The 55647-nt window shown below is 58.7% G+C and carries 59 protein-coding genes, 1 tRNA gene and 1 other RNA gene (1 of these 61 only partly in view); 15 read left to right on the top strand and 46 right to left on the bottom strand.

Features of this window, described 5'->3' with window-relative positions:
- Nucleotides 1-95 precede the first annotated feature (95 nt).
- The gene (locus tag E4U03_RS04455; protein WP_135011882.1) at nucleotides 96-293 is read left to right on the top strand and encodes a DUF7455 domain-containing protein; all 198 of its coding nucleotides are present in this window, start codon (nucleotides 96-98) and stop codon (nucleotides 291-293) included.
- A 105-nt stretch (nucleotides 294-398) separates the two neighbouring features.
- On the opposite strand, the gene E4U03_RS04460 is transcribed toward E4U03_RS04455, so the two are convergent.
- Both E4U03_RS04460 and E4U03_RS04465 read right to left on the bottom strand, forming a co-directional pair.
- A complete protein-coding gene (locus E4U03_RS04460; RefSeq protein ID WP_135011884.1) occupies nucleotides 399-1859 on the bottom strand; it encodes a class I SAM-dependent RNA methyltransferase in 1461 nt (486 codons plus the stop codon).
- A gap of 39 nt (nucleotides 1860-1898) precedes the next feature.
- The gene (locus E4U03_RS04465) at nucleotides 1899-3851 is read right to left on the bottom strand and encodes an APC family permease (protein WP_135011886.1); all 1953 of its coding nucleotides are present in this window, start codon (nucleotides 3849-3851) and stop codon (nucleotides 1899-1901) included.
- Between the two features lie 191 nt (nucleotides 3852-4042).
- On the opposite strand from E4U03_RS04465, the gene E4U03_RS04470 reads away from it, so the two are divergent.
- The gene (locus tag E4U03_RS04470) at nucleotides 4043-4735 is read left to right on the top strand and encodes a potassium channel family protein (RefSeq protein WP_135011888.1); all 693 of its coding nucleotides are present in this window, start codon (nucleotides 4043-4045) and stop codon (nucleotides 4733-4735) included.
- Entirely contained in the window at nucleotides 4726-5379 is a 654-nt protein-coding gene (locus E4U03_RS04475) for a potassium channel family protein (protein ID WP_135011890.1), read from the top strand. The genes E4U03_RS04470 and E4U03_RS04475 overlap by 10 nt, the downstream gene beginning before the upstream one ends.
- A gap of 81 nt (nucleotides 5380-5460) precedes the next feature.
- On the opposite strand, the gene E4U03_RS04480 is transcribed toward E4U03_RS04475, so the two are convergent.
- From E4U03_RS04480 to dut, 3 genes are read right to left on the bottom strand one after another with little or no spacing between them, the layout of a single operon-like run.
- On the bottom strand, nucleotides 5461-5997 hold the full coding sequence (locus tag E4U03_RS04480; RefSeq protein WP_135011892.1) for an asparaginase: 537 nt from the start codon (nucleotides 5995-5997) through the stop codon (nucleotides 5461-5463).
- Between the two features lie 5 nt (nucleotides 5998-6002).
- The gene (locus E4U03_RS04485) at nucleotides 6003-6833 is read right to left on the bottom strand and encodes a DUF3710 domain-containing protein (protein ID WP_135011894.1); all 831 of its coding nucleotides are present in this window, start codon (nucleotides 6831-6833) and stop codon (nucleotides 6003-6005) included.
- 34 nt (nucleotides 6834-6867) lie between these two features.
- The gene (gene dut / locus E4U03_RS04490; protein ID WP_135011897.1) at nucleotides 6868-7311 is read right to left on the bottom strand and encodes a dUTP diphosphatase; all 444 of its coding nucleotides are present in this window, start codon (nucleotides 7309-7311) and stop codon (nucleotides 6868-6870) included.
- Between the two features lie 134 nt (nucleotides 7312-7445).
- Between dut and E4U03_RS04495 the strand changes: the two genes are divergently transcribed.
- Nucleotides 7446-7913, top strand: a complete 468-nt coding sequence (locus E4U03_RS04495) for a DUF3093 domain-containing protein (RefSeq protein WP_135011899.1) — start codon at nucleotides 7446-7448, stop codon at nucleotides 7911-7913.
- Between the two features lie 112 nt (nucleotides 7914-8025).
- On the opposite strand, the gene E4U03_RS04500 is transcribed toward E4U03_RS04495, so the two are convergent.
- Complete coding sequence (locus E4U03_RS04500; RefSeq protein ID WP_135011901.1) at nucleotides 8026-8325, bottom strand: DUF4193 domain-containing protein; 300 nt, start codon at nucleotides 8323-8325, stop codon at nucleotides 8026-8028.
- Nucleotides 8326-8749: 424 nt separating this feature from the next.
- Between E4U03_RS04500 and sepH the strand changes: the two genes are divergently transcribed.
- Together sepH and E4U03_RS04510 are read left to right on the top strand one after the other, a co-directional pair.
- Nucleotides 8750-10087: a septation protein SepH gene (gene sepH / locus E4U03_RS04505; RefSeq protein ID WP_135011903.1), complete on the top strand. Its 1338-nt coding sequence runs from the start codon at nucleotides 8750-8752 to the stop codon at nucleotides 10085-10087.
- A 261-nt stretch (nucleotides 10088-10348) separates the two neighbouring features.
- Complete coding sequence (locus tag E4U03_RS04510) at nucleotides 10349-11356, top strand: hypothetical protein (RefSeq protein WP_135011905.1); 1008 nt, start codon at nucleotides 10349-10351, stop codon at nucleotides 11354-11356.
- A gap of 33 nt (nucleotides 11357-11389) precedes the next feature.
- Here E4U03_RS04510 and E4U03_RS04515 read toward each other — a convergent pair whose 3' ends face one another.
- The 7 genes from E4U03_RS04515 to E4U03_RS04545 form a co-directional block, all read right to left on the bottom strand.
- Entirely contained in the window at nucleotides 11390-12622 is a 1233-nt protein-coding gene (locus E4U03_RS04515; RefSeq protein WP_135011907.1) for an alkaline phosphatase family protein, read from the bottom strand.
- A gap of 1 nt (nucleotide 12623) precedes the next feature.
- Nucleotides 12624-13247 carry a DUF5998 family protein gene (locus E4U03_RS04520; protein ID WP_135011909.1) on the bottom strand — a complete coding sequence of 208 codons (624 nt, stop codon included), beginning with the start codon at nucleotides 13245-13247 and terminating at the stop codon, nucleotides 12624-12626.
- A gap of 72 nt (nucleotides 13248-13319) precedes the next feature.
- Nucleotides 13320-16148 (bottom strand): GNAT family N-acetyltransferase, encoded by a 2829-nt coding sequence (locus E4U03_RS04525; protein ID WP_245207664.1) that lies wholly within the window; start codon nucleotides 16146-16148, stop codon nucleotides 13320-13322.
- A 138-nt stretch (nucleotides 16149-16286) separates the two neighbouring features.
- On the bottom strand, nucleotides 16287-16808 hold the full coding sequence (locus E4U03_RS04530) for a DUF4190 domain-containing protein (RefSeq protein WP_135011911.1): 522 nt from the start codon (nucleotides 16806-16808) through the stop codon (nucleotides 16287-16289).
- Nucleotides 16809-16965: 157 nt separating this feature from the next.
- Nucleotides 16966-17457, bottom strand: a complete 492-nt coding sequence (locus tag E4U03_RS04535; protein WP_135011912.1) for an aromatic ring-opening dioxygenase LigA — start codon at nucleotides 17455-17457, stop codon at nucleotides 16966-16968.
- Between the two features lie 22 nt (nucleotides 17458-17479).
- Nucleotides 17480-17692 (bottom strand): helix-turn-helix domain-containing protein, encoded by a 213-nt coding sequence (locus E4U03_RS13715; protein ID WP_135011914.1) that lies wholly within the window; start codon nucleotides 17690-17692, stop codon nucleotides 17480-17482.
- Nucleotides 17693-17710: 18 nt separating this feature from the next.
- Nucleotides 17711-18349, bottom strand: a complete 639-nt coding sequence (locus E4U03_RS04545) for a hypothetical protein (RefSeq protein WP_135011915.1) — start codon at nucleotides 18347-18349, stop codon at nucleotides 17711-17713.
- A 479-nt stretch (nucleotides 18350-18828) separates the two neighbouring features.
- On the opposite strand from E4U03_RS04545, the gene E4U03_RS04550 reads away from it, so the two are divergent.
- On the top strand, nucleotides 18829-19293 hold the full coding sequence (locus tag E4U03_RS04550; protein WP_135011916.1) for an MFS transporter: 465 nt from the start codon (nucleotides 18829-18831) through the stop codon (nucleotides 19291-19293).
- Nucleotides 19294-19356: 63 nt separating this feature from the next.
- On the opposite strand, the gene ssrA is transcribed toward E4U03_RS04550, so the two are convergent.
- From ssrA to E4U03_RS04695, 29 genes are all read right to left on the bottom strand, one after another.
- Nucleotides 19357-19731: a transfer-messenger RNA gene (gene ssrA, locus E4U03_RS04555) on the bottom strand.
- 150 nt (nucleotides 19732-19881) lie between these two features.
- Nucleotides 19882-20550 carry a DUF4190 domain-containing protein gene (locus E4U03_RS04560; RefSeq protein WP_135011918.1) on the bottom strand — a complete coding sequence of 223 codons (669 nt, stop codon included), beginning with the start codon at nucleotides 20548-20550 and terminating at the stop codon, nucleotides 19882-19884.
- Between the two features lie 21 nt (nucleotides 20551-20571).
- A complete protein-coding gene (gene smpB, locus E4U03_RS04565; RefSeq protein WP_135012007.1) occupies nucleotides 20572-21066 on the bottom strand; it encodes an SsrA-binding protein SmpB in 495 nt (164 codons plus the stop codon).
- Nucleotides 21063-22187, bottom strand: a complete 1125-nt coding sequence (prfB, locus tag E4U03_RS04570) for a peptide chain release factor 2 (RefSeq protein ID WP_135011920.1) — start codon at nucleotides 22185-22187, stop codon at nucleotides 21063-21065. Before prfB ends, smpB begins: the two co-directional genes overlap by 4 nt.
- An 81-nt stretch (nucleotides 22188-22268) precedes the next feature.
- A complete protein-coding gene (locus E4U03_RS04575; protein ID WP_167752283.1) occupies nucleotides 22269-22760 on the bottom strand; it encodes a pilus assembly protein TadG-related protein in 492 nt (163 codons plus the stop codon).
- The gene (locus E4U03_RS12765; RefSeq protein ID WP_167752285.1) at nucleotides 22757-23173 is read right to left on the bottom strand and encodes a pilus assembly protein TadE; all 417 of its coding nucleotides are present in this window, start codon (nucleotides 23171-23173) and stop codon (nucleotides 22757-22759) included. Before E4U03_RS12765 ends, E4U03_RS04575 begins: the two co-directional genes overlap by 4 nt.
- Nucleotides 23174-23195: 22 nt before the next feature.
- Nucleotides 23196-23582 (bottom strand): TadE/TadG family type IV pilus assembly protein, encoded by a 387-nt coding sequence (locus E4U03_RS04580; RefSeq protein ID WP_135011924.1) that lies wholly within the window; start codon nucleotides 23580-23582, stop codon nucleotides 23196-23198.
- 520 nt (nucleotides 23583-24102) lie between these two features.
- Nucleotides 24103-24405, bottom strand: coding sequence for a hypothetical protein (locus E4U03_RS04585; protein WP_135011926.1), 303 nt, complete (start codon nucleotides 24403-24405; stop codon nucleotides 24103-24105).
- Complete coding sequence (locus E4U03_RS04590) at nucleotides 24405-25370, bottom strand: LysM peptidoglycan-binding domain-containing protein (protein WP_135011928.1); 966 nt, start codon at nucleotides 25368-25370, stop codon at nucleotides 24405-24407. The genes E4U03_RS04585 and E4U03_RS04590 overlap by 1 nt, the downstream gene beginning before the upstream one ends.
- 84 nt (nucleotides 25371-25454) lie before the next feature.
- Nucleotides 25455-25760 carry a hypothetical protein gene (locus tag E4U03_RS04595; RefSeq protein WP_135011930.1) on the bottom strand — a complete coding sequence of 102 codons (306 nt, stop codon included), beginning with the start codon at nucleotides 25758-25760 and terminating at the stop codon, nucleotides 25455-25457.
- A 13-nt stretch (nucleotides 25761-25773) separates the two neighbouring features.
- Entirely contained in the window at nucleotides 25774-26181 is a 408-nt protein-coding gene (locus E4U03_RS04600; protein WP_135011932.1) for a hypothetical protein, read from the bottom strand.
- A 15-nt stretch (nucleotides 26182-26196) separates the two neighbouring features.
- Entirely contained in the window at nucleotides 26197-27138 is a 942-nt protein-coding gene (locus E4U03_RS13100; RefSeq protein WP_194210382.1) for a hypothetical protein, read from the bottom strand.
- Between the two features lie 11 nt (nucleotides 27139-27149).
- The gene (locus E4U03_RS04610; RefSeq protein WP_135011934.1) at nucleotides 27150-27830 is read right to left on the bottom strand and encodes a hypothetical protein; all 681 of its coding nucleotides are present in this window, start codon (nucleotides 27828-27830) and stop codon (nucleotides 27150-27152) included.
- A 2-nt stretch (nucleotides 27831-27832) separates the two neighbouring features.
- Nucleotides 27833-29173, bottom strand: coding sequence for a polysaccharide deacetylase family protein (locus E4U03_RS04615; RefSeq protein WP_135011936.1), 1341 nt, complete (start codon nucleotides 29171-29173; stop codon nucleotides 27833-27835).
- Between the two features lies 1 nt (nucleotide 29174).
- A complete protein-coding gene (locus E4U03_RS04620) occupies nucleotides 29175-31424 on the bottom strand; it encodes a hypothetical protein (RefSeq protein ID WP_135011938.1) in 2250 nt (749 codons plus the stop codon).
- A gap of 10 nt (nucleotides 31425-31434) precedes the next feature.
- Nucleotides 31435-32220, bottom strand: a complete 786-nt coding sequence (locus E4U03_RS04625) for a hypothetical protein (RefSeq protein WP_135011940.1) — start codon at nucleotides 32218-32220, stop codon at nucleotides 31435-31437.
- Nucleotides 32221-32767: 547 nt separating this feature from the next.
- The gene (locus E4U03_RS04630; RefSeq protein ID WP_135011942.1) at nucleotides 32768-38665 is read right to left on the bottom strand and encodes a hypothetical protein; all 5898 of its coding nucleotides are present in this window, start codon (nucleotides 38663-38665) and stop codon (nucleotides 32768-32770) included.
- A gap of 36 nt (nucleotides 38666-38701) precedes the next feature.
- On the bottom strand, nucleotides 38702-39022 hold the full coding sequence (locus tag E4U03_RS04635) for a hypothetical protein (RefSeq protein WP_135011944.1): 321 nt from the start codon (nucleotides 39020-39022) through the stop codon (nucleotides 38702-38704).
- A 140-nt stretch (nucleotides 39023-39162) separates the two neighbouring features.
- Nucleotides 39163-39582, bottom strand: a complete 420-nt coding sequence (locus E4U03_RS04640) for a hypothetical protein (protein WP_135011946.1) — start codon at nucleotides 39580-39582, stop codon at nucleotides 39163-39165.
- 117 nt (nucleotides 39583-39699) lie between these two features.
- Complete coding sequence (locus E4U03_RS04645; RefSeq protein WP_135011948.1) at nucleotides 39700-40239, bottom strand: hypothetical protein; 540 nt, start codon at nucleotides 40237-40239, stop codon at nucleotides 39700-39702.
- Between the two features lie 20 nt (nucleotides 40240-40259).
- Nucleotides 40260-40859 carry a hypothetical protein gene (locus tag E4U03_RS04650; RefSeq protein ID WP_135011950.1) on the bottom strand — a complete coding sequence of 200 codons (600 nt, stop codon included), beginning with the start codon at nucleotides 40857-40859 and terminating at the stop codon, nucleotides 40260-40262.
- Between the two features lie 9 nt (nucleotides 40860-40868).
- A complete protein-coding gene (locus E4U03_RS04655) occupies nucleotides 40869-41213 on the bottom strand; it encodes a hypothetical protein (RefSeq protein ID WP_135011952.1) in 345 nt (114 codons plus the stop codon).
- 367 nt (nucleotides 41214-41580) lie between these two features.
- Nucleotides 41581-42117 (bottom strand): hypothetical protein, encoded by a 537-nt coding sequence (locus tag E4U03_RS04665; protein WP_135011956.1) that lies wholly within the window; start codon nucleotides 42115-42117, stop codon nucleotides 41581-41583.
- 42 nt (nucleotides 42118-42159) lie between these two features.
- The gene (locus E4U03_RS04670; protein WP_135011958.1) at nucleotides 42160-43401 is read right to left on the bottom strand and encodes a hypothetical protein; all 1242 of its coding nucleotides are present in this window, start codon (nucleotides 43399-43401) and stop codon (nucleotides 42160-42162) included.
- Nucleotides 43402-43457: 56 nt separating this feature from the next.
- Entirely contained in the window at nucleotides 43458-43964 is a 507-nt protein-coding gene (locus E4U03_RS04675) for a hypothetical protein (protein WP_135011959.1), read from the bottom strand.
- 28 nt (nucleotides 43965-43992) lie between these two features.
- Nucleotides 43993-45042 carry a hypothetical protein gene (locus E4U03_RS04680; RefSeq protein WP_135011961.1) on the bottom strand — a complete coding sequence of 350 codons (1050 nt, stop codon included), beginning with the start codon at nucleotides 45040-45042 and terminating at the stop codon, nucleotides 43993-43995.
- Nucleotides 45008-46471 carry a phage portal protein gene (locus E4U03_RS04685; protein ID WP_135011963.1) on the bottom strand — a complete coding sequence of 488 codons (1464 nt, stop codon included), beginning with the start codon at nucleotides 46469-46471 and terminating at the stop codon, nucleotides 45008-45010. The genes E4U03_RS04680 and E4U03_RS04685 overlap by 35 nt, the downstream gene beginning before the upstream one ends.
- Nucleotides 46472-46478: 7 nt before the next feature.
- The gene (locus tag E4U03_RS04690; protein ID WP_135011965.1) at nucleotides 46479-48161 is read right to left on the bottom strand and encodes a terminase; all 1683 of its coding nucleotides are present in this window, start codon (nucleotides 48159-48161) and stop codon (nucleotides 46479-46481) included.
- A gap of 11 nt (nucleotides 48162-48172) precedes the next feature.
- The gene (locus E4U03_RS04695) at nucleotides 48173-48589 is read right to left on the bottom strand and encodes a hypothetical protein (protein WP_135011967.1); all 417 of its coding nucleotides are present in this window, start codon (nucleotides 48587-48589) and stop codon (nucleotides 48173-48175) included.
- A gap of 583 nt (nucleotides 48590-49172) precedes the next feature.
- Between E4U03_RS04695 and E4U03_RS04700 the strand changes: the two genes are divergently transcribed.
- The 8 genes from E4U03_RS04700 to E4U03_RS04735 all read left to right on the top strand — a co-directional run bounded on the left by E4U03_RS04700 (nucleotide 49173) and on the right by E4U03_RS04735 (nucleotide 53366).
- Nucleotides 49173-49412 (top strand): hypothetical protein, encoded by a 240-nt coding sequence (locus E4U03_RS04700; protein ID WP_135011969.1) that lies wholly within the window; start codon nucleotides 49173-49175, stop codon nucleotides 49410-49412.
- Nucleotides 49413-49733: 321 nt separating this feature from the next.
- On the top strand, nucleotides 49734-50120 hold the full coding sequence (locus E4U03_RS04705) for a hypothetical protein (protein WP_135011971.1): 387 nt from the start codon (nucleotides 49734-49736) through the stop codon (nucleotides 50118-50120).
- 120 nt (nucleotides 50121-50240) lie between these two features.
- Nucleotides 50241-51071, top strand: a complete 831-nt coding sequence (locus E4U03_RS04710) for a hypothetical protein (protein WP_135011973.1) — start codon at nucleotides 50241-50243, stop codon at nucleotides 51069-51071.
- Nucleotides 51072-51227: 156 nt separating this feature from the next.
- On the top strand, nucleotides 51228-51473 hold the full coding sequence (locus E4U03_RS04715) for a hypothetical protein (RefSeq protein ID WP_135011975.1): 246 nt from the start codon (nucleotides 51228-51230) through the stop codon (nucleotides 51471-51473).
- Between the two features lie 188 nt (nucleotides 51474-51661).
- Entirely contained in the window at nucleotides 51662-51943 is a 282-nt protein-coding gene (locus E4U03_RS04720) for a hypothetical protein (RefSeq protein ID WP_135011977.1), read from the top strand.
- Nucleotides 51944-51954: 11 nt separating this feature from the next.
- Entirely contained in the window at nucleotides 51955-52296 is a 342-nt protein-coding gene (locus tag E4U03_RS04725) for a hypothetical protein (protein WP_135011979.1), read from the top strand.
- Nucleotides 52297-52299: 3 nt separating this feature from the next.
- Complete coding sequence (locus E4U03_RS04730) at nucleotides 52300-52722, top strand: hypothetical protein (RefSeq protein WP_135011981.1); 423 nt, start codon at nucleotides 52300-52302, stop codon at nucleotides 52720-52722.
- 2 nt (nucleotides 52723-52724) lie between these two features.
- Nucleotides 52725-53366, top strand: a complete 642-nt coding sequence (locus E4U03_RS04735; protein WP_135011983.1) for a hypothetical protein — start codon at nucleotides 52725-52727, stop codon at nucleotides 53364-53366.
- Between the two features lie 129 nt (nucleotides 53367-53495).
- Here the strand turns inward: E4U03_RS04735 and E4U03_RS04740 are convergent.
- The 4 genes from E4U03_RS04740 to E4U03_RS04755 form a co-directional block, all read right to left on the bottom strand.
- Nucleotides 53496-53568, bottom strand: a tRNA-Thr gene (locus E4U03_RS04740).
- 868 nt (nucleotides 53569-54436) lie between these two features.
- The gene (locus E4U03_RS04745; protein WP_135011985.1) at nucleotides 54437-55162 is read right to left on the bottom strand and encodes a hypothetical protein; all 726 of its coding nucleotides are present in this window, start codon (nucleotides 55160-55162) and stop codon (nucleotides 54437-54439) included.
- A 13-nt stretch (nucleotides 55163-55175) separates the two neighbouring features.
- Nucleotides 55176-55496: a hypothetical protein gene (locus E4U03_RS04750; protein WP_135011987.1), complete on the bottom strand. Its 321-nt coding sequence runs from the start codon at nucleotides 55494-55496 to the stop codon at nucleotides 55176-55178.
- Nucleotides 55497-55625: 129 nt separating this feature from the next.
- Nucleotides 55626-55647, bottom strand: partial view of a hypothetical protein gene (locus E4U03_RS04755; RefSeq protein ID WP_135011989.1) — the final stretch only. The gene runs 209 nt beyond the window's last position; 22 of the gene's 231 nt are visible here — the last part of the coding sequence; its start codon lies off the right edge, out of view; the stop codon is at nucleotides 55626-55628.

Here is a 55647-nt window from a genome sequence, read left to right on the forward strand (position 1 = left end):
GGCGGGTTTAGCGCTGTGGGCGAAAGGACGTGCGGGGCGGCCCGGTCGGTGGTTGTATGGAGGGTGGGGAAGAAAGCTTTTGAAAGGAGCCTATCGTGAGTGCAACTCTTGAGACCCGCCGCGAACTGACTGCTGCTGACCGTTGCGATGCCTGCGGCGCCCAGGCCTATGTGCGTGTGGTGATGGAGTCAGGTCTCGACCTGCTCTTCTGCGGCCACCATGCTCGTGCCAAGGAAGAGGCCCTGCGTGCTGTAGCGGCCGAGTGGGACGACCAGACTGACCGCCTGAGCTAACGTCCGCTCCCCCTGCCCCATCCCACCGGGTAGGTACCATCTACATCAGAAAAACCCACCAACTAGGTGGGTTTTTCTGATGTAGGTGGTCTTTTCTGGGAACCGCTAGGCCCCGTACCGGCTAAACACCGCCACCGCTTCCACATGGTGGGTGTTGGGGTACATGTCGAAGGCTTCAACGCGTACAAGTCGCCAGCCCGCTGCGCGCAGGTAGCCGGTATCGCGCCCCAGGGCTGCCGGGTCGCAGGCAACATAGACCAGGGTGGAGGGGTTCAGTTCAGAAATCTGCTCCATCACAACCCGGCCTGCACCCTCACGAGACGGGTCGCACATCACCACGTCCGGGGCGGCGTAGCGCCCCTCGGCTACCTCACCGCTGATCTTCTCAAGTACCAGGGCGACATCCCCGCGTTCTACGCGCACGCGCGTCCGCTCAGACCTGTGGGTACGTGACGGGCCTTCGTCGCCAAAGTTCTCGGACGCGTTACCGCTGCTCACTGGGGATCCCTCAACCGATAACACCGTGCCCCTGTCCCCCACCGCATCAGCGGCCAGGGCGGTGAAGAAGCCAGCACCTGCGTAGAGGTCGTAAACCGTCATCCCCTTTTTCAGGCGGGCAGCCTCAAGCACGGCGTTGCCCAGTACCTCGGGGGCAGCCCGGTGAATCTGCCAGAAGCCGCTAGCGGCCACGTTCCAGTAGAAGTCCTGGGCGTAGACGGTAGCGGTCTCCAGCAGGTTAGGGTTGGCGGCACCGGCGATGACGTCAGCGGGTTTGGTGCCGCGGCGGCGTCCGCCCTTTTTCTCGGGGGTAAAGACCAGGGTAATCATGCGCTCTTCCAGCGACCCCCACAGGGCCCGGGCCTGCTCTTCGATGCCTTCTGCAACCTCGGCGGGCGTAGTCCGCGCTGACACGGTAAAGACCACCGCCAGCATATCGGTGGCGGCTACAGTCACATCAACCCGGGTGATACCGGCCAGCTTGAGCCGGTGCAGTTCGAGAGCCTCAATGCGCTCATCGGCCAGGGGAAATCCGGTGACGGGAACGGGGGTTGAGCTAGAGTGCGGGAACATGGCAATCTGCTGGCTTTCGCGCTCCACCGCAAAATGCACGCGGGTGCGCCAGTGCAGCCCCCGGTCATCGCCGGGCAGGGCGTGAATGGGCAGTGAAGCCAGCAGGGGGTGATTTTCAGGTACCCCACCCAGGCGCACCAATTGTTCCTTTACGATCTGCTGTTTGTAGGCCCGCTGGGTCGCCAGGTCCAGGTGTCCGTATTCCATGCCGCCGAGGGGGTGAGCGGACGCGAGTGCGTCCGCCGGTGCCCAGGGGTGGGGGCGGCGCTCCGGTGCGGGGGCCTCTACGGATACGACGTCTGCGAAGAAGAAGCGGCCTTTGGGACCGCGGCCGGTGATGCGGGCGGTGGCGGTCTCCCCCACGACTCCGTGGCGGACAAAGATGACGCGGTCGCCCGCTCTAGCGACGAGGGCGCCGCCGTGGGCCGGACGCTCGGGGGTGAGTTCTAGGAGGTCACCGGTAGCGGGTTCGGGTGTGGTGGGGGTGGTAGACATGTGTTTCTCGCTTTGAGGGTGGCTCGGTGGGATTTTATTTTATCGTTCGATCTGCCAGGGCACGGAGGCTACAACGACGCCCGGTTCGTGGCGCAGGCGGGCTTTGAGTTTGTGCACGGTGCGGCGGTGGAAGATGCCCTGCCACCAGTGGGAGACCACGTATTCGGGCAGGTAGACCACGAGCACGTCGCGGGGGGATTTTTGGCGCATCTGCTGTACGTATTCGAGTACGCTGGCGGCGGGGTTGCGGTAGGGCGAGTCCAGCACGGTCAGGTCGACGGGTAGTTCGAGGGCTTCCCAGGTGTCGATGTTTTCGCGGGTGCGGGCTTCGTCCACGTTCACCACGAGAGCTTCGATGGACGAGGGGCGGGAGGCCCGTGCGTAGGCGAGGGCCCGGAGTACGGGTTTACGCACCCGCTCAACGTAGATGAGGGCGTGGACGCGGGAGGGCAGCGCCCGGTCTGCGGCCAGTTGTTCGGGGTCGGCTGATAGGGCTAGCTGCCGGTCAATACTGCTGTAGTGTTTGTTGGTTTTGATCATGAGCCAGGTCAGAAGAAGAATGAGTAGCACGGTGACCCAGGCACCGTGGGTGAACTTGGTAAGAATGATGACCACGAGTACGGTAACCGAGGCACCGGTACCAATGGCGCTGATGCCGATGTCGTGCCAGAGGGTGCGGCGTTTTTTGGTATCGAGGGTGATGCGCTGGGCCCGCCAGCGGTTGCGGAGCACCGCGTACTGGGTGAGGGTCATGGCGGTAAAGACACCCACGATGTACATCTGCACCAGGGCGTGCACGTTGGGGCCGACGATAGCGACCAGCAGCATAGAGCTGGATCCCAGGGCCAGCACGCCGTTGGCGTAGAGCGCGGTGGAGCTGCGCGCTGAGAGGTGCACCGGCAGGTACTGTTTCGCGGCGATGGTGGTCGCTAGCATGGGGAAGCCGGTGAAGGCCGTCATGGCCGCCACGATGAGCACGCCGATGGTGGCTGCGCCCAGCAGGACGCTGGTCAGGGGGATGCCGAAGATAGCGTCGGTGATTTGGAGTAGAGCGGGTATCTGGTGGAAGTCTTCGCCCGCGGGCTGCCCGTTAATCAGTAGCCCCTGAGCCGAGTCGAGGACGCTGACCACCCCGGTTTGCCGGGCCAGGTAGAGGACTCCCAGCAGGGAGAGGGCAGACAGGCCGCCAATCACCATCAGACTGGTGGCAGCGTTGCGCTGACGCGGCGGGGCAAAGGCCTTCACGGCGTTACTGACGGTATTGACCCCGGTCAGCGCCACAGAACCGGAAGCAAAAGCCCTCACCAACAGCAGGCCAACACCGAGCTGGGTGGTCAGTACCTCGGCAGCACCGTCTGGTACCACCACCGTGTACTCAGCCGACACCGCGCGCCCGAGCTGCCCGGTGGCGTCCGCAATGAGACCGCAAGCAACGGTCACCGCAAGCAGCATCAAAAAGACATAGGAGGGAAGGTGTGACACCCGCAGCATCACCTTGAGGCCGCGCAGGCAGATAAAGGTCACCAGAGCAATGAGGGAACAGGCAATCAGCCGCTGATGCCCCAGCAGCACCGGGGTAATCGATTCAAGGTACTGGGCGGCAGAAGACAGCGACACCGCAACCGTGAGCATAAAGTCAACCATCAGGGCCGCACCTAGCACGATAGCGGCGGTTATCCCCAGATTCTGGTGCACCAGGGCGAAGTCGCCGCGCTCCCCCACATGCTGGATGTTATAGCGGTAGGCACCCACCACAACCAGCAGAATCAGGGCAATGCCCAGTCCCACCAGGGGCGAGTAGGCTAAGGCCCCGTGGCCGGCCAGGAGCAGGGTCAGCAGAATTTCGTCGGGGGCATAGGCAACCGACGAGAACCCGTCCGCCCCGAAGAGGAGTAGGGCACGGCGTTTGGGCAGGTTGCCTTTCTTGGCGTGCCTGCTGGTGACGGGGGCACCAAAAATCAGGCGGGTGGCCGCGCTCCTAATATTTCTCACAGGCTCTAACCGTAGTCGGTAGAGCGGGGAAAACACAGCTATACACACCACATTTTGCTCGTAGGTAAGGACGCCCCCCCCGCGCGGCTATGGCGCGCCGGTTGGGTGGTGGGGCCGCCGGGCGTAGACTAGAGGCAACCCTGCTGTGCGGGGTTTATGTTTGTTTCCGTCGTGGTTTCGTGAGGTGCTAAGTGCCCCATTTTGTGATTATGGGTGCCGGTCGTGTGGGCGTTATGCTGGCCCATACCCTAGAAGATGCGGGTCATTCGGTTGCTGTGATCGATCAGGATGACCGGTCTTTCCGCAGGTTGCGCAAAGATTTTGCGGGTAAGAAGGTGACCGGTGTGGGCTTTGACCGCGAGACCCTCAAGCGGGCCGGTATTGAGCACGCCTACGCTTTTGCTGCGGTGTCTTCTGGCGATAACTCCAACATTATTGCCTCCCGTGTGGCCCGTGAGACCTTTGGGGTGCAGCACGTGGTGGCCCGTATCTACGACCCCAACCGGGCTGAGTTCTACCAGCGTCTGGGTATTCCTACGGTGGCTGCGGTGCGCTGGTCGACCGACCAGGTGTTGCGTCGTATTTTGCCGGAGCAGGCTATGGCCGGTGATTTCCGCGAGGCTTCGGGCCGCCTGATGCTCGGTGAGCTGCAGTTGCACGAGGACTGGGCTGGGCACGCGCTGACGGAGATTGAGCGAGCTGCCGGTGTACGCGTGGCCTACCTGACCCGGTTTGGGGAGGGTATGCTCCCCACCAAGGAGACCTCCTACCAGCAGGGCGATACAGTGCACGCCATGATGCGCACCGAAGACATCAACGACATTGCCAGGGTGCTGGGTGCTCCCCCGGCACGCAACGCTGAGGGGGATCTGGAATGGAAGTAATCGTTATCGGCGCTGGCTCGGTGGGCTCATCAAGCGCCCGCGAGCTGCTTTCGCACGGCCACACGGTCACCATTATCGACATCAAGCCCGAGGCCATTTCCCGCAGCGACATTCAGCATGCCCACTGGGTGATTGGGGACGCCTGCGAGCTGTCCGTCCTGCGCCAGGCCAAGCCCGAGAACGCGGACGTCATTGTTGCCGCCTCTGGTGACGATAAAACCAACCTGGTGGTATCGCTGCTAGCCCGCAGTGAATTTGGGGTACCCCGCACCGTGGCTCGCGTGAACAATCCCAAAAATGAGTGGCTCTTCGATGACTCCTGGGGCGTAGATGTTGCGGTTTCTACCCCGCGCCTCATGACCGCGCTGGTGGAAGAGGCCGTTGAGGTGGGCGATGTGGTGCGCCTGCTGACCCTCAAAACTGGCAGCGCCACCCTGGTCGAGTACACCGTGCCCACCGACCACCCGATTATTGGCCACACCGTCGATAACGTGCAGTGGCCCTACGAGACCACCCTCACCGCCATCCTGCGCGACGGGGTACCGATTACCCCCAGCGGCGACGATGTGATTGAGGGTGGCGACGAGCTCTTCTTTATCACCACCCCCACCGGTGAGGACGACATCCGCGCCCTCTTCAGCTAGCCCCCTTCGTGCTTATCAGTAAAAAGGACGCCGGCCCCACCTTCGGCAAAGAAGGTAGGGCCGACGTCCTTGCGCTTGCTACTAGAGGGCCGGAACGATCTCGTAGCGCGGGTTGTACATGAGGGGCTTCTCTCGGGTGCTCAGCATGCCCGAGACCCGAAGATAGCCGCCTGCCTCTATTCCCGGCACCTGACGCTGACCCTGCCAAATCAGGGTCAGCACCGTACCTGAGCTCAGGGGCGGGAACTCCGGGTAGAGCACCCGGGGAGCCGCCCTGTTGACGCTAAACCGGGTGGTGAAGCCAGTCTCCTCATCCAGCACAGAAATCTGGCCGGTTGAGGTGTCTTCAGTGGTGCTCACATCGGTGGTGTCATCAAGATCTTCACCGGTCTCTGCAATGGGCATACCCGTCATGGGGTGGGTCTTAGCCGGGGGCAGGGGCTTAGACTTATCAACCAGCAGGGTCACCTCAAACCGGGGGTTAGCCCCCACATGCGACATGTGCACGCGGGTTACCCGCCCGGCGGCCCTGGCGCGAAACCGCTCGGGGTACTCTTCCAGGCGGGTGACCGGCCCAGCAGCCCGCTGCTGGGTAAAGGGAGACTCAGTCTCAGGCATGGGCGCTAGCCAATTTCAGTGATTTCGGGGCCGCGGCGGGGCACCTCAACGGTGGGCTTCTTCTCAGCCTGGGCAGCCGCTGCGGCAGCGGCCTGGGCGGCTGCGGCATCCTGAATGGTCTGGGGTACGCGCATGGGCAGCAGGTCGCGCGGGGGCATGGGGTCAGAGCCACGGTTGACCACGATGGTGCGGAAGACCTCTTCAAGGGCGGTAGCGCTCTCACCGGGCAGCACGGCCTTGCCCGAGAATACACCGCGGACGAACCAGCGGGGGCCGTCCACACCCACAAAGCGGGAAATACGGAAGCCCTTGCGTCCGTCGGGAAGTTCAGCGGGTACGCGGGAGATCAGCTGACGCCCGAAGGGACCGTCGTTGATATCAACCTGGCCACCCTGGCGGCGCACGCTCTCAGACAGTTCCTTACGGATCTCATCCCAGATACCGCGGCTCTTAGGAGCCGCAAAAGCCTGCACCTGCAGGGTGCCCTCGCCCAGCTGCAGGGTCACCGCGATAACCTGCTGGGTCTTCTGGTCAGCCTCAAGACGCAGGTTCAGCCCGGGGTTGCTCTTGACCAGCAGGCCACCCAGGTCGATGTAGCTAGAGCCGGTGCGCTGCTCGGTGATGTCAAAGGGGCCATTCTCACGGGTAAATTCCACGAAGGACGCCGCAAGCTCCTCCTGCACGGCAGGCTGCTGGGTGCCGCCCTGGGGCACCTCAGCAGGTGCCTCTTCAGCGGCGGTTTCTTTCTCGTCGCTCTCTACAGCGGCAGCTGCTGCACCCTGCTCACGCTCAGTCGCGGCGTCCGCGTCATTCTTTTTCTTACCAAAACCAAACATAGTGCCTCCTTCGGCCCTCGCCTATCTACTGCTCTTACTGTACGCCCGTTGAACCGAACCCGGCAGTTCCACGCTCAGTTTCGCTCAAACTCTCCACCACATTAAAAGTAGCCGACTCAAACCGCTGAATAACCAGCTGGGCAATGCGGTCACCGCGCTGAATCTCAAAAGCCTGCTCCCGGTCGGTATTGAGCAGGCAGACCATGAGCTCACCCCGATACCCGGAATCAACGGTGCCCGGTGCGTTCACAATCGTAATGCCGTGCTTAGCAGCCAGACCCGAACGGGGGTGCACCAGACCCACATAGCCATCAGGCAGGGCAATAGCCACGCCGGTCGGCACCAGGGCCCGCTCACCCGGTTGCAGGGTGAGGTCCACGCGCGAGCGCAAATCAGCGCCGGCGTCCCCGGGCTGGGCGTAGGCGGGGGGCTCGATTCCCTCATCGAGCATCTTGATATCAATCTTAAGCTGGTTCATCACCCTCTTTACTGTACCGGCTTATGCGCTCCGGTGCCGCCCACATCAGGTGCCAAAACCCCTTAGACTAGAACCTGTGCACCGGGTTTGCCCCGGCTCACTACTTCACAAATTGTCCCTCGTCGAAGGAAGCTATGCCTGCTACCGCCCCCACCGTGCTGTACCGTGAACGACTGGCCCCCGGAATCGGCCTGTGGATAGGCTGCCTGGGCGTTGGCCTAGCCTCTTTCCTAGTCGGCGCACCGATTAATATCACCGCTGGCATCGTTGCCGGAATCGTGATGTTCCTGCTGGTCGGCGGAATACTCTACGGCAGCTCCCCCACCATCGAAATTACCGAAACCACCGTACGCTTCGGTAGGGCCCGTATCGAACGTGACTATGTTGGTCGAGCCTACGCCTTCCGAGGTGAAGATGCCCGCCTCGCCACCGGCCCGGCACTCGATGGCCGCGCCTACATGTGTTTCCGCGGGTGGATTACCTCGGTGATTCGTGTTCAGATTACTGACCCGGCAGATCCCACTCCCTACTGGATTGCGTCCTCCCGTCACCCCGAAAAAATTGCCGCCGTCCTGAATGAGGGGCTACCCGAAGAAGACTAAGACGTCCAAAGGCTGCCAAGCACCTGGCAGACCTAAATCTCTAGGCAATACGAGGGCGGGCCCGCGTTATATAACGCGGGCCCGCCCTCGTACTTTTGAAGTTTCTTAGTCTTTAGCTCTCGCACTCGATGCAGAACTTGAGATCGCCCTCTTCGCGGGCAATCTGGGAGCGATGACGCACTAGGAAGCAAGAAGCACAGGTGAACTCGTCGTCCTGTGCAGGGAGCACCACAACGTTCAGCTCTTCATTGGAGAGGTCAGCACCGGGCAGCTCAAAACTTTCGGCCGCTGCGTTTTCGTCCTCATCCACTGCACCTGACTGCATTTCTGAGGGGCGTGAACGCAGCTCCTCAAAGGACTGGCCCTTGCTCTCTTCGTCCTGCTTGCGAGGTGCATCGTAATCGGTTGCCATGGTTTTCTCCGTATTAAGTGTGCGAAGGGTAGATACCCCCTCTGCCTGGTCTGGGGTACCTGCACCTCGGTCTTGGTGTCGACCAACTCTGCGCTCGTCAGGGTCTACGACTGTGTTGAGGTGACGGGTAGAATTGTTCACTATTGCCCCCGATAATGCAAGTGGAAACTTCATGTTCTCTCTCAGCGAGTCACAAAGGCCTGACCAGGGCTGCCTCGGGGTAAGAAAAATATTTAAAGCTCTTGCTGAACTTGAGCGAAAACCCCTTGAAAAACCGGGTTTTTTCAAAACTTCACCCCTGCCCCCAGCTACTTTAGCTTTCAAGCACAGCTTGAGCCGGTAGTCTTTCAAGTAAGTGTAAAGATTGAAGTGAGCACCCCTCTCTGCTGAGGTGGTGCCCGGCCCCATCTAAGGAGACCGAGCAGTGCGAGAACTGCGACTTGCTGGCATTCACGACGACGGTGAAAACCTCGTCCTCGAATCATCTGACGGCGCAACCTATCTCTTGCCCATCGACCAGAACCTACGGCAGAGCATTGCCCGCGCCCGCCGCATCAGCCCCCTGCGCGGCGGCAGCGCTAGCGGAGCCTTTGGCCCCCGTGACATCCAGACCCGCTTCCGCCAGGGCGCAACGGTTGAAGAGATTGCCGCAGAGTCAGGGTGGGAACCGGAGCGCGTGCGCCGCTACGAGTGGCCCATCGTCGCTGAACGCGCCAACGTCATCCAGACAGCCCGCACCGTGGTTATCTCCCCCGCCCCCGGCCAGGGTGGAGCAGCACAAAGCCTCAACCAGCACATCGAAGCTGTATCTGAACGCTTCGACTTCGCCCAAGCCCCGATGGAGTGGAGCACCTGGCAGCAGGAATCAGGCCAGTGGACCGTGTCTGTTGATGTAGAGCTGGGTGAGGACGCCCAGGCTAACCTGCCGCGCGGCGTCATGTTCCCCGCCCGGTGGAACTTCAACCCTGCCAACCAGAGCATCTACGCTTCAAACGAAGCCGCCTACTTCCTCATGGGCCGCGATCACTCCCACGATGCCCCCATTCCAGGCCCGGCCAAGCAGGCAGCAGCTCCCCAGGAGGAGGCTGCAAGCGACGTTCCCGAGCAGGCTGATTCCGCCACCGTTGGTGTTCAGGTTGCCGAGCCCCGCATCACCCGCGTGAGCATCCCCGAGCAGAAGGAACAGAACGAGCTGCTCGATGAGCTGACCGCCCGCCGCGGCGTCCGCTCCTTTGACCCTGCCAGTGAACGCAAGCTAGCTGACCTGCTCGAACGTGCCCGCCGCAGCTCCCGCCCTGCCCCCGTAGCCGAGGTGCAGGCCGAACCTGCCCCTGAAACCGAAGAACCTGCTGCGCCAGTAGCCGAAGAAGCAGCCCAGCAGCAGACTGCCGCTAGCGAAAATACCTCTAGTGAAAATACCGCAGAGCAGCGGGCGCCTGAGGAGGCTACCGAGAATAGCGCCGAAGCTCCGGCAGGTCTTGAGGAAGCTCCCCTGACCGCCGAGACTTCAATTGCACAGGGTTCCCTGCCTGATGAGCAGAGCCAGGGCACTGATAGCTCGCCCGTCGCTGTGGAGCCCCAGCGCGAAGCTGATTCCCAGGATGCTGAGACTCCCCTCGCCGAGGCTGCAGAAGATGCCCCTGAGGCGTATGCCGAGCAGGTAGAAGAAGAGCCTAAGGCCCAGCAGCCCAAGGCCAGCCGGGCCAAGCGCACCAGCGTACCGAGCTGGGACGACATCATCTTCGGCAACCAGCGCCGCTAAACCCGCCGCTAGCAGTGCCTGCCCAAGCCCCGCGTCCGCCCTTTTGGGGAAGGATGCGGGGCTTTGCTCTTACTGGGATGAAGGCCAAGGGAAGTCGCCGATTTCAAGGGTGTTTTCGTTAGAGGCACCACAGCACCAGTAAGCTTTCAGCGCGTACACTAGATTTAGATATAGTAATCTCTCTTATTTTCACCGCACCAGCCCACGTCGCAACCGTTTCGCACACGGGTAAAGGGCTTAGAAACACTTGATAAGGAAAACGTGCCCCTTCGTTCCCACCAGTCACCCAATTCTGACGATCAGAAGCCCACTGCCGATGACGCCACCGAGGCGCTACCCGCTCCTGAGCCCGAGGGCGTTGCCGACGATGCGACCGAAGCCCTCCCCCTGGCAAACGGCTACGAGTACGTGACTGCCGATAGCGGGAGCACTCGCGCCGTGATTGACGCGGACGACGATTCCTTAGCCTTCGGCCTCATGCGCAACGGGGACGTGGTTGAAAAGCTCACCCGCGAAGAGCGACGGGCTGACCGCGCCGCTGAAAAAGCTGCGGCGAAAGAGGCCGAACGGGCAGAAGAAGCCCGAAGGCAGGCAGCACTGGCCGCCGCTGCGGCCGCAGCAGCTGAACGTGACCACCTAGCACCTCCGAATGCAGCAGATGAGCCGGAAGACCGCAAGACCGGCTCAAAGGTCTTCTTTGCGGGTTCCGCGGTACTCACCGCCGCAGCTATCGCCCTGGTTGCTGCTTTCTTGCTCCCTCTGAACGACGATGCCTCTCGCCAAACCACGGTGGAGGTAACCCCCAGTCCTACGGTGGCAGAGGCCAGCTCGTCGGCAGTAGAAAGCTCAGCAGCGGCGCCGGTACCCAGCTTTAACACCAAGGCTCCCACCGTTACGGAGCAGGACGGCGGCACCGAAGAACCCGTGGCCCCCGGCAGTGTGCTCTACGCCCCTACCCAAGAGGCCCCCGCAGTCGAAGCAACCCTGGAGCCTACTCCGCTTGAATCAGCGGTAGAAACCGTCCAGCCCGAGCCCACTCTTGAAGAGACCCCGGCAGCGGAAGAAACCCTCACGTTTGAGCCCACACCGGTAGCTACAACTCCGGCCGAGGTGGTAGCTCCCACCGATGCGGCTCCTATTGACGAGCCCAGCCGCCCCGTTGAGACCGGCTCTGCCGCCGAGACCGCCAGCGCGGCCAGCCTCCCCACCGCTCCGGCCGCTGACGGTAGTAGCCTAGCTCCCACCCTAGCGGCAACTACCGGTCCCTAGGCGCACGCGGCGAGTCGGGCATCCGCACCGGTTCTAGCCGGTGGGTAGCATCAGCAGGGGCACCTGCGTTTCCTCAAGTGTGAGAGACCCGTGCTGGCCCACCATCTGCAGGGCGTGGGGCTTGTAACGCCGCATGTCGTAGAGGGCGATAGGTTCGCGAGCAGCCACGATAATATCGCCGATACGGCGGCGGGCCTCGTCAGTTACCGGCTGACCAAAATAACCAGCCTCAAAGAGTTCTTCTGAGTCAAAGACCCAGGCCTGCTCTCCCCAGGCCTCAGCCCACCGACCCAGGGCGTCCTGGCGGGCAGAAGCGCTGGTGTCCTTCAGGTAGAACTGCACCATGCGGGGTTCACCCGCGGTCAGCTCAATGTTATCCAGCAGAGCTGTATCGCCCGAGTAGTCAATGCGATTTTCAGGGGCGATATCAACTATGCCGTGATCTGCTGTCATCAGCAATAGCACATGCGGGGGCAGCCTACGAGCCAGCGATTTCAGCGCGAGGTTGAGCTCTTCAAGCTGCTCAAGCCACTGGTCAGACCGGGTACCGAACTTGTGCCCGGCCTGGTCAATTTCCCCCCAGTAGAGGTAGACCAGGGACGGCTTACGGGAGTTCAACAGGCTAGCGGCCAAGGTGGTTCGGGCGGCATACCCGGCTGCGTGCACGAAGCGTCCGCCCCGCAGTCCAGCCTCGCTCAGGCCGGTGCCGGCATACTTGCTCAGCGACACGGTAGCCACATCCAGGTGGTTCTGGTAGCGCTCAAAGACCGTGGGGTGGGGCTGCCACTGGTGGGGGTCGACGGTCTTGTCCCAGCCCGAGAGCTGGTTCATCACGGCCCCGGTAGCCGGGTTTTTCACCTCGTACCCGGCCATGCCGTGGTAGCCCGGCGGGGTTGCTGTTCCCAGGCTACTGAGTGAAGCTACCGTGGTTGAGGGGACGGCCGAGTGAATCGGGCCGAGCTGGGTGGCTTTCTTTAAGAAGGGGGCATAGGAGCCGTAGGCATTCAGCAGGCTCTGCCCCAGCCCATCGACCATAACCAGGCAGACGCTGCGGTAGCGGGTAGGGTCAACCCCGGCGGCACGCAGGCGGTCTGCCAGGCCGAGCAGGTCGTGACGTCCTGCCCCGTGCAGGGGGTGCGGGTCGGGGGTGATAGACCCCTGGGCGACCAGGGTGCCGCAGGATTCGAAGAGGTCAGCTAGGTTGTTGCCGCCGTAGCCGGGTTCGGTGGGTAGGGCGTTACCGCAGTAATCGGTCAGGACGCTCATCTTAGGCCCCTGCCTGCACGGAGCCGCCTGCCGGGGCGGCTACCTGGTTCATTGCTGCCATGTGGGCAGAGCGCAGTGCGCGGGCGAAGCTCCGGGCCTGGGCGGTAGCCTCTTCCCCATCGGCCGGGGCACTCACGCGCAGGAGCATGTCTTCCCGCGGGCCCATGCCGGTGTAGCCATGGTCGGCGTCGCAGGCGGGGTCGGGGCAGTCTGCCGGTTGTACGTCAAGGCGCTGGGAGCCCGTCCAGGCGATCAGCATCGATACTTCTGAGACGGGGCTACCGGCCCGGTAGTGCTGGGGCTGCGGGTAGGTGTAGCTGATGGTCAGGGTTCGAATACGGCTCACGTGCAGGGTCTCAACCGACACGTGGGCGAGCACCTGCTGACCACTTTCGTCGAGGTTCTGATCATCCAGGTGGGCGACCAGGAGCATCTGACCGGCCAGCACCAGCACCGTAATGTGGCGGTGCACCTCGTTCTGGTCAAAGTGGGTCTCTACCTGAACCAGGTGAGAGGTAGGCACCAGCCCCGCCAGGGCTTCATCGACCGTGTCGAGGACGAGCTCGGGGTAAAAGCCTGCCTGCTGAATATCCCTGGTGAGGGCTTCGGCTGCGCTGAGGTTCATCGTCTCGTCTCTTTCTAGGGTGAATCTGGCCAGTAGGTCTACCCTCCATCTTAGGTCATGGCTAGGTCACACTTAGCTGCTCATGGTTCGGCGGGCAGAATCGGTGCGCTGCTGGGGGTTGCCCAGGCGCATCTTGGCGCCCACCACCGTGAGGGTCTCCTGTGAGAGCAGGACGGGGTTGAGTTCAAGGTAAGCAATCTCGGGGTGGTTGTCTTTCATCAGGGCTACCCGGGCGCAGAGATCTTCGAGCAGGTCAACCCGCACCTGAGGCAGGTCGCCGTCGGCAAAGAGCTTGGCTGCTGCCTTAGGCGAGTGTACCATCTTGTAGACATCCCGTTCGGTCAGCGGTGGGATGCGGTGGGCCCAGTCTTCCAGCAGGCTGGTGGCGTCCCCGGCCATGCCGAAAGAGACCACGGGTCCGATCAGGGGGTCTTCGATGCCGGTGAGCACCGCTGTTTGACCGGCCGGGGCCTGTTTCTGCACGGTGAGGTCGAACCTACCGTAGGGTTCGAGCACGCGGTGCATTTGGGCTATTTCGCTAATGAGTTCGGCGTCGCTTTCAATGCCCAGGCGCACACCACCCAAATCTATGCGGTGGCGCAGGAAATCGTCAGTGGTTTTCAGGACAACCGGGTAGCCGCCTGCCCGGGCAGCGGCCTCAACGGCTTCTTCTGCGGTGTCAAAGCCGTATTCGGGCAGCAGGCTAATGCCGTAGTGGGCAAGGAGTTCTTCGGTGGCAGAAGCTGGTACATCGAGCAGGTTCTCACCGCTCACCTGGGTCAGGTGCTGGGCAATGTCAGCGGCCGCAGCCTTGGGGCTGACGTTCTCGGGAGTAGCCAGACCCCCGGTTTCTTTCTCCCGCCACTCCACATAGTCCATGACGCTTGCCAAAGCCAATATAGAAGCCCCCGGGGACTCAAAGCAGGGCAGCCCTTCTTGCAGGGTGGAGGTGCTCTCCCCCGCGGTCTCCCCCTCTGCCGGGGCGGGCGTCCGCTCATCCGGGTCTTCCCAGATTCCGCGAAGGGCTGCGTCAAAGCTGAGCGTGCCGGGGAAGGCAGCAACCACGGGTTTTCCGGTGCGCTTGCCTGCGCGGTAAAGGACGCGGGCAACGGCCTTGGAGTCGATAGAGTCGCCGGTGAGGAAGACGCCAATGGCCGCATCAATATCTGATGCTTCGAGGGCGCTGGTTGCCACGTCTTCAAGCACCTCTAGCCCGTTGATACCGTCATCTGTAAGCCTCAGCATGGACTCGGTCACCCGCACATCGATGTTCAGGGCCTCGGATTTGTCGGCGATAATCTGCCCCAGGGCTGAAGCGTTGGAGAGGATAGCCACGCGCCGCCCATTGGGAAGGGGCTGGGAGACCAGCACCTGGGCCACGTCGAGCACCTGGTCGAAGGTTTCGGCGCTGATGACCCCAGCCTGCTTGAACATGGCGTCCAGGGCTTCGGTGGGGGCAATGGAGGTTCGCCCCGAATGCCCGGGAGGGAGCTGCTGGCCGGTCACAGCGTTCTTGGCCACGAGCACAGGTTTGACGCGGGAGAGCCTGCGCGCGATACGGGAGAACTTTCGGGGGTTGCCGATAGATTCAAGGTAGAGGGCGCAGACGCGGGTTGCTTCATCGTCTTCCCAGTACTGCATGATGTCGTTACCCGACACATCGGCGCGGTTGCCCGCTGAGACCAGGGACGATACACCGATATTGCGTTTGACGGCGGTGTTAGAGAACATGGCGCCGATAGCTGAGGACTGGCTAAAGAGGCCCAGGGCACCGGGTTTGGGGTCCTGGGCGCTGATCGTGGCATCAAGGCGAACGTCCGGGTTATTGTTCAGCAGGCCGAAGGAGGCAGGGCCGATCACGCGCATACCGTGGCTACGGGCCGATTTCACCAGGGCTTTTTGACGGGCGCGGCCGCGGGCCCCGTCGTCCGCGTAGCCGGAGGTGTAGATGAGGACGCCGCGGACGCCTGCCTCGCCGCAGGCTTCTACGGCTGCGGCTACCTCGGCGATGGGGACGGCAATAATAGCTAAATCTACACGGGCCGGCACTTCACCGATGCTGGGGTAAATGGGCACCTCACCGGCAGGTAGCTGATCCTCGTTAACGCCGTAGAGGGCGCCGGTGAATCCGCCTACCACCAGGGTTTTAATAACCTTGTGGCCGTTGGCTTCCCAGCGGGGTGCTGTACCAATCACGGCAACGGTGTCGGGGGCAAGGAGCTCGGCGATAGATTTGGCTTCAGCGCGGTGCTCGCGGGCTTCCGTCACACCGCGGGAGCGGTCGGTGGGGTCGATGTTGAAGTAGACCATGACCAGGCCGTCTTCAAATTCGCGGGAAATCTCGTAGCCCGCGTCGGTGAAGACATTGAGCATTTTGCGGTTCTGGGGCAGAACTTCGGCGCTGAACTTGTCGATACCGCGCTCGTTAGCAGCTGCCGCGAGGTGTTCTAGCAGGATTGACCCGATGCCGCGCCCCTGGTGAGCGTCGGAAATCATGAAGGCCACTTCAGCCTCCGTGGGGTTGTGAGTGCGGTCGTAGCGGCCGATGCCAATCATTTCATCGCCCAGCATGATGACGAAGGCAACCCGGTTATTGTGGTCCACCGTGGTGAACCGGGTCAGTTCTTTGTCGCTCAGGGTGGGTTTGTGGGTGAAGAAACGCAAATAGATGGTGCGCTCTGACTGGCCCGCGTACATTTTTTCGAGGGCTACCCGGTCGGTGGGGACGACGGGGCGCAGGTTGGCGGTGGCTCCGTCGCGCAGGACGACATCCGCCTCCCAGTGGGCCGGGTAGATAAAGGGGATTTCGTCGGTTGTGGGGTGGGCTGGGTCAGCCGGCGTGAAACGCGGGGCCTGGTCGTCCTGCTCGTAGCGGCCTGCGGGTGCTTCTGATTCGGTCACGGGGTGCTCCTGGGCGTGCTGGGGGCGCTTTCCCCTATCATAACGCGATTGAGGTGGAGCTCACAGCCCTATGGTCGCGATGGGCCCTCTCAATGATTAGGGGAAGAATAAGAGCTGCTACAGACCCCCCACTCATTTTTAGTAGCTGGTGTTGCTCTCGATACAGCGGGTGATCGCCTCTTCGTCCCCGGCGTGGGTAATCTCGCAGTTTGCGGTTTCAGCCCCGTTCAGGAACCAGCTCGCCATGAAGTAGAAGAAGACCGCCACCGGGATGCAGAGAATGCCCAGGGCAATGCCGCCCCAGGCCATACCGGCTGTCTGCCCGTAAAAGCGGGTGCGCGGGTTACGCTTGCGAGCGCGTAAGGCTTTGATACCCAGCACGATAGCCGCCACCGCAGGAATGAGAGCCAGCAGGGCAAAAACGCCCGCCATGAGCACTACAAGCCAGCTCACAATACCCACCGATAGAGCCATGACCGCCTGGTAATAGCCACGGCCTCGCTTGTCACGCACCATTTCTCCATAGGGGCGGCGGTGGGCATCAGGTACCCGGTACTGGGTAGGTTCGCCGGGGGTTTCGTAGTCCAGCGCAGGGGGCAAAAGGACGCCAGTGCCCGCGGGTGCTTGTGACTGGGGGTAAGCGGGGGGCTGGGTGCTCACGGCGTCCTCTTTCTTCCTAAAACCGTTGGCCCGCTACTGGGCCTTATCTTATGGTCAGCTTACCAGCACCGTCCCCCGCAATCTAGGCAACAGCCCCGCTTCTACTCACCGCACAGAGGCGAAGAAACGGGGCTGGGGCTCGCTACTATTCAGAGGACTAGGCGGTAACCGCTACCTTTTTCAGAGCAATTTTGATCAGGGCGGCACCGATAAGACCAAGCACGACCCCTAATCCCATGACCAGGACTGATACGCCAAAGGAAACAACCGAGGTGAAGAGAGAAACGCGCAAGAAAGAAGCATCCATCACCAGGTTGCGACGGGTCTGAAGTTCTTCTGCCAGTGCTTCATCGCCAGCGTCTTGAGCTTCGCGCACCATAGTACCCAGCTCGGCATAGGTTTTTCCTTCATAAACGGTACCCTCAGCACTCGCAGTGGCATGCTGACGGATAGTTTCTGCCTGAGCGTAAGCAGTCAGGGGGCCTTTAACATCCTTACCGGCAAAGGCGCCGCCCATAAATTCAGAATCGGCGGGTACACTAATGCGCTCTTCCGCGAGCTGGTTACTAACTGTAACCCACACGGTGGCACCCCCAATCAGCATGACGATGGCGGCAAGAATCGATACAAGCCCGGCAAGGCGTGGCATGGTAGCCCTTTCAAGAAATGCTTTAGACTGAATCACCTACACCAAGAGCACCTTTTAGGGCCATATCGTGCCGCAACCACATTAGTTCGATACAAGTATCAATATCATTCAGCCTACGACCGGTGATTTGCTCAAATTTTGCAACCTTATTACGCAAAGTATTCTCGTGTATATAGAGAGCTTGGGCTGCGTCTCGATAACTACGACCATGCCCCAAAAACGCCCACACATACATCAGCAGGGCTTCACTACCTCAGCGATTCTCCCGCAGAGGCGCCAATAACCCCTGTTCTATGACATCCCCTAGCCAGGGGGTGCACGCAACCGCTAGGCGCCAGCCCCGACTTCGTACATCAAAGCAACCTGCGCTACCCGGTTCTAACGAAACTAAGACGGTGCGTGCTTCTTCCAGTGATTCTGCCAAGTTTCCAATGCGCACGGGGCATCCAAGAGCCAGAACTCCACCCCGAAGTTCCTGCCGTTCACCCACTCGGGAGATGGCAGCGTCCACCCCCTCATGGGCTGGAAGCACCCCCACCAAGCACCCCTCAACCGCACCAGCCAAAGCAGGGGCAAGAGTGCCCGAGAAAGCATCCTCAATTTCAGCAACCCAGGCAATCGGGGAAATCTCCCGACCCAGAACTACCTGATATTCCAGCCCCCTAGGCAACACCAAATGACCAGCCAGACGCTCTTCATCCGCCGCCTCCAAAGTTCCCTGCACAAGACGAGTTAGAAAGTCCCGTTTTTCGACTTTTCTCCGCTCGGCGTCAGCCAACAGGGCAGGTTCATAGTCGCGCGCTACCTGAACCATGAACCACTCACCCACTTCCCACATAACCCCCATGACCTCCAGGCGCTTTTCAAAAGGTAAGCCAGAGCGCTCAGCCATCTGCACAAATCTTCGCTGGGTAACAGACAGAGCAAGGCGGTGCGCCCTCAACACAGAGACTAGAGAAACCCCCTGCACCTTTCGGCGAGGAGCCACCCCATAGACAGCCTCACGCCCACCACCCAACACCTCGTCTACAGGAGCAGAACTTTCTAGGCACATTATCGCCGCATCAAAAACCCCTGCCACACTATCGACCAACTCCTCACGCGGTACTGCGCGATACTCCGGAAGTTCATCAACAACAGCTCTTACAGCACCCACCACCAGGGCATCCTTTTCCACAACCAGAGTTCGCAGCAAACACCCAAGCTAATGTAAGGTATCTCACGCATATCACCATTGCAGAAAATTACACACCAGAACAACATGTAATGAAAAACCTACATTGCCATGATGTAAATCGCATCATTACTGTTAGTGCAACGCCTACCGCACCGGGGGGGGCGTCCGCACAAACAACACCAAGGGAACCCAAGGTGACAGAAGCAATCTTCAAAGCAGAAAAGGTGATGCAGCCAATACGTATCACAAAGCAAAAGCGCAAAGCCTTTATCGAGGCCGTCGCCGGGCACCTCATCGAATGGTACGACTACGGCGGGCCCGAACGTCGCGGCCTAGCTACCTCGATTCTCATGACTATCGCCGTGTCAGGCCTTATTCTGGGATCCATCGTAGCCAATGGTCTTGCCTCGATTCTGGGCGATGCAGCCATGCAGGAATACGGCTGGCGCATCCCCTTCATTATTGCCGGCCCGCTCGGCCTCATCGCGGCCTTCATCCGTTCCCGCCTCGAAGACACCGCTCAGTTTGAGGCTATTTCAGAATCCGGTCACCAGGAGAAGCGCCCCATCCGCGCCACCTTCCAGTGGAAACTCAACATCACCCTGGTCACAGGCTCCGTGGCAACCTCATCTATCCCCACGGTAAAGCCTAAGAAGTAATACCCCTTTAGAAGATACAGAAAAGGCCCTCCGCCCGAATAAACCGGGTGGAGGACCTCAATACTGTGGAGATGCGGGGAATCGAACCCCGGTCCGATGTGGCGTCAACGGGTCTTCTCCGTGCGCAGTTTGTGAAAGCGGTATTTTCGGCTACCTTGCTTGCGCAAACACTTACAAGGCCTAACCTAGCCGTATAAAAGTCCCACCCGGCCCTACGACAAGGACGGGCAGCAGTGGCCTTTTAAACTGATGGTAGGGGCTGAGCCAAAGGCAAGCTCAGGCTACCAGACTGCATCGCTGGGATTATTAGGCAGCGAGTGCGAAGTCAGTGCGCTTAGATTCTGCACTTATTTTTTGCAGAGGGCGTTAACGAGATAACCCTGCGTCCTCGGCACGCTTCATCCATCTCAACTCACATCGTCGAAACCGATCATCCCCATATTCTTTTATCAAAGAACGCCAAGCTAAGCATTTTCCAGTGCTCTTTCGAGCCGCAACTCATCCGTGAAAGGCACCGGCCCAATTAGCTCGGATGTGCCAGTCTACCAGCTAGCTCTCCATACTGTAAAGAGCCAGCTGGCAAGTGGATTAGACGTTACTGTTTGATTCTGTGGCGTCAAGGCCCACCTGCTGGTTGATGCACTGTTCCATGAGAACCTCGTTCTCAGCGTAGGCCATGCATTCACCGAAAGCTGAGAAAATCCAGCCGAAGAACACCAGCATTGCCAGGGAAATAAGGATGCCCAGGGAGCTAAATACAATGCCGGTGATAGCCAGGCCCTTGCCGCCACCGCCGGTCTTGGTCTTGCGCAGGGCCACAATGCCCAGCACCAGGCCAACGATGCCCAGAATGCCGCCCAGAATGACCCAGCCACCCAGGAAAGACAGGATACCCAGAATCAGCGATGTAATGGCCAGGCCCTTAGGTGCTGAGGTTACCTGCTGGCTATACGCGTCATACCCGTAGGAGGGGTAGCTGGCAGGCTGCTGGCTGTAATCCGCCTGGCCGTAGTTAGGCTGTGAGGAAGCGCTGTTCGCCTGCTGGCTGTAGTCCCCATACCCCTGCTGCGAGCCGTTATAGCCCGGAGTATTCTCACTGGCGTAGGGGTTGGTCTGGGGCGCCTGTCCCGCAGCGCCCTGCCCATAGCTCGATGAGCTGGGAGCGGCGTCCTGTTGGCCCTGTGCTGAAGCACCTGAGCTGTACTGCCCGGGCACGTAGTCGCCGTAAGGGTTTTCCTTGTTGTTTCCGGTGGTCATTTCTCTCCTTCGAGTAGGTTGTTAGCCCAGGTTCTTATAGCGCATAGCACGCTGGGCTTCGAGGTTGTCCTGGCGCTCGCGCAGGGCCTGACGTTTGTCGTAGTCGCGCTTACCTGTAGCCAGGGCAATTTCTACCTTGGCTCGCCCCTTGCTGAAATAAAGTTTGAGGGGCACAACGGTGTAGCCACTTTCCTTGAGCTTCTGAGCAATCTTGTTAATTTCGCTGCGGTGCATGAGCAGTTTACGGCGGCGGCGAGCTGCGTGGTTAGTCCAGGAGCCGCGCCCGTATTCAGCGATATGGATGCCCTCTAGCCACAGCTCGTTGCCGTACATCTGGCAGAAGCCATCGGTGATTGAGGCTCCCCCATCGCGCAGGGATTTAACCTCGGTACCCATGAGCACCAGCCCGGCCTCCCAGGTTTCTACAATGTTGTAGTTATGGCGGGCGCGGCGGTTGGACGCTATGGTGTGGTTATTCGGGTCTTCTTTCGTTACTTTTTTCTTAGCCACGATTATTCTTCGTTCTTTCTTTTCTGTCGTTCTGCCGCGCGCCACCGCACGCCGGCATCGATGAAACCGTCGAGCGCACCGTCGAATACGGCGCTGGGGTTTCCCTCTTCGTAGTTGGTTCGTAGGTCTTTGACCATCTGGTAGGGGTTGAGCACGTAGGATCGCATCTGGTCACCCCAAGATGCCTTGACGTCGCCGGCAAGTTCCTTCTTTTTGGCGTCCTCTTGCTCTTTGCGGAGCAGGAGGAGGCGGGATTGCAGGACGCGAAGTGCTGCAGCTCGGTTTTGCAGCTGAGACTTTTCGTTCTGCATGGAGACCACAATGCCAGTGGGGATGTGGGTCATACGGACGGCGGAGTCTGTGGTGTTCACAGACTGGCCGCCGGGTCCTGACGAGCGGAAGACATCAATCTTGAGTTCGGACTCGGGGATTTCGATGTGGTCGGTCTGCTCGATGAGGGGGATAACTTCCACCGCGGCGAAGGACGTCATACGTTTGCCCTGGCTATTGAAGGGAGAGATGCGCACCAGGCGGTGGGTTCCCGCTTCGATAGATAGACGCCCGAAGGCGTAGGGGGCTTTGACCTCAAAGGTTGCTGATTTGAGACCGGCTTCTTCGGCATAGGAGGTATCCATCACCGTAGTATCGAAGCCGTTTTTCTCTGCCCAGCGCAGGTACATGCGCAGAAGCATCTCGGCAAAGTCGGCGGCATCCACGCCACCGGCTCCCGCCCGGATGGTGACGACGGCGTCGCGCTGATCGTACTCACCCGAGAGCAGGGTGATTACTTCGAGCTCTGCTAGACGTTTTTCGATAGCCTGCAGTTCGGTTTCTGCTTCGGCAAGGGTATCGGCGTCGCCCTCTTCGTTGGCGAGTTCTACCATGACCTCAAGGTCGTCGATGGCCTGGCTTAGTTTGACGAGCTTATCGAGTTCGGCCTGTTTGTGGGAGAGCTGCGAGGTGACCTTTTGGGCGGCGTCGGGGTCGTCCCAGAGGTCGGGGGCGCCGGCTGCTTCAGAGAGTTCTGCGATGGTAGCGCGCAGCTGCTCAACGTCGCTGACCTCTTCGATGGAGGCGTAGGTTGAGCGCAGGGTTTTAATCTGGGCAGAAAAATCTAAAGTAGCCATGACTATTAACCCTAGCTGAAAACGATGGTAAGCGCCCGGTTTTGCCCCTGTTTTGCGCTGACGGGGCAGAGCTCTTCTGTTCTAGTCTTGGGTGGTGATGACGCGCGCCCGTCCGGTAACGGTGATATCAACGCCGTCAGGTAGCACAACGGATAGTAAGGGCGGGTGGGCCCTGGCAGAAAGGACAATAACCGCAGTGTTGTTTCCCGACGCCCCGGTTGCGGAGTTTAAGGTCAGGTGGGAGAAGTCGGTGCCGGCGCCGCTTTCTTGCAGAAAGGTGTGAGCGGACGCCTGCACCCCGGCGCTACTGAGAGTCGCCTGGGCCTGGGTCTCCCCTACCGCTGCGATGCCCTCGATGCGTTGCGCGGCGGACGTTGCCGCTTGGTCAGCTAGAGCCTGAAGGCGCTGTCTTTCGAGATAGACGGAACTTACTCCAACGACGGTGGAGGCTACCAGAAGAAGTACCAGGCACAGTCCCAAGATGAAAGGAAGGACGCTGCCCCGCTCAGACTCGCTCACGGTTGCCTCAGGGCACGGTTCCTGCTGAAGCTGAGCCTGTCTGGTCTGTGTCACGAGTAGTCTCCTCCCCAGCTCACAGCCTGAGAGGTCATGGTGGCGAGAGTCGGTGCCCCTGGCCAGGGTACCAGGGGCAGCCCGACCTCGACGGTAACATCTACAGTTATTCGCTCGCCCTGGGCACAGACGTCCTCGCAGCTCAGCGTGGCAGTAATGGTTTCGACGTCTAAACCGAAGTCGCTAGCCGTCAAAGCGGCAACCGCTTGCACAGCAGTTGAGGTGCGCTGCTCCGGTGGCAAAAACTGAATCACCTGTAGCGCATGGGCGCTAGCGTTAGAAGCCGCAAAAGCAGCCGACTGCATCGAGAAGACTGATAACAGAAAATAGACCGTGGGCACCATCAACAGGGCACCCAGTCCAATAAACTCAACAAGAGCGCTACCCTGCTCAGGGTCGAAAGTCTCTCGCATACCTACAGCTTTATCACCGCATTTATCTCTGAACCACAGCATGACCGCTCACCTCCCACTGGGCAGCTACCCCAAAGGGCCCAAGAAGGGGAACCGGGGCAACCACGGTGACCTGCACGGTGTCCGCCCCCTGCCACTGGGTAACAGAACTGCTAATCGTTGCCGAGTAGTGGGAGGGCAGCACCGAATACAGCAACTCGCGGGTGCGTTCTTCCCCATCAGCCGGTGTTTTATCGAGCATGGCCCCATAGCGGGCCCCCTGAGACGCAGCGTCCTGCAGCACGTTACGGGTGAATAGTGCGAAAGCAACCTGCAAAACACCTAGAAAAAGTAAGACAACTAAGGCAGATACCATCACGAACTCCGCCGTTGCATTACCTCTCTCCTTCTCAGGGGGCACAGCTCTCATGCGGCTCTCCTAGCGGTTAATCATTGCCATTGCGTTATTGAACATGTTGACGAGGGCGTCCTGGGCAACCACCAAGATAGCGGCCACGAGTATCGCAGACATCATGGTAGTGACTAATAATTCCCGGAAATAAAGCCCAAAACACCCCACAACCCCGCCAATTCACCACTAACTCACCACTTTGAAAACCAGCCGAAGGCACAAAAAAGACCCTCCCTGCTAAAAGCAGAGAGGGTCGATACCCCCGCAAACGCGGGGAAAAATTAGCCTTGTATAACTACTAAGGCTCACCCCCAGAAACCTGGGGAACAATTCAGCCCTACACATCTACTAGGGCTCACCCCCGCTGACGCGAGGAAGAAAGCTGACAATACAAATGTATTGAAATACCCCCGCAACTGCGGGGAAAATAAGCGACTAACCAAATACTGGGAAGTACCCTCACTTCTGTGAGGAACGCTTACAGTGACAACTATAGCAGAATGCCCCCGGCCCATTGCAGGGCCGGGAGATGTCTCTCTTATTCAGGTGGGGTTTTCAGTAGGGCCAGTAGACCCTGGGAGCCGCCGAGAAAGACCCAGACGGCGGTGGCGATGGTCAGCCAGACCGGGTGCGAAAAGCCACCAGCTGAATAGCCGACCTGGATAGCTCCGAGGATTACCGAGCCGAGGGCGTAGAGGGCATAGACCCAGCGGCGCGCCCTGGCGGTAATCAGCTCGGCTACCGCGTCATTAGCCTCAACTACTGGGGCCGGGGCTTGCGGGGTCCGTTCGTCCACGCTCACCACCGGCTTTACATCGCGGGAAAAAGTCGGGCCCGCCATTAGCGTTCACCTTCTCCCCAAATCTCCAGCGCGGTTCCCGGGGTGAGAGACTTGCCCGGGTTGCGGTCCTTGACCGCCTGCACACTGTAGCCGTAGTAGGTGGCAATCTTCTCCCAAGAGTCGCCAGCCTCCACAGTCCAGACCAGTGGGCCGGGGATAAAGACGCGCTGGCCCACGGCCAGGCGGTTGGCGTCCTTGATGCTGTTGTAGTCGGTCAGCTTCTTGATATCGGCTGCAGATGCGTTGCCGAAGTAGTAGCGGGCAATCTTAGCCAGAGTGTCCCCAGCCCGCACAGTCCAGTGCGGGGCATTGAGATTGTTACCCACGGCGGTACGCTGGTCTGGCGCAGGCGCAGCGTTCTGCGCTGCGGGAGCTACATGCGTGGTCCCACCATAGAGCAAATCATTGATAGCCAGTCGCAGGGCATCCATGTCGATATAGGTCGGGTCAATCTTGCCCTGGTCGGAGTATTCCTTATGGCCAATCTGGATGAAGTCCTTACCCTTCCCGTAGCCACGTTCTAGGGCGGCGCCCAGGTGGGGCATGACGCGACGCTGAGCCTCAGTCCAATCATCACGCACGCCGGATGATTCCATCTCGATGCCGATGAAATACGAATTTCCCACATTGCGGTAGGCCCCGGAGGCACTGCCGGTACCAGCGTGATTACACAGGCCAGCAGCTACGACGTACACGGTTCCGTCACGGCCCAGGGCCAGCTGAGAAAGCGGGCCAGGCAGGAAAGAATGACCGTTGATAAGGATATTCAGGGTCGGCGCGTTCGAGCGAGCATAGGCCGCCTCGGCAGTGGCGGTATGGTGCCAGAGGACGCCTTCGACGCCCTCCATGCCCTGCCCAGCGTAGCCACGGGTCTTCCACCCGGCAGTCTCGACCACAGTGAGTTTGGAGCCGTCCGGCGCGGTATAGGCACGGAGCTTATCGGCTAGATCGATGATAAAAGGCATTGGCCTTTCCTTTCATTAAATGAGCGCGCCCCCGAACCACGGCGGGTGCGGGGGCACTGTTTTTGGGTAAAGAAAAGACCCCGGTTAGGGGGCCTGGGGCTTCGGCGGTTCAAAGCAGGTCTGGAGCACCGGGTGCGGGGGCGGGTCAATACCGTTCTCCCGCATGATACGGCGCAGCTCAGCGGCGTACTCGACCATCGCACGCCGGTTGTGAGCCTCGCACTCAGCCCGGTACTCAGCCTGACGGGCTACGCGCAGGGCTGCGCGGTTTTCTTCCTTCTCAGCAGCGACCTTGCCAGAGCGCCAATCGAGAAAGCTTTTCACCAGCATGGTTCCTGCGCCACCGGCACCGAAGAAGGCTAAGAGGAAGGGCAAAAAATCATTGGGCACATCCCTCACCTTCTTACTTGCCAGGGTCGGCGCGTGCCCACCGAATCGTGTAATAGCGCGCACCAAGAAAGAGCAGGATAGTGACAGAGCGCCACAGGCTCACCCAGCGCACGCCAGGGTCGGGATCAAAGACAGTCCAGAAGAGCTGCACCGCAGAAGCCGCCATCACAAAGAGGATGGCGGCTCTCTCGAACTGCCACAGCCCCCGCGGAGTCGAAGCCACCCCCACTAGGCCACCAGCAACCAAAGACCCATTGACCAGCAGGCGCGTCCAGGTCTGGACCTGCTCGTCGTGTGGGTGAGGGGGCACCAGCAGCCCCTGTACACCCTGGATAAGGAATACAGTGTAGATGGTTAGGAAGAAGGCGGTGACGACGCGGGGTTCAGAGAGCATGTGCCAGAGGCGGTTAAAAGTAATCATGTCAGTTTCTCCTTCTTATGCCGCGGTGCCAGGCAGGGTCTCCGGCCAGGGGTCAGATGTCGGCCACACCCCACAAGCGTGAGCAAAATAAGCCTTATCAATGCCCTGCCCAGTCCACAGGACTCTCCCGCTTGGGCTGATACCGATATGCCCATTAGTAGCATCACGACCTTGGATTGTGACAGCTCCTCCCCAGGTAGGACGGAACCCTATTGGCATATTTCCCCCGAATATCCCCCATGAGGCAGCTTGAATGCCAGCTGATGCAGATTCAGGGATAGCTACCTGGAAAAATACCAGGTCATCACGGCGTTTTATGGTGAAGATAGCTTCGGGTGGGAATTGGGTGGGCGGTTTGAGCTCGGCATTGATATTGCGCCAGCCGGTATCTTGAATGACCGCGTCTTTGCCGGTGTCCCCCTTGGGGCCGGGTGGGCCTGCTGGGCCTTGAGGGCCGACAGGACCCATAGGCCCCGGCTCCCCCGGCACGCCCTGGGGCACAGGGAGCCGGGTCTCGGAGCCATCGGTGAGGGTGAAAACCAGCTCGCCGTCCTCGGTGGTGATGGCGGCCAGGCCGACACCGTCAGCGCCTGCCTCGCCCCGGGTCATATACTCCCCGGTCATGGGGTCAGGCACCGGGAGCACCTCAGCCAGATTTACCGGGTGCCCGGCCACCAGCTCGAAGCTAAAAGGCTCCAGCCCCACAGACCCACCAGCGTGACGCAACCGGGGGCAAGCCTTCCATGTCCAGGTGGTCGGCTGGGTAGACTTGTCGGGCACCTGCAAGGACGCGCTGAGACGCCCCTCAGCGTCCAGCTGTACTGTGACCGGCGCAGGCAGCGTCACCGCCTCATCATTGCGGGCAAAAGAAAAGGCCGGGGTAAAAACCACCGACCCAGAAAGAGGGGCACCGTCCGGGGCAAGAAAACGCCCCGACACCTGCTCAAAAACAGCCATACTTCACCCCTTTACGCAATCTTGAAAAGACGCTTAGCATCAGCCACCGCCGCCGAAACCTCAATATCAGACAGGGCGCGCTGCCATACTTTCAGTAGGCCGTAATCTTCGCGCACCGTTGATGAATACACATTCGTGCCTAGGCCGTAGAACACGCCGCTACCAGGCTGAAGCGAAAGGGGCGCACCTGCGCTAGTGCCATTGACCCAGGCTTCCACACTGCCTGCCTGAAGGCGCAGCGCGTAGACCGCAAGCTCAGCAGGTGGGCTCACCGAAAAAGTGGCCGTGGTCGCACCGGCGACGGTCAGGCGGAAGGTGCCACCACCGCCGATAGTCCACCCCGGCACGCGCACCTGCGCGGATTTGTTGGCTACCAGGGAGGCGACGATGAGGACGGTGCAGGCCCCGGGCGGGGTCGGACCGCTAGCCGTCATGGCGGCACTACCCTGGGGGATAGACACCACAGGGGCAGCCCCATCGGTGAAGCTGTTCCCGGCGCCTGCGGTGGCCAGGTTGCGGCCACCAATCATATCCGGCAGGGTTTTCACATCAGTGGTAGCTCCACCGCGTAGGGTGTGGGCAAGCCAGAGGCTAGCCCCATCATGGGGCCCGATAACCGGGGGTGTCCAGAGAGCCGAAGCGTCAAGAACCGGGGCACCTGTACTAATACCCTTAGCAGGGACCATGCTCATAATTATTTTCCTATCTCTGTAAAATGCCAACGGGTCATGGTGACCACTTCTATTTCGCCTGAATCGCGGCGGGTCTTGAGGCGGTCAAGGAAGCCCTCGATGCCGGCGCGTGTCATACGCTGGGCAGCGCCGCCGCCCTCGATGTAGCAGGCGTGCAAGCCCAGGATGACCCCGCCCCCGTTAGCGACGGCTTTATCAATGAGTTTTTCGCCGATACCGGCGGGCTTCACCCCAGCATCCTGCGGAAAATCTAGCCATTGACGGCCTGCATTCATGCGCGGCGCCCCGTCCAGGGGGTGCACGAAGTCGTTCAAGACCGGGTTGTTCATGGTGCCCGTGGCCCAGGCGTGCCCGTAATTGACCCACCGGTCATAGGCGGTGCCTACTAGGGCGAGCTCGCCCTTAGTGCCAATCAGGGGGGCGGTTTTGTACTGGACGCCCTCGGGGAAGTCGCACCCGGGCGGGATGAAGCCCAGCACGTCTTGCCCGGTCTCAGCTCGCAGGCGGTCGCGGGAGCCAATAATTTCAGCTTTCATCTGCGCCACACTGGTCACGTCGGCATGTGTGGCCCCGTGATTGCAGATTTCCACCCCATCAGCAGCGGCCATAGCTTTCACATCGGCCCAGCTCTTACCCACGCTAAACCCCGCGTAGGAGTAGCCTGCGTCAAAAGTGTTTCCGTTCAGTGCCCAACTCCAGGGCAGAGCGCGGGCCTTCATCATGGGCGCGAAAATATCCAAGGTGGCCGCCGGGTAGTCATCTGCCACGATGGCTACCACGGCCTTAGCGGTGGTACGCCGGGGCGCTGCCACAGTGCGGCGGGCACGGTCGCGCAAAAGGTCACGCTGGGCTACATCAGGCAGCGCATCCACTTGGCTCTCGACATACTCCGAGCTGACGCCGCCACCTACCGGGCGGCCCTTGTAGTTGGTGCCCACCTCATAGGTGCCAGAAGAAGGGGCCTCGATACTCATAAGCAGGCGGGAATCCCCATCAGAGGGCACGCCTAGCGCTGCCAAAGACTCAGCGCCAGAAAGCAAAAGGCGGCCACGAAAATTCGTGCCCACCTCATAGGAGCCGCCGGTTTTGGCCTCAATGGGCACCAGCGAATTTTCTTTCACCGCCTCGATAGACTCCCCGACCTCACCGGTCAGGGCGTCCATCTGGGTCTGCATCTGCTCGCTAGCTTGCTGGATTTTCTCGGAAGTCGAAGCCTCAGCCGTGGCGGCCACGGTCGAGAGTGCAGCCTCAATCGTCACCGCCTGCTTTTGGTCTTGGGTACGGCCCAAAGCCAGCATAGAAGGGTCATCATAGTAGATGCCGTAAGTGGGGGTCGTACCCATCTTATCCTCCGTGGTAAATATCAGGGGCCGCCTCAGCGGTAGCCCAGGTTGTCTTATCGGCAGTGCGGGTGGCCTCCAGCTGCGCCCAGGTCATGCCCTGGGCTCTCACAGCAGCCTCCACCTGCGCCCAGTTCCGGGAGCGGAATTCTTCGGCCACGGTGCGGATATCCAGGGTGGTGGTGCCGCTATCTGGGTCATGGGTTACGCCCTCGACCGAGCCGCGGATAATAGCGCCGAAGAGATTGCCTGACCCGTCCCGCTGTACGCCGAATAGCCTAATCATGGCGTGCATGGTAATGGTCGGGTCATAGCGGACGGTCACCTGGCGCATGCACGGGGGTGGGGCCGTGACCTTCCCCGCCAGATACTGCGCCATCTCCGTAGCGACCTTCGCGTCGGTCACCCAGCGGGTAGCGTCAATCGCCAGCACACCCGCAAAGGGGGAAGAATCAGCGGCCACCGCAACGGTGGCCTCGGTGCGCTCCACCTTCCCACGCCCGCGCATAATCGGGGTCTGCGCCCCGTGTAGCATGCGCGAAATCTGGGGGTGCTCGAACACTTCCCGGTTGGCGTCCTCACTAAACTTTTCGGTGATAACCCACTTCCAAGGCACCACCTCACGCACGGTCATGGCATACCCGCCCACCCAGCGGGTCGGGCTATCTTGGGTGGGCCCGGGCTTAGCGCAGCCGAACCAGGACCCATTCATGGAGTTGAACCCGCTCGGGTTGGCGTTGAGGTTCGAGAAGGTGGCGTCGGGGTCTACCCAGTCAGTGGCCTCGTCATATTCGATAAATCCCTCCGTATTATCCCCGGCCTTAGCCGTCCCACCCTTGCTCCACAGCTCGACGTTGTACCCGGTGGTATAGGTCGAAGCTACTTCCGAGTAGGTGACCTCCACTGCCGAGCGGCGAAGGGCAAGCTCACTCACGATTTGGTAATCGGCGATATGCTCGGCGGCGGTCAGCTCATGGGCCACAGGCTTACCCAGCAGATACTCAGCAGATTCAAAATGCGCGATACCCTCACCGTCCACCCACCAGGCGGCGCAGGTGGCCGCGGCGATTTCATCGAGCACGGAGCCCGCCGACTGGTCGCGGATAGAGGGTGAAGCGGCCAGCCCCGTAGCCCACCTACCGGGCTGAATCTGCGCAGTCTGCCGATGTGCCAGGGCAGGGTGCGCTACCCCGGTATTGGGGTCAGAGACCTGCACGCCAGCTACCCTAGCCAGAGGGTCAGCTGTGACACTGAGGTACTGGAAAGGGGCCTTGAAGCTCGTGGCAAAAGAAGCCCTGTAATCCCCCACAGCGACCTCGGTCATCTCACCGACCGTACGCAGGGAGATGACACGCTCACTAGCCCAAGTACTGGCGTCGATGGTATGTACCACCTCCGTGGTGCCCCCAACGTATCCGCGCACTACCTGAAGCTGCCGGGCGGCGGTGATATGGAAGCCAACCAACCAGTTATCGGAAGCTACCGCATACACCTGGGCTTCCCCTGCGTGGGATAGGCCAATCATGGCAGAAAGGCGGATACGACCAGCAGGGATAGGCCGACCGGTGTTGTTGTGGACGGCGACTTTGCCTGCGTCCATCCAGAGCATGCCTTCTTCATGGCGCAGGCGTGGGGAGAAGGCGCCACCGGCAGGGTTTTTGTGGGCTTGGGAGCGAATCAAGTAGCCGTTCTTCTTCCACTCGTTGGAGAAGAAAGCCCCCTGCATGGTGGCCTCAGCCCACAAACCAGCAGGCGGCGGCGGAGTCAGGTGATACCCAGCCGCCCTGAAAGCCTCAGCCACAGCCCACAGAGGCGTGGGGTAGCAGTGACGGTAGCCGTCCGCGTCCGAAGACCAGGCAATATCAAAAGTATTTTTCGGCATGACGCGCATAACCGGGGGCAGGCGGACCTTACGAGAGAAAGAATCTAGGGGGATAGTCATTTCAAGGCTGGCACTATCGATACTGTGACGAGCGGTGCTGACCGTGGGCCGGAAGGTGGCCACCAGCTTCTGCCCCTGCCAGACCTTAATCACCACAGTATCCCCTGCCAGGGGGTAGGTCTGGGTGAACGGCGAGGGGCCACCCTCAACCGTTTCTTTCGGGGGGACGATATCGCATTTAGCGTGCCAGGCCCCATTCCCGGCAGTGATACCGATACTCTCCGGCAGGGAAGAGCTAGCGGCCTGCCCCCAGGTGAGATTCTTGATACGGTACACGGTCCCCTTATATTCCAGGGTTTCACGGATAGACACGGCCACCATGTTAGTTCACCTCCGTGAGCGTCAAAGAGTAAGAAACCGGGGAATGCGGATACGCCAAGCTGCCGTGCGAGTATTGGATGTCGTCGATGGTGACCCAGGCGCAATGCCCCACGGGGGCCGCCCCCAGCTTGGTCGCGTCATGGCCCGTGCGTAGGGCAGGGGCCGCGAAAACAGTGAGCGCACCAGCGGCCACAATTTTAGCTTCCACAGCTCCGGCCGGGGCGGTAGACTCAACCTGTACCCACCCAGGCGCGGTAGTGGCAGTAGCTCTAGCAGTGTAGTGGCGCATGAGGACCCCGGCAGCGTCGCGGTACTCGATGGACAGGATACCCCCGCCCTGGTAGGCAGAACCTACCAGGGTCATACCTTCGCGCACGGGGGCAGAGGTAGAGGCGATATACCCGCCAGCCCGTGATAGCCCGTAGGCCTGCACGGGTAGGCCGTCCACGGCTCTACTGCCCAGGGGTAGGACATTGCCGGTAACTGTCTCAGAGGGGAGCATGTTCACATGCCTGCCCATGAGCGACAGCCAATACAGGCGGCGCCCACCAGAGCGGGCCAGGGCTGTGACCCGGTTAGCCCACTCCCACGGAGCCTGAACATCAACCTGCCAAGAACGCGGAGTCACACCACGGAAGAAAGCAGACCGCAGCCCAAGCGCAGACACAAACGGCGCGATAAGAGGCCCACCGCCAGAGACACTCACCGAGCCGCGATCAGCAACCGGCACCCAATGGTGGTCCTCAGTCACCAGCCAGCCCACACAATCATTCAACCCAATGCTCATGTTCCCTCTGCCCCCTCTAAAAATAAGAACTTGCCGTACCGTGATTCATCAGGCGGTAACACGAGCCCCGACAACATAATCTGGGTAGGCTCCCCCACCGCAAGGTTGATCCCTGACTCTGTCAGTAAGCCAGCACGCCTAAAATAGATACCCGATAAGTTCCCCTTATCATGCACTACGACCTGAACCGACCGAGAGCTAGGAGCGCCATCGTGTACCGCGTATCCACCCAGTTGGCTATCGTAACGTCCCCCAGGAAAAGCCAACTCCCAAGAGGCACGATTAAAGTCAAGCAAAGGAATAGTAAATTTCCAGTACTTAGGTTCACTGCACACTGACGGGTACAGCTCATATTGCGCAAGTTCAGCATCAGAGGGCGACACCCGCATCAGCTCAAACGGCGCTTCTCTTCCCGTATGCCCTAGGTTAGCCCAGCTGTCCGGGGCTGGCCTACTCATATCAAAAGGCTCCGCAGCTGGCCCCTTAGAAACGTAGAAATATGCTTTCTCTAGAACAAGCATTGCATCACGCATAGAGGTGCCTCCTTTCAGAATTTAGCCCCGTATTTCAGGTTCAACATTTGAAGCTCCGAATGCACGGCGCGCCCGTCCAAATTAAGAACTAATTGGACAGGGACATTCATTGCCTCAATAGAGGACAGAGCAGGTTCTATAGCCAAAGCTACGGCCCTCCCCAAGGCCTCGCTGTCAATGCCAGTAACACCCCCACCAGCAGGCGTGACCCCGCCGTCCCGGTACTGGTTGATGGTGTACCCAAACCGGTGAGCCACCTCAGAGAGAATACGAGTAGACCGCTCCCGCTTAGAAGCAGCCAAAGGGATATAAGCCTCCCCGCCAGTCTCAGGCTCAGCCCACACTCTAAAGGGGTAAGAAGGGCGGGCAATCATAGCCTGATGATTCTCGCTGAATCCACCACTGGCGAAGGTCTGCACCCCGGCCCCATTCACCATGCCGCCATCAGCAAACCCTAGCTTTGAGGCCACCGCTCTAAACGTTGCTGTGAACGTGCCACTAAACCCACGAGCCGCATTCACCAAAGAACTAATGGTTCCGCTGGCGTTATCGCGGGCGTTAAGCGTAGCGGTGTAGGTTGAGCGGTTCCAGCCTTCACCGCCCTGTTGAGCTTGTCCCACTGCACGGGCCGCCGGGCCATTATTACCGGATAAGGTGGCTGTAAAGGTCGAGGAGTTAAACACCCCACCGAGAATATCCATAGCCCCCTTGGCCAGCGAGAAGGGCCCACTATTACCAGCCAGTACAGCAGTGAAGGTCGAGGAGTTAAACAGCCCACCGATACCATCAGCAGACCCCTTAGCCCCGATAAACGGCGCCTCGTTGCCTGCCAGCGTGGCAGTGTAGGTTGCAGCGTTATGTTTCTGTCCCTCAGCTTCAGCCGCGGCTTTCTTCTCCTGGAAAGGGGTATTGTCCCCGTCAAGGGTTGCTGTCCCGCGAGCCTCAACCGAGAACTGAGCCAGCGACGAACCGACCTGAGCCATCTTCTCAGCAACCGGATCAGAGTTGGCGTTAAAGATAACAGGGTTCTGCTCAACCTGAGTTTTTTTGTCCTCCCAGTTGCCGGGCAACGCATTGACAATGGTGTTCCACTCTTCAGAATCCAATCGCAGAGCCTGTCGTATCTCTTCACCGTTCATGCCCTGGCGGAGCATGTCATAGGCGGCAAGGACCGCTGCCTCAGTAGCGGCGTTCGACACAACAGTAACTTCTGATACCGTGCCGTTCATGGCCGTCAAAGACTCCAGTAGCTTGCTCTGAGACTCCCGCACCTCGTCCACATTAGACGAGACGTGAGCTACCCAGTCCTGACCTGTTAGTCCCTGGAGGTTAGCCTCGGCAGCATAGAACTTCTCAGCAAACCCCGGGTTCTCCAAATCCATGCGAGCTACCCAAGTCTTAGACCCGAGCACCTCACCATCACGAAGAACCTTATCCGAGATTTTGTACCATTCCTCAGCGTCAAGGCCGACCTTGGCGCGCCAGGCGGCATTATCAAACTCAGCCCCCTGGACCTTCGCGGCAACAACCGCATCCAGGAAAGCAGAATTATCACCGCCAAGAACAGCTACCCGTTCTTCATCGGTAAAGTCACGGCCCCGCTCAATCACCTCATTGAGTACCGCTTGAGCGTCCGTACCATCAGCCAACAGTGACGCCTCAAAGACTGATGAAGACCAGTTATACCCAGCCTTCACCATGCCCTCAATAGCAGAAGAAGCAACATCAGGATTAGCCTTCAAGAACGCGGTGAACGCCTTACCGTCAAAGACTCGGCCTTGTTTCTCTACAGCGGCTTGGGCCTTCATGTAGTCTTCGGCGCGGCCCATAAAGGTGACCTCAACAGTCCAGGGCTCACCAGCTATATCACGCAGGTAGCTCTCAGCCTGTTGTGCATCCGCACCCATCTGCTGTAGCTGTTCTGAGGCACTAGAACGCCATAACGCCATGACCTCATTCGCCGCAGCCGCCGCTTCTGTGGTGTTCTTATCATGTGCCTTAGCGTTATCGTAAACCGCCTGCGCATGGCTGAGAGCCGTGTCATAGGACTGAGATAGGGCTGAATCAAGTTGGGCTAGTTCAGAAACCGTAGTATCAAGACGCCACGATGTCTTTCCCAGAGCATTCTCGTACTCCTGAAAAGCACCAACCCCACCCTTACCAGCCTCAGCAACCGCGCTAAAGGCCGACCCCAGACTACCGAGAGCCTGCTCATGAGTATTCAGACTCCCCAGGAAAGAGCGAGTTGAACCATTGATCAGGTCAAGGACTTCCTTAGCCGCAGCTGCCTTCTGCACGGTAGAAGAATACTCGTTATTAAGAACCTCCTGCTGCTTCTTTAAAGCGGCTGCTTCACGGGTCGTTGTACCCATAGAACGAGCATATTCCTCATGCTTACGCTTAGCCTCTTTGAGTGCATCATTATGGCGGTCCCATTCAGAACGCAAATCGCGGAACATGGCATCGGTAATCTTAGCCGCCTCAGCGGAGCCAAAGAGACTTATTGCCTGTTCCTCGGTGAGTGCCCCGTTCTCGTCAATAATACGGTTCGCTTCTTCTAGAGCACCACGGTAATCTGACCAGTTCCCGCCGGAAGCTGCAACGTCCGCACCCAAGTCAGCCATAGTCTTGCCGGTAGCCTTGACAGCTCCCTCAAAGGTCCATATCTGCTCGGTTCCGGGTAAAAGGTTCATAGTCCATTCATTGGCCTTATCAAACCAGTTGCCCACAGCGGTACCGTAGTTCTCAAAGCCCCGTGTCAGCTGCTCTGCTGTTTGCATTGTGACGTTGCCTGCCTCATCGAGAGAACCTTGCAGCGCTTGAGTGTGCTGTTTAGCCTCAGCAACCTCAGCAGCCCATATACCAACGGCAGCTCCTGCAACAGCAAACGCAACGCCCCAGGGGCCGCCCAAGAAGTTGGTGAGCCCGCCCAGCGCCCCGCGTAGCCCTGAGACCCCCACATTTTTGACGCCCGTCAAGGCAGTGGAGAAACGCCCGGCGGCCCCGGCTGCCCCATCATAGTTGGTGCCGTTCATAGCCCCGCGTATCTGGGCAAGGCCCAAGGCTGCCTGGCCTGCGTTGCGCCCGATAGGTCCGAACTCTCTGTTCATTAAGTGCAGGTGCCCGGTTGCAGTTTCAAAGGACGCACCGTTACGCACTAGGCCAGACATGTGTTTCCAGCCATCGCCAAAAGCCCGAACCTTACCACTTGCCAGCCCGGCAGCTGACCCTAGGAGTGGGAACTGTGCACCCAGCCCAGCAATCACTGACCCGCCGCCAGCAGACCTGAGCTTACCCAGAGCAAAGGCCGTAGCGCCGATGGCTAGAGCGGTACCCTGCACCGGCCCGGGTAGTTCAGCGAACCACTTTAGGCCCTGGCCTAACCCCTCAGCGAGAATACCGGTGAAGACATGGGCAATGTCAAGGGCCTCAACTGCAAAATCAGCAAGAACTGGGATAGCGGCATTCATGCCGTCAGTGAGAGTTCCCATGTCTCCCCAAGCACGGAAGAAGGCATCAGCTATTTTCTGCCCGGCAAGAGCCAGCTGCCCGGCAGTGCTAGCGGCCTGCCCATAGGCATTGCCCATGTTCACAAACAGTGGCCCAGATTCTCGGGCGGCCTGGTTGATGTCGTGCATGAACTGGCCTGTACCTTCAAGGGCACTAGAACCAGTCAGCAGCTTACCCATGTGCCCTAGGATGATGCCTACAGTATCGCCGGTGGTACGCCCATAGTCTTCCCAGTAGCCGCTGGTGCGGATAATGGAGTCCATGAGTATGCCGAACCCATCGGCTGAGGACTTCGCCCCGTCTTTAGCGCCGCGGAAAATATCAGCCATACCACCTTGCCACAGGTCACTGTGCATGGTGGTGTCGATACGCTCCGCCCCTAGCGCGAAGGCCTCAAGGCCCCCGTACCCAGCGGTCTCAGCGGCCTGACCCACAGCAGAGAAAATACCCCAGGTGTGCTTGAGCGCCCCACCCAGGTAGGTTGCTTCCTCCCCGGCGCGGCGCAACCAAGCATCCAGGTTGCCGTTCTCTTTAGAAACCCTAATGAAGTTTGCCCACTTGTTAGCCAAAATAGTGAGCTGGCCCCCTAGGTAGGGCAGGTGAGTTGAACCAACTGCCGCAATATCAAGCAGGGACTGGGTGAAAGGCTGGGCTGCGCCGGTAGCATTCTCAAGGCCCAGGCGGGCGTTCTCCAAGGAGAGCGACATATCCCCACTGTCATGCCAGGCGTTCAGCCCAGCAAGAGCACCAGAGAAAAAACGGCCCTGCGCTTCATAGGCATCCTCCCAGTAATCAGCGATAGGAGCTGTGGTCTCAGACATACGCGCCAGCTCACCCTGCACCTGAGTGAAGAACCGTTGCTTACCCGAGCGGTCCGCGGCCTTGAACATCTCCGCCAAGGCTTCCGCGGTATCAGCTGCTAGAGCGTTAATCTCACGCAGAGCCTCAGTGTCCCCCGTAAGGGCACCGGTAAACTCCTTGACACCACGGGTAGAGACAGCCGCAGCCGTACCCACCGCCCCCAGGGCCGCCGGAAGAATCAGCACACCCTTACCCAAAGCCACCACATCACGGGTCATAGCTGCCAGCCCACCAGCACCAGCGGTAAGGGCTCCCACACCGGCGGTCAGAACGGTCAGCAACTTTCCACTACCAGTAGCTAACTTGTCCATGTTCTGGGCTGATAAACTCATGGCATCAGTAAATCGGCCTATGAACCCGAGTGCCCCCATAGAACGGGCACCAAGAACAAACATATCCCGGTATTTGCTAGAGATATGGTCAATATCCTTATCCAGGGCCCCACCAGACTGTAGAAGGGACTGGACCCTGGTGAGGGAGTGGTCAAGGCGGGCGAAGATACGCACCGTACGAGTACGCTCTAAGGCAATGAGCTGTGATTCAGCTAGAGCCGTATCAGCCTCCACCCGCAGGCGTGCTACCTTATCCCGTGCAAAATCTTCTGCCGCCCACTGGCGCAACCCAGCGTACTGCGCATTATCTAGCTCTTTGGCCTGCCGAAGAATACGGTCAAGGGTCTGGGAGATAGATTCTTGCTCTCGACGCTGAGAAACCAGCAAGCCCCTCACCTGCTCAGCGCTGCCCACGTTAATAGTGTGCATGGCCTGAGCAAGCTCGAACTGTTCTTCCAGAATCTTAGTCTTACGAGCATAGACGCGTTCAGCGCTAGCAAGAGAATGTTGCTCCTGCTCAACGAGGGCTCCCATGTTCCGTTGAAGATTTTCCTGAGCCCTAGCACTTTTACGCACCTGGGCATGGTGCTGTTCGTGTGCAGCTTTCAGTTCTTCAACGGCTTTGGCCTGTTCCTGCACTGCGGCGGTTGCCCGCTTAAGGGCTCGCTCGTTTTTCTTTGAGTTATTCTCTGAGTAAGCAGCGGTTGCGGCGCTCAGCTTCTCTTGAGCCTCTAGAAGTTTCTGACTCTGTTCTGCCAGGCTCTTCTGGGAGCGCTCTAGAGCGTTTTGGGCGCGGGTCAGGTCAGAGAGCTTTACCCGCCCCAGATTGTTGTACTTTCGAGTCAGCTCGTCCACACGGTCGCGGTGGGCGTTAATGGCCGCGTCTGCCTGCTCCGTATCAGCCCCGAGCTTCACTACAGTGTTCTGGAAGCGGTCAATCTCCCGCGCAACCCGGGACAAATCACGGCGCACCTGCGCATCGCTCAAACGAAGCCGCATATCAACAGTGGTCTCAGCAGAACGAGCAATACCCTGCACCTGGGCGCGCACCTTACCCTGTGAACCCCGAGCAACCTCAGGGGTTACAGGCACCTGCCCCTCTACACCACGTAGTTCTTGCATAACTTTACGGCGCGTTTCGGAACGGAAACCGTCAGCGTCAGGGCGCACCTTTACCGCCACAGCACCGACCAGATTCAGATTAGCCAATAGGCCCACCCCTCCCAGGGAGTACGTAGAAAATGTTTAGGTATAAGCTCCCATCAGGAAGCTCTTCAAGTCAGAGAGCGAAGAAAAGGTATTTGATTCCTTCTCAGGCTCCAGCGCCCCTGTTATCGCGGTGGGGCCGATAGGCTTGTAGTCCTCAGCTGGTGCCTGCGAGACTGTCCCGCGTAGGGCTGTACCTAGATTCACCGCATTCGCTATCTGAGCCAGGAGCATGTTGGTATGCCCCCACAGGTAGGAGTCATCAACGAGAGCGTCGAATTCTTTTTCATCAGCGGTGCGGGTATCTTCTACCTCGTCTGCACCCTGGGCCTGCTTCAAGGTTGCGTGCCAGTGCGCCATGAACATGCAGTCCTCAGGCAGGCCAGAAAGCAGGGTCAGCACGTGTGAGGGAGTAGCCGGTATATCCCCTCGCAACCAAGCGGTTAGGTCAAACCCGTAGACCCTCAGCAGGTCTGCATAGGCGTGACCGTCTCGCCCTTCTAAGAGTTCTGCGAGGGCGTAGCTTCCCCCGAGGACAGGTCATAGTGCTCGTGGTAGGTGTTCAGAACCTTCTGCCACAGCGCGAAGTCCAGGCCAACGCTCTTGCGGAAAGCGTCAAAGTCTTTAGTGCTCTCGCTCAACTGACGCATGACCGTAACGATACGTTCACTCACATAGTCGTATACATCTTGGGTGGACTCAGCGATACGGTTCTCTTCTTCGGCGCTAATACGACCGGAATAGAGGCGGGAGAGGAAGAGAGCAAGGTCGCTATAAGCAGCGCGGGTCTTCTTATCTGCCCGTAACCAATACTTGAACTTCAGTTCTTTGGGGTCGGCGCTGTCGCCCCAGGTGATAGACCAGCTTCCAAAGGTCTTATTGAGGTCTTCTTGCAGGATATTAATATTCAGGTGAGCCATAAACGCTTCTCTTCCTCATTCGTACTTGCGTGCTGTTCGTTAAATAGATTGGTGCCAGAGCGAAACAGTGGAATGCTTCACTCTGGCACCATCATGTATGTATGCGGTGTCCCCTGGTTAGGATCCGACCACCATAATGTGCTCTTCACCTTCTGGCTTCTGCGGGGTAAAGACCACAGGCAGTTCAGTCAAGGAGGTGGTGTTAGTGATACCGGGAGCAGTCTCACCAATAGCAGAGCAACGCTTAGCGTAGAAGAACAGCTTCTCATTGCCGTCCTCAAACACGGCCACCCAAGACCCACGGGATACGTGGGAGGTTTCGGGGATGAATACCTTGCCTTCTTCGACCTTGGCGTTACCACCGAAAGCTAGCTTGAGGATAACGTCATCCCACTGGTGGAACTTCACGGTATAGGAATAGGACTTAGCGGCAACATCAACACGTAGGTTCTTGTCCTGGAGAGAACCTAGGGTGGAGCGTTCACCGCCTTCAGTGTTACCGACCATGATATCTTCAAGAGAGGTGTGGCCTAAGTTGGCAAACCCGGCGTCTTCTAGTGCCTTGCGGGTGACGGTGGCAGGGAGTTCTTTGGTCCCAGTTTCGTCCCAGAAGAAATAGCCGGTTGAAATTTTACGGACTTTAGTGCTATCAAGCATGAATCAATGCTCCTTTTATACTATGGGCCGGGTATAAGATACGGGTTTTTCGTATCCTTATCCGGCCGTATCAGTAATGAAAAATTCTGTTCATACCGCACCGCTTCCTTAGGTAGGGATGGGTACTGAACAATGTTGGTTGCTGTTTGAAAATCAGAGACCCGCACCGGATCAACAAAGGCCCGCACCCCCGCTATGTGCCCGCACCCAGGGACAACGACCTGGTCCTGCCAGGCCCCCAAGATGACGTGCTGGGCAGCTTCGATAAGATACGCAGCCTGCTTCTCTGCCTCCAGACCAATAGCGATAGCTGAGACGCTAACCTTAACCGAACGGATAAACCTGTTATCATCCGGATAAATACCGTTGGTCGCGTTGGCCCTAGTGGAGCGAGCAATAATCAACGGCAACCCCAGGCCCTCGTAGTGTTCGGTATGAACATTCACGCCCTGCGGCTCAAAGGCCGGCTTAAGAAGACCCATGAGTAGCTCTTCCACAGGAGCGAACACCGGGTAGATGGTAGGGACCGGCGCTGAGGTTGCGTCAGGGATGAGGTCATCATCGTATAGCTCTTCAGGATCAACCACCGGGGGTTGTTCCCGTTTATAGTGATAGACCATTGCCTCCTCCTACCGTCTAAATCGTTGAGCTAGGGCATCATGTAGAACCCTGTGCCGCATTTCGATACCTGCCGCTGCGGCCTTACGTTCTTCGGGGGAAGCCCCAGGAGTGTTATCTTGAAGCACGACGTACTGGTCTAGCTCACCTTGAGTGACATACACGTCCGAGGTGCCTGTCCTCTGCTGTGGGCGTGTATCAAGGAGCAAGTCGGCTATCGTCCCAATCTTTTGCGCCTCAGTGCGTACTGCCGCGCGTACACCAGGTAGGTGCGAGACAATATCTCCTACTGATCCGGCCCCGTAGTGGGGGCGCGGTGCACCGGAGTTATCAATAAATCCGAGCCACTTAGCCACCTTGGGGCTCCTCCCCTAGACGGTTGCGTGACCTGATTTTGAACTCCCAGTGGCGAATAGCACGTGAACCTCCGGTAGAAAGATGGGGCGGGGTAACAATATCCCACTCTTCGCCGCGGAAAACGACCCGGGCGTACGCGCCACCGCGCATATGCCGGGTTGAGAGCCGTAGGTTGTGAATAGAGACCTGTCCTATCAAGTCGCTAGCGACCATACGCTCTTCCGTGACCGTCACTCGGATAACCTCAGGTGTTTTGCCCGGGCGTAAGGAGAAACTACCCTGACGATTACGTACTCGCACCTCGGGGTAAATCTCGCAGATTTCTTCTCCCCGGTCTAATAGCTTTGTTCTAGGCATCCGGCACCGTCACTTCCCGCGCCCCTGATATGGAACCAGGCCCCGGTATTCATCACCTGGGGCATACGGTATCGGATAAGGGTAACCAATAGGCACAGAGCCATCGTGTTGTCCCCATGCCCCGGAGAATCTTTCACGAGAGCGTGGGATAGGCATGTCCGGGTTTGAGATAGGAACTGAGCGGAGCGCCCCGCGCATGAGCTTCTTGCCGGCGGCGTCCTCCAGTCGGTCAATCTCAGCAGGGGTCAAATAAGCGCCCTGTGCAAAAGCTTTATCTCGCTCCAGCGAAGCGGCATCAGCGCGCTCTGACACGAACCCGCCTAGGTTCATGTATAGGCGGGCGGATGCCTCAATGAGAACCTGGTGAGCAACCGGGGGCATATTGTCTATACCCCACATTGGTGAGCCATGGTACTGCACCAGAACAAGGACGGAAGCCAGGGCCTGCCGGGCTTCTGCTACATCCTGGTCAGTTACGATAGGTTCACCAGCGCGGGCAGCTAGCTGTTGCAGATATGTTTCAGGGAAAATGCTAGGATCAACCACTACTATCTACTCCTTCTTTGCTCTCTTACCAGTGCGGTACTCTTAGCCGCCCTGGGGAGCCGAATCGTCCGTTGCCTTCTTGCGGCCACGCGCCGGTACACTGCGGATACCATCCTCGATACCCAGCTCAGCGACAGCGTTTTCTTTAACCTTGCCGGTGGCAACATTCTGGTAAGTCTGGTCAAGGAAGACAGTGGTAGAGGTCGCCTCAATACGCTCATTCTTGAAGAGCTTAGCGAGGTAAGAGTCAGCCTCAGCTCCCTTGCCAGTACCAGTGCCAGAGCCGGGGGTTACATCGGTACCCTTGCCCAGAATAAGCTTGGCACCGCGGATAAAGTAGGTTTCTTCGGAGATGTGCAGCTGGTTTTCGGTATCACGTACACCGGCAAAGTCCTGCGCGTAGTTGAACGCGGTGTAAGAGTTCAGAATAGAACGGCCCTGGAGGTACCCAGGGTCATAATCCAGGATATGAGTCATCGCCAGGTTGCCCACAGTCGTCTGATAGGCGTTGACCAGACCAGGCATGATGCCAGGGGCAGCAGACCACTGGAGGAAAGCGTCCTTGGTGTACAGGTAAAGTTCATCCGGGTTGATGGTCAAGTCTTCGACGATAGTGACACCGGCGTAGGTGCCGATGGTCATCTGGCTAAAGGCGTCTTCATCACCGGTGCCAGTGTGTAGGGCAAGCTTCTGGTTCTTGCGCAGTTCAGTAGCCCAGTTGGAGCCTGCAACAGCATAGATGGAGGTGCCGGTCAGAGGTGAGCCCATGCGCGCCAGGGCGTTCTTAGCATCCACAATCTCGTTGGCAATCAAGTCACGGCCTAGAGCAATCTGTTCTTTGATTTTGGTGGGGGTGATGTCTACGTACTTCACGTACTCATAAGGTGCGTTCTGCACGAGCTGGCCTGCGCGCAGTTCGAAGGCTTCGGCCATGGCCTTGCCCTGGTCGACGAGTAGTTCACCCCAAGAACCTTCAAGGTCGAAGTCGAAGACTTCCTGGCGCAAGCTGGTGGCCTGGTACATGCGGTTGGTGTCAACCTTTAGCTGTACAACGGTTTCGCTCACGTGGTCAGCCTTGATGGGCTGGGCACGGTCGTTGTACAGGGCATACTCTCGAACGTGCAGGGGTGAGCGTACGCGCATGTTGACCACGTCTCCATGTCGACCGGTGAACTTATCATCGGCCATGCGGGTGAATGTATTTGAGACTACTAGCGCCTGGTGGGTTGCGGCCTGTGCCAGTGCTAGGGAGCGGTTGTCAATAATCTGGTTGTCGTAAGTCATCGACACACCCTTTCAAAAATGTAATGGTGATATAAAAATGCCAAGAAGCAAGAGACTTACTTCTTGGCAAGACGACGCGCTAATTCGGCTGCGTCAAATGATTCAGCGCTTTTGCGGGGCTCCAGGCCCCCGTATGCTTCGGAGACAGGGCGGGGCTTAGGCTTACCGCCTGCCGCCTGAACGCCCCCAAGGTGGGAAGCCAGTGTCTTAGCTCGCTGAGCTAAAGAATCCAGGTCGTCTCCGAGGAAATCAATGAGAGAGGCAGGAAGCTGATACTCCGCGGCAACTTCTACGCGCTTAGCCTGAACCTGCCGCTCGGTTTCTTTCTGCTCTAGAGCAGCTAGACGCTCTAACAGCTCGCTGTTCTCCGCCTTCGTCTCATTGGCGGTTACCCGGCGACCTGCGTTCTCTTTGCGTAGCTGGTTAATCTCCTTGACGTAGCGCTCATTATCAGTGCGCGCCTGGGCAAGTTCTTCTTTCAGCTTCTCCACATCGATATTTCCTTCGGCCTTAGTATCTTCGACCTGGCTATCAGTAGGTTCTACCTGCTGGTTATCTGACATGGGTTTACCTCCTGGGTAATAGTTATTCTTATAAGGTGTAGACGCTGGTGTCATTCGTGTTGATGACGCCAGCGTTCCGTTCTTTATGGGTGGTAATCCACCGTCTGTAAGCACGGCGCATCGCGCGGGATGCCGAGACTGCGTCAGTACCCTGTATGCCGTCGGTTACTTTGTGCCACATCTGCCGATAGAAGACATTGCGTTCAGGTAAGTCTTCTTCACCGCCGACGTGGCGGAAGATGGGGTAGCACTTACAATTCGGGTGTGCTGACCTGATATAGGTGAGCACATCATCAAAGGCTCCCGGCAGGGTGCGGGCGTCAGTATGTTCAACAACCCACTGCCTGCTGTATTGGTTAGGCTTCCGAAATGAGTTAGCTGCCAGCATGGCACAGAAGGCGCATGGGGTTGCCGAGGTGCCCCGTGCCCAAAGCAGAACACTGGGGTCAAATGAGGCGGCATACATGCCAACATCACGCCCACCCCCAAGGACTGCCTTATCAGCAAGCCCCGTCGCGTGTGCCTGTGGTGAGGGCTTATTCTTCACAACGTTGGTCAGTAGGGCCGCCACCTGCCCGGGCACTTGAGGAGAGGGACGGGGCCAGTCAAAAGGATTAACACGAACCGGGGCGTCCGACATATCGCGCACCGACAACTTACCAACAGCCTCAGCCAGAGATTCTAAAGAGAGCCCAGATGCCGACTCTTCGTTGCGCATCAGAACAGAACGCACATCAGCGCCCAAGTCGCTATGTGACTGGGGTAAGGCCGCAACAGCTTCGACAGAACGCACAAGTTCTGCCCCCATCTGGCGGGCAGTCCTCACACCACCGACAGGCTCCCCCCATGAACTTCCAGTCTGAAAGACGCGCCCTAGCTGGTAAGCAGAAACAGCTAGGTGCACTGATAGTTCCCTCAGCTCCGCAACCTGCGCCGACACCAGCCGCGCCCATCCTTGAACACCGGTCCCGCTCACCGGATCAACGCCCATAAACTGGGAAGCGGCAAGAGCACCGCCTATGAGCCCCAGCTGGGCTTGGGCGCTACGGTGAATCTGCTCCACTTGTTCCAGGTTCATGCTCACCCCCGAACAAATCAAGGGTGATACGTTCCCGACCAGCAGACACCACCGTGCCTGTGCCATCGAGATTCTCTGCCAGCTTCTCGTCCTGGGCCATGTTGTCCCACTTGATAATATCTGCATCTGTAGTCCCCGGAATACGAGACCACAAGCCACGCCCGGGAACCCCCAAAGAAGCAGAAGCCTTACCCAGCGCGTCCACAATCTGCGCCATAGACTGGTCGTTCATATCGGCCCACCGCACCTGATACTGTGCATCCTGCGGTTCTGGGAACCCATAACAGCGACGCACCAGGCCCATGAGCTGAGTCACCGATTCACCCCATGATACTTTGAGCATATGGGTAAAGCGCTTGGTCTGCCCCATAGCAGCTTCGATAGTCTCACCCGATAGGTTATTCATTGAACCCAGCAGGGAGTGCGGCGGGATATTAGCCATCACCGCGAAGGTGCGGATAGCGTTATCTAAGGCGGTAACGAAACCATCAACAGGTGTCCCAGCAAGGGTGCCAAACTTGGCATCTGGCGCCTCAGTAACCAGCATACGAGCCTGAGATAATTCGATGGGTTTAGAGATGATAAACCCGTTCGCGTCCTTGATTGGCTCGCCAGTCTTCTCATTGATGACCGGCTCACCGATCATACCGGAGGCCCACCGTACTGCAAACGACCCGTACCCTTGAGTGACCAACAGGTCGAAGGCTGACTGATTCACCCTATCCTGGGCGGGAATAAGAGGCTCCACCACGCCCATGGCGTTCCCCTCGTCGTCCAGGTGGCAGGGGAAGGAAACGACCGGGCACTGCCCCAGCTGGTGTTCCTGTACTAGAACATCTGGGGAGTCTAACCATTCTGGGCTGAACACGTTACCCATGGTGTTATCTGTGGGGACAGTGATAATCCGTTCATCGTCCATGAACACTAGTTCGCATTTGCCTGTGGGGTAAGTGCGTGTAGTGACTGCAAACATGGGGACGCGGTCATTTACTGGGTCGCGGAAGAACGCTACAGTGTCCATGGTTGTCAGCAGGCGCAAGACCCCATCGACGGGGTCAACCATCACATAGGCCCGCCCATAGGTGAGAGAGGTCTTAAATACGGTGACCTGCTGGGCACGGAACCCGGACTGGGCCCAGATTCCCCACTCTGGCGGGTTCAGGTCAACCCCACCGTTAACGGGGTCGACCTGCCAGAAACCCTCCACAAAAGCCATGCGAGCGGGAATATCAACAGCCAGGCGCATCAGGTTAGTAGTTGAGCGGCGCACCAAATCGTGCATCTGCGGGTCTACATTCAAGGGCACTTTAGGTTTTAGCTGAGTCCCTCCCAGGTAGTCACGCAAACGTGATAGTTTCTGCTTGTCGTCTTGCGCTTTGCTCCAGGCTGTTTGTAGTGCTTCGCGCACTTCATCATCAGATAAAGCCATACGTTTCTTACCCCTGTATCAGTCGTCGGTGGTAGCGTCGTTTCTCAGCTCCACGCTCTGCTAAATCTCGGGCGGCCATATAAGCCAACGTCCCGGCGATAAGGACGTCAATTTTGTGTTTAGATTCGCGGCCACCACGCTTACCAAATTTCACGCCGTGCCGGTCATACCGCGCTTCAGCGTTCAGCATGTGCGCCCGCAGATACGGGTCGCCATTCAAAAAGACCTTGCCCTCACGTACATCAGAAATGAATGCCTCATTGTTTTTAGCGATACGAGCACTATTACCGCGCATATCAAAACCAACAGCAGAATCAGGTGTTGCCCGAATGCGCAGGGTATTACGGTATTGTTCAGACCAGGCGTTCACATAGGACGTCATAGGATACACGTCGGCGTAGAAAGCCCGCACCTCATACCGGCCCATAGCAAAATGGACAACCGAATCAACACGGTCATTATCCACTTTCCAATGCTCCACCCCATCGGGGCGTTCCCACACCGCAATGGGCACCAGCAGCCTATCGCGCATCCTAAAGGCAACAAGCGCTGTAGAGTCATCCGAATAACCGCCATCGAATCCCAACGTGATTTCGTCTCCAGGGGCCAAATCGCTAATAGCCCCATCGGTGTCTTCTCTGGTGCACCGGTCAATATCACGCACGTCAAAAAGCGCTTCGTCGTCTGTCCAGACCTGGTTGTACCACATGCGCCGCTTCTGCGATAAAGGCAGGTCTCCTCGTAGAATCTCAGCTTTATTGTTCTCCCAGGATAGCCAGGTGGCGTCCCCGCGCACCTGCTCAAGAATCAAAGGTGCCCAGGCAGCATTCATCGGCGCGTTAGGGTGAGCTTCCAAAGAATCGTAGAGAATCCCAGTGGGCTCGGCTAGCCCGTCCCATACCTTCTGCTCGGCTTCACGGGTACGTTCTGCCTGTGAGCCGTGCCCTGGGACATAGGCGTTAGTAATACACAGCATGCGCCCCTGACGCGGGTAAGGCACCTTAGCAAGGTTGCCGGTAATGGTGTTGTAGAACTCAATACCATCATTCGATTTATCCCAGTGGTGTGTCTCGTTAGCAATGAAAAAGGTAAGACGCACACCTTCCATGCTTTTAGGTGATGTGCCGTAGGTACTCAGCCGTTGCCCATGCCCGGCGTAGATATTCTCTTTCTGGATTTCCATTCCGTACTTCTGACGGGTACGCATGGGAACAATAGACTGGAAGAAGGCGCGGGTATTAGCGGTCTGCTCTTTCGAGGTAGCCCCTAGCCCGACCCAGGCGTTCGGGTTGGGCTTACCCAGCACATGACCGCGAACATCTTTCCAATAGGTACAAGGGCCCACCAACTCGACGATGCACAACACCGCAGCTAGCGGGTCTTTGCCCCAGCCCTTACAGCGCTGCAACACGGCGGTCTGGTATGCGAAGCGGTTCTGGGAATCTAGGGCGTAGAACCAAAGAATGAACCGCTCCTGCTCAGGGGTAGGAGTGAACGGCCCATCGCCTTCAAAGTTAGTTAGGTGCTCGGCAATCCAGCCCAGCACATGCCAGCCGAGAGTACGTTCAGGCAGAACGTATTCACCGTCTTCATCTTTATCCCAGGTAGGGCCGATAATCTGCGCGGGAAAATAGGTCTCGAGGTTCTCAGGTGAGGGTTCTAGTAGGGCGATATCATCAGATGACAGCACTGTTTCCCCCTTTATGATGTTTTACGCGCCCTATAGTTATCGATGTAGGCCAGTTCCGTTTCTTCTTGTGTCTGGGCGCCGGAGAGGTTTTCAAGTTCAATACGCATACGACGGCGTTCAGCTTCAGAACCGCCCAGGGACTTCAATTGCCCCATCACAAATTCGAATTGATTAGCACTCGAGCATCCCTTGTCGTACCATGCCTGCAAACCTTCGCACGCGATCCAGACCAGCTCAACGTCAGTCTGCTCAAAGAACGCGGCAATACCAGATTGCTCAAAAGACCGATACATGCGCTTTACCGCAGGCACCCACCCGACCGACGGTTCAGGCCATTCCTGGATGCCCAGGGCTTGGCCGCGTTTAGTTTCTACTTCTTCTTTGTTACGTCGTGTGCGTTGGGAGTCTCGTTTGCGTTGCGCTGGCATCTAGCCGCCTCCTCATGGTGTTCAGTAGCCTCGTCGCCTGGACGGAGCTACCGGGGTAATTCGTTTTGATGGGTCTTCTTCTGCGCGTCTAACTATGGCTTTTGCTCTTGCAATATTCTGCTTTTTGGCTTCTGCGCCTTCTTGTGCGGATTTGCGGTAGTGGTGTTTTTCGCACAGTGCCCGCAGGTTATCGATGGAGTCAGAGCCCTTGCGGTCGATATGGTCGCACTGGTTAGCTGGTGCTGAGCAGCGTCCGCCGTTAGGATAGAGCCATTGGCATTTCCATTGGTCGCGTTCCATGACGGCTAGCCGTCTGGCTGCCCAGTCTTTGGGTAGCCGTTCACGTCGATTAGATGTGTGCCAGGCCATATTTTTATCCGTTTCGTAAACCCTGAACCGTACATTTTGTCGATTGCTATGACAAGCGGTATTGCCCTTATGCGGCCTGTGGGGGTACCCCCCACCCCTTAGCGGGGTCGGGGTGGTGTCCCTGTACCCCTGGCGGTGCCAGGCGCCCAGAAGGCCGCGCAGGGCTTTTGGCCGGCGCGGCGGTGGGAGTAAGCAAGAGAGAGTGAGTGCAAGCGTGAGCGAGAGCAGCAGGGAGCAGGGAGCAGGGAAGGCTATCTATGCAGAGCGCATAGGTGGCGCTGAGTGGGTGAGCACCGGCGGGCTGGCTAAGCTGGCCGGTGTAAGCAGCGCGTATATCCGGCAGCTGAGGGCGGCGGGCAAGCTGCCGGAGCCTGAAAGCCTCATGGACGATGGGAGCCGCACCCTCCCCCTGTGGAGCGCGGCCAGCGCTGAGGCCTGGGCTAAGAGCCGCTAGCCCCCCTACCCCCTGCCAAATAGCCCTGCGCCTTATATAGGCGCGGGGCTTTTTTACACCCCCAGAGTCGAACATGCATTCGATTTTGGGGGCATTTTTCGTGTCCTGAAAACTTTTTTGAATTTTTTTAGATTTTTCTTTTGCCTAGTCATCTGCTATTTTTGCGGCAGTGTTCGAGTCATTTTCGATGTTTTATGCGAAGTCAAGGCTTGCGTCCATACCTACGCGGCGCGTAAGCTGGTATCACCGGCAAGGCGAAAGCCAAAAGCCCCCGCCGCATGGCAGGCAAAAGCAACCCCCCCCTAGAGAAAGAGAAAGCAAATGCGTATCAGCATCACCCACACCCCCAAAGTACAGGCCGCGCTAGATGAAGCGCAGGCAGGTGCACGGGCACGCACCTACGATGCGGAAAGCCTAGCCGAAGGCATCGCCGCCTTAGATAAAAAGCTCTCAGCCCTCCCCGCGAAGTACCACAAGGGTGTGAAGGCGTACCTCGCTGGCTGGGATGCCGGTAGCAAGCGCCACCCGAACCAAGGCACTGTAATCACCGTGGAGCGCGGGGCGAGCTCCTGGTTTATCACCGGTATCAAGCGCTACTACAAGCCCGCCACTTCTCCCCGCATACTCTCACGGGGTGACGACTTCGACCATGTGGCCCGTCACCTGGGTTTCATTATCGAGAATGAATATTCTCTAGCCCGCGTCTAGCGGGTAGCCCGCACCGTTTGGGGTGTCCCCTGGTTCGATACCGGGGGCGGGCACTCACACCCCCACGGGGGTAAGCAATCACCCGGCATGCCTATGCCTCACCCAGATTATGGAGAAACCGTGTTCACCGTGAAAGACATCATCCGCCCCGACCACAACGCCATGACCGCAGGCGAGTTAGCCGCCGCTGTCACCTCACATGATTACGCTACCGGCGCGCTAACCATTGCCCCCGGCGTCGTTATCGCCTATAACGGCTACGATTACGCACTGTACTACTACAAGCATGCCACCCGGGAGCTTATCAGCTGGGTGAGTGAGAAAAGCCCCGGGCGTTCAAGCACGGCCCCCGGCATGCTGGGAACCCACGCCTTAGCACTCGTAAAGACTGCCCGCAAGCTCTCCAAGGGGCAGGGCATCACGAAGGGCCAGCCAGTGGCGACCATTGAGGCACCTAAGCGCACCCCAAAATTTGCCCGCACCACCACTACTCCCACTGTTATCAAGGAAGAAGTAAAGCCCGTGAAGAATGTAAGTAAGCCTGTGAATGAAGCTATTGAGGTTCCTACTGATGGGGCGGTCATCCGCACCGTCGACACCGGCGAGGGCCTGAGTATGAAGGAGCGTGCCGCCCGTCTGGCCCCGGCCATTATCGAAACCCTCAACGCCTGCGACCTCCCCGCCTACCTGCGCCTATCGCACTACGACGCAAGCAATCAGGTTTACCTTTCGGTGAGCGTGAATGAGCTGGTGCCGGTAGTGATTGATGGATCCGGGGTCGTGTACCAGATTAAGGGGGTGGAGCCGGTGAAGCTACGCCCGGGCAAGCTCTCGATTGATGCTAGGTATGCGCTGGAGCGTATGCGCCCTGCTAAGAAGATGGTTAACCGCAAGGTTGCGGTGCTGGAGCCGGTGGGCATGATTGAGGTGTCCGCCCTGGCTGTTGCCTAAGTAAATGTTTGCAAGAGGTGCGAGGGGCTAAACAGTTCAATCAAAGGCCCCTCGCCCCCTAACACTAGCCCCGCGTACCCCGTGCGGTAAGGGGAAGGCTACAGGCCCCTTACCGCACCAAGGGCGCGGGAAGAATCAAGAAAAAGGAGGGTAGGCATGACCACCTACTACGCACCAGCAGAAGGGCCCGCCACACTGAAACGGCATCTACCAGCCCTAAGCAAGCCAGAGCACAGCACCCGGTTCTATCAGGCGGTAGACGCCATCTCGGACGCGTTAGAAGAGCAGTACCCGAAGTTCCTAGACCGGCTCCTGTTCGATACCCCCGGCGAAGCGTTCATACCAACTTTGAGGTTCTACGCGATAACAGGCACCGCAAAAATTATCACCCCGAAAGGATAACCACCATGCTCACCATTGACGCACTAGAACCGGTAGGTTCAAAGGTCATCGGGATGTAGCTGTGAGTCACCTGATTGAGGTACACGCCGCAACGTGCGGGCACGAAAGAACCGACACGCTCATAAGCGCACTAGGCGGGAACGCCACCGCCCTAGAATGGGCACTAAGACAAGACTTGGAGAACGCTAATGAAAAACGAAAACACCATAGCCACCGCTGAATATATGGCCCGTTTCAACGGTGAAGAGCCAAATCATGAATGGTGGGTGAGATACGCCCGTGAAGCAGTAGAAGCAGAAGCCCACAACCTAGCTGACGACCTACTAAACGAAGACAACGAGTTTGACGTTAGAGCCGGGGCAGACCGAATTATGACTATCGCCCGCCTGTACCATGCCACCAGTGAGCACCCCCAGCAGGTAGTGAAAGACCTGGAAGCCAATAACCTGAAAGCCTACATCCCAGAATAGGAGAATCTGATATGTATACCCTCACCGCAGACCACGCAGCGCACCCCGCAACCCTCAGAGCAGACACCCTAGAAGACCTGCTGCCCCTCATTGAGGAATACGCTGGCCCCCACACCCCGGAATTTTCTTACCAGACCGGGCAAGGGTACATCTGGTGGGACGACCAGGAAACAGGTTTCACCGATAACGGCGGCGAGGACGCCGTAAACGTAGGTGGTGACCCCGAAGATGGAGAGTCCCCGGAATGGGTACACACCGAACCGAAGCCCGCCACCATTGACGCAGTGCGAGCATACGCCGCGTATGTGCTAGACGCCGCGCCCCGCAATATCGTTATCGAAGGTCAGGAGTAAAAAATGCGCACCATTGACGTATCAGACCAGGGAAAGCTATCCCACTCGCAGGTGTACCAGGAGTTCACCCGGCACATCAACGGGCAGGACGACCTAACCATCATCACCCGCACCGTCCACACCACACGAGACGAACACCCCGAACCATTGAGGACTGACCGCTACGGGCTGAACTTCACGAAGATTGAAGGACAGGACGCATACAAGGTGGCTGCCGTATGGGAACGTGACAACATGGACGGCACCGGCACCCCGTGGCAGAGCATCACAGAATGGGAGGCCCAGCACTTTGGGCGCGGCCCAGAGCCGTCACCCTCAACAATTGAGGTTCACGAATACCCCGGCGCTACCGCCTACCATTGGGCAGAGCAGTTGAAGCCACACCTTGACCTCATTGAGGCACGAGCAGGAAAGGACATGTACTAGACATGGCACATCTCAGGCACCATAAAACTGGTGAACCAGTCAGCGCGGAATGGCTAGAAGAGTCCTTCTACCAGGGTGAAACACAGGACTACGAGGACGCCCAAGATACCCTGTTCAAGCACTACATTCTCACAGAGATGAAGCAGCACGTTGAGCGTCAAGACTACAGTAAAGAGCACCGGGGTAAGCATGTGGCGGGCGCTATCCCAGATGTGTTCTGCGAGGACTACCCCGCGCCGCAAATACCCGGTCGTAACAACACCCCCAGCATCAGCCGTAGCCTGTGGGTGTACGGGCAAAGGTTCTTCCCCATCCACGAGGGCAGAAGATGGGCGATGTACGAGCAGGACGTCATCAGCCGTGCCGCACAAGCCATTGAGGTTTACCCCGCTTGTGAGAGCACCCAGTTTGACGGGCGGCGGGTACGCATCAGCTTTGACGCATGGGAGCAGGACGGCGAACCCCGGTTTGAGGTGGTTGTCGCAGGAAAAACAGCGACACCCTATGAGGGGCTGATGAAAGACCGTTCCGTTTCCCGCGAGCTACCCGCCGAGTTTGATGCACAGGCGGTGCTATCCCAGCTTGTTGAGCAGGTAGCGCGTGAAGCGTACAGGCTGGAACGTAGCCTACTGGCAAGTAACTAGGAATACCCCCACATCTCTTATTGAGGTGTGGGGGTATTTTTGTTGCCCGTAGCCTGGAACCAAACCCACCCCCAGCCTGCTGAAGCAAGGGGGCAGTAAAAAACAGGCCACGGAGCAAACCAACTTTTGAGCCGGTGGCGGGAGTCGAACCCGCAACCAACGCTTTACAAGAGCGTTGCTCTACCATTTGAGCTACACCGGCAAGGGCGCCCACCTCCGCGCGCAGTGGGCGCAACCCACCACTTGGTGGCGGGTCAACAATAGGCCCCTCACACACCTAGAAGAGGGGCCACCAATGAAACGCTGCACCCTACAACAAATGCGTGCAGCCTAAGCACCAGAGGTAAGCCCGGTGCCGGGAATGCGGTCAAAGTACCCCCGGTCAGGGGGGAAGTCTAAAAAGCGCCGGTGATTCTGCCGCACGTCACGCATTGACGTGCCAGCGGGTACGGCGTCGCACCCCAGCGGTGAAAGCCCAGGGCGCACAGTAGCCTACCCATGGGGAACCTGCACGGGCGGGTAGGCAGTGTAGAACCCGTCATCTTCGATAATGTAACCGTCCTCGGTTATCTCTACCATGGTAGATACCCTCCCTTTGAGGTTTCACAGTAGCCCCACCCCTCGCACCCGCAGGCGCAAGGGGTGGGGTGTACCGTGCGTTCGAGCAATCCGGCATAGCCGAAGAGCCGCAACCTTTGATTTTACTTCCCGGTTTCGGCAGTGAAGGAAGATTCTAAGGGGGTACTGAGTGCGTCCCAGTTGATTGACGCTTTAGGGCGTCTTTCCTTGTCTGCGCGTCGCACAGCTGTGCTTGCGGTATGGTCAGTGTACGTTGCTAGCGCATGGCGACGCTCAGCGACTTCTGGTGTCATAAATTGCTTTGGGAGCATTTTGTTCTTTCTGTGCAAGTAAGGCGGGGCCGGTGGAGTTTTACCCAGCCCCGCCCCGTCGGCAAGAGAAAGTGAGAGCCTACGCAGGGTTAAACAAGAAAAGCCCAAACCAGACCGGTTTAGGCTTAGCTATTCACCCACGGGTAACAGCTATATCACAATCATTGCATGCAAACGGTTTTATGTCAAGGTTTTAATACGAGGGTTATCTTTGCACAACGCCAACACTTCATCGAGCATGGTACAACCGTCGCTATCGCGTTTTAGCTTGCCGCGCCGCACCCATGATTGAATGGTCCTATCCGCAACCTCGTAACCACAGACAGCCAGTGCAGCGACCATCTGTGCATCTTTCAGGGGCCGTCTGCGCGCCTGCGCAAGGGCATTGTTGCGCCTATTCTCAACCAACACCGGCACCGGAGTTCTCACCCCGCACTGGGCGCATCGAGCGCTCTGTGCAGACACGCGCCCGCGTACACTGCACCCACACGCGCACAGGCCCAGCGAGATAACTTCTTCTTTGGCGTCCACGAAGCTATAGCACTTCTTCACCGCTTCTTCTAGGCTGGTGAAATCTTCCCACAGCCGTTCAACATCACGTGGGCGCTCTTGCACCTGGTGAAGCAACCGGACAGCTTCCGCCGGGCTATCGGCACCTATTTGCCGATACAGTGCGTACATGGATTCGTGTAAGGCCATGCGGGCCATCAGTGCACCTAAAGCAACCGCTTCGGTCTTCTCTCCGCCCCCGCCTCCTGGCTTAGCTTTGACTGATAAGCGGGCCACTTCGTCCATAATGAGCGGGTTCACCCCTGCGGCAATGGTGATGAGGTCACGCCATGCCTCAACGCATCGCCCGCACACATACACGCTCGTGCTCTCACCACAAATACGGCAATATGTCATAGCGTCTTCTTTCCTATTCTTCGCCTAGCCCGTCAGGGAACCTGACATCAAACCAGTCCTTAAGCACAGGCAGCATCTCGCTAGCTTCATCAGCGCGGTACGTCTTTACCCACCGCTGCTCACCGTTGCGGAACTTCGCGGTGATCGTGACAACGGTTTTCCCCTCAGTGTTGCCAGGGGTGGTGTTTGAGATAAATCCTTTAGAGTCCCAGACTGCGCCTTCTGCTTTCTCTAGCAACGGGTTTTCTGCTAGTAGCGCGGCGAACAGCTGGTCACCTTTGCTGGGTTCAACGCGTGATTTTAGGTTCTGCTCATTATCGGGCTGCTTGCTCATGTGCCTGCGCTTTCTTTTGTGCTTTCTCACGGCTAGGGGCTGCAATTTCCCAGCGGGCGCAGGTGCAGCGCGCCCACCAGAATGGGTGGTTTCTGTCGTCCCAGTGTCGGGTGATGGTGGTTTGGTGGATCATTCTTCGCCTTTCACCTTC

The sequence above is a fragment of the Rothia nasimurium genome (genome assembly GCF_004569295.1).
Taxonomy (GTDB): Bacteria; Actinomycetota; Actinomycetes; order Actinomycetales; family Micrococcaceae; genus Rothia; species Rothia nasimurium_B.

What these genes read in the sequence shown, in the direction of transcription:
- E4U03_RS04500 (WP_135011901.1), bottom strand. Translation starts at nt 8,325, where the DNA reads ATGGCAACCGATTACGATGCACCTCGCAAGCAGGACGAAGAGAGCAAG.
- E4U03_RS04640 (WP_135011946.1), bottom strand. Translation starts at nt 39,582, where the DNA reads ATGGCTCACCTGAATATTAATATCCTGCAAGAAGACCTCAATAAGACC.
- E4U03_RS04705 (WP_135011971.1), top strand. Translation starts at nt 49,734, where the DNA reads ATGCGTATCAGCATCACCCACACCCCCAAAGTACAGGCCGCGCTAGAT.
- E4U03_RS04635 (WP_135011944.1), bottom strand. Translation starts at nt 39,022, where the DNA reads ATGGCGCACTGGCACGCAACCTTGAAGCAGGCCCAGGGTGCAGACGAG.
- E4U03_RS04495 (WP_135011899.1), top strand. Translation starts at nt 7,446, where the DNA reads ATGCCTGCTACCGCCCCCACCGTGCTGTACCGTGAACGACTGGCCCCC.
- E4U03_RS04725 (WP_135011979.1), top strand. Translation starts at nt 51,955, where the DNA reads ATGTATACCCTCACCGCAGACCACGCAGCGCACCCCGCAACCCTCAGA.
- E4U03_RS04730 (WP_135011981.1), top strand. Translation starts at nt 52,300, where the DNA reads ATGCGCACCATTGACGTATCAGACCAGGGAAAGCTATCCCACTCGCAG.
- E4U03_RS13100 (WP_194210382.1), bottom strand. Translation starts at nt 27,138, where the DNA reads ATGGCTGTTTTTGAGCAGGTGTCGGGGCGTTTTCTTGCCCCGGACGGT.
- E4U03_RS04480 (WP_135011892.1), bottom strand. Translation starts at nt 5,997, where the DNA reads ATGCCTGAGACTGAGTCTCCCTTTACCCAGCAGCGGGCTGCTGGGCCG.
- E4U03_RS04520 (WP_135011909.1), bottom strand. Translation starts at nt 13,247, where the DNA reads ATGAACCTCAGCGCAGCCGAAGCCCTCACCAGGGATATTCAGCAGGCA.
- dut (WP_135011897.1), bottom strand. Translation starts at nt 7,311, where the DNA reads ATGAACCAGCTTAAGATTGATATCAAGATGCTCGATGAGGGAATCGAG.
- E4U03_RS12765 (WP_167752285.1), bottom strand. Translation starts at nt 23,173, where the DNA reads ATGCGAGAGACTTTCGACCCTGAGCAGGGTAGCGCTCTTGTTGAGTTT.
- E4U03_RS04515 (WP_135011907.1), bottom strand. Translation starts at nt 12,622, where the DNA reads ATGAGCGTCCTGACCGATTACTGCGGTAACGCCCTACCCACCGAACCC.
- E4U03_RS04625 (WP_135011940.1), bottom strand. Translation starts at nt 32,220, where the DNA reads ATGAGCATTGGGTTGAATGATTGTGTGGGCTGGCTGGTGACTGAGGAC.
- E4U03_RS13715 (WP_135011914.1), bottom strand. Translation starts at nt 17,692, where the DNA reads ATGTATGTGTGGGCGTTTTTGGGGCATGGTCGTAGTTATCGAGACGCA.
- E4U03_RS04720 (WP_135011977.1), top strand. Translation starts at nt 51,662, where the DNA reads ATGAAAAACGAAAACACCATAGCCACCGCTGAATATATGGCCCGTTTC.
- E4U03_RS04610 (WP_135011934.1), bottom strand. Translation starts at nt 27,830, where the DNA reads ATGAGCATGGTCCCTGCTAAGGGTATTAGTACAGGTGCCCCGGTTCTT.
- E4U03_RS04460 (WP_135011884.1), bottom strand. Translation starts at nt 1,859, where the DNA reads ATGTCTACCACCCCCACCACACCCGAACCCGCTACCGGTGACCTCCTA.
- E4U03_RS04670 (WP_135011958.1), bottom strand. Translation starts at nt 43,401, where the DNA reads ATGACTTACGACAACCAGATTATTGACAACCGCTCCCTAGCACTGGCA.
- prfB (WP_135011920.1), bottom strand. Translation starts at nt 22,187, where the DNA reads ATGGCTACTTTAGATTTTTCTGCCCAGATTAAAACCCTGCGCTCAACC.
- E4U03_RS04545 (WP_135011915.1), bottom strand. Translation starts at nt 18,349, where the DNA reads ATGGCTGAGCGCTCTGGCTTACCTTTTGAAAAGCGCCTGGAGGTCATG.
- E4U03_RS04750 (WP_135011987.1), bottom strand. Translation starts at nt 55,496, where the DNA reads ATGAGCAAGCAGCCCGATAATGAGCAGAACCTAAAATCACGCGTTGAA.
- E4U03_RS04585 (WP_135011926.1), bottom strand. Translation starts at nt 24,405, where the DNA reads ATGGCGGGCCCGACTTTTTCCCGCGATGTAAAGCCGGTGGTGAGCGTG.
- E4U03_RS04675 (WP_135011959.1), bottom strand. Translation starts at nt 43,964, where the DNA reads ATGTCAGATAACCAGCAGGTAGAACCTACTGATAGCCAGGTCGAAGAT.
- E4U03_RS04560 (WP_135011918.1), bottom strand. Translation starts at nt 20,550, where the DNA reads ATGACCACCGGAAACAACAAGGAAAACCCTTACGGCGACTACGTGCCC.
- E4U03_RS04680 (WP_135011961.1), bottom strand. Translation starts at nt 45,042, where the DNA reads ATGAACCTGGAACAAGTGGAGCAGATTCACCGTAGCGCCCAAGCCCAG.
- E4U03_RS04580 (WP_135011924.1), bottom strand. Translation starts at nt 23,582, where the DNA reads ATGAGAGCTGTGCCCCCTGAGAAGGAGAGAGGTAATGCAACGGCGGAG.
- E4U03_RS04485 (WP_135011894.1), bottom strand. Translation starts at nt 6,833, where the DNA reads ATGTTTGGTTTTGGTAAGAAAAAGAATGACGCGGACGCCGCGACTGAG.
- E4U03_RS04735 (WP_135011983.1), top strand. Translation starts at nt 52,725, where the DNA reads ATGGCACATCTCAGGCACCATAAAACTGGTGAACCAGTCAGCGCGGAA.
- E4U03_RS04600 (WP_135011932.1), bottom strand. Translation starts at nt 26,181, where the DNA reads ATGATTACTTTTAACCGCCTCTGGCACATGCTCTCTGAACCCCGCGTC.
- E4U03_RS04715 (WP_135011975.1), top strand. Translation starts at nt 51,228, where the DNA reads ATGACCACCTACTACGCACCAGCAGAAGGGCCCGCCACACTGAAACGG.
- E4U03_RS04695 (WP_135011967.1), bottom strand. Translation starts at nt 48,589, where the DNA reads ATGCCAGCGCAACGCAAACGAGACTCCCAACGCACACGACGTAACAAA.
- E4U03_RS04590 (WP_135011928.1), bottom strand. Translation starts at nt 25,370, where the DNA reads ATGCCTTTTATCATCGATCTAGCCGATAAGCTCCGTGCCTATACCGCG.
- E4U03_RS04745 (WP_135011985.1), bottom strand. Translation starts at nt 55,162, where the DNA reads ATGACATATTGCCGTATTTGTGGTGAGAGCACGAGCGTGTATGTGTGC.
- E4U03_RS04475 (WP_135011890.1), top strand. Translation starts at nt 4,726, where the DNA reads ATGGAAGTAATCGTTATCGGCGCTGGCTCGGTGGGCTCATCAAGCGCC.
- E4U03_RS04645 (WP_135011948.1), bottom strand. Translation starts at nt 40,239, where the DNA reads ATGCTTGATAGCACTAAAGTCCGTAAAATTTCAACCGGCTATTTCTTC.
- E4U03_RS04535 (WP_135011912.1), bottom strand. Translation starts at nt 17,457, where the DNA reads ATGCCACGCCTTGCCGGGCTTGTATCGATTCTTGCCGCCATCGTCATG.
- E4U03_RS04685 (WP_135011963.1), bottom strand. Translation starts at nt 46,471, where the DNA reads ATGGCTTTATCTGATGATGAAGTGCGCGAAGCACTACAAACAGCCTGG.
- E4U03_RS04650 (WP_135011950.1), bottom strand. Translation starts at nt 40,859, where the DNA reads ATGGTCTATCACTATAAACGGGAACAACCCCCGGTGGTTGATCCTGAA.
- E4U03_RS04615 (WP_135011936.1), bottom strand. Translation starts at nt 29,173, where the DNA reads ATGGGTACGACCCCCACTTACGGCATCTACTATGATGACCCTTCTATG.